This window comes from Spirosoma koreense (assembly GCF_054777875.1).
In genome coordinates this window covers 343817-401178 of the sequence record NZ_BAAHAC010000027.1, presented here as the reverse complement: position 1 = coordinate 401178, position 57362 = coordinate 343817, and the positions used below count along the sequence as shown (strand labels likewise).

Sequence of the window (57362 nt, the reverse complement as noted above, 5' to 3'; positions counted from 1 at the left end):
GCCGCAGCCCGGAACGTATCGCCTGCACCCAACACCACGTTCTTTCCCCGCTTGTGAAATTGAGCCGCCAGTTTGCCAATCGTCGTCGTTTTCCCTACGCCGTTGACCCCTACGACCATGATCACGTATGGTTTTTTGTTGGCGGGCAAGGCAAAGTCATCACCGACGTCGGTCGTGTTATTGTCGGAGAGCAAAGCTGCTATTTCCTCCCGCAGAATCCGGTCTAGTTCATCCGTGCCCATGTACTTGTCGCGGGCGACCCGATTTTCGATCCGCTGGATAATTTTGACGGTAGTTTCAACGCCTACATCGGACGAAACCAATATGTTCTCAACCTCATCCAGTACTTCTTCGTCAACCGTCGATTTACCGACGACGGCCCGGCCAAGTTTGGAGAAAAAACTATCTTTTGTTTTCTCCAGTCCTTTGTCGAGTGTTTCTTTTTTTTCTTTCGAGAATAAACCAAATAAAGCCATAGTGTCGATAGTCGCTTGTCGTTAGCAATAAGTCGTCGGCTTGGAATAGATGTCTACCGACTATCGACTCATGACCAGACAATCGGTTTAACAAAACTACCATAAAAAAAGTCCCACAAAGCCGTTAGGGCTGTGGGACCTTGTTCGTGAGTCGATGCACGTTTAGGCTTTTAAAGCGGCCTGCACTTCATCAACCGGGACCATTTCTTCTTTGAAGGTGTACGCGCCGGTTTTAGGCGACTTAACGGCTTTGATAATCTTGGCGAATGCCTTGCCGTTATCCTTCGTTTTCAGGGTTGCAACTACCTTTTTTGCCATTGTCTTAGTCGTTCATGGTTAGTCAACAATCGTTAGCTATAGCAGGATATTACCCCGGCAGCTACCAACCGTGGGCTAACGAGGCTTATTTAATTTCTTTGTGCAACGTTACTTTCTTGAGGAACGGATTGTATTTCTTCCGTTCGATACGAGCCGGCGTATTTTTCCGGTTTTTCGTGGTGATGTACCGGGACATACCGGGAACACCGCTGTCTTTTTGCTCGGTGCATTCCAGAATAACCTGGATTCTATTGGCGCCTTTCTTTGCCATTGCTAAAGTCTGTTTTCTCGATAAGGAGCGCAAAGGTACGAAATCCGTTCGATTCTGCCAATAGCTATCCTAGAAAAAGTAATGATTTGTAGTTAGTTAAAGCCAGAAAGCCATAAGTTTCTTGCCAATCGGGCGCTGAGTTACGACCTTTGGAACCAGTATGACGACGCAAACCATCCAATACGAATATGCCCCCGGCCATTTTCGAGCCTCTGATCCTGGTTTCTACCGGTCCGACATGCTGGATGAGGGCGAAATGATTCTGAACATGGGACCGCAACACCCGTCGACGCACGGGGTACTGCGACTCGAAGTGGTTACCGACGGCGAAATTGTGGTAGACGTGGTGCCGCATGTGGGTTATCTGCACCGCTGCTTCGATAAACACGCTCAGGAACTGCCCTTCAATCAGACCATTCCGTTCGTCGATCGGCTCGATTACCTGGCCGCCATGAACTCCGAGCATGCCTTCGTGATGGGTGTTGAGCGGATGTTGGGAATTGAGCATGACATTCCTAAACGAACCGAATACATCCGGGTATTGGTTGCAGAACTTAATCGCATTGCGGCTCATTTCGTCGGCATTGGTACGTATGCGCTCGACATCGGTGCTTATACGCCATTTTTGTGGCTAATGCGCGACCGAGAGCATATTCAGCGTCTGCTCGAGTGGGTAAGTGGGGCCCGTATGCTGTATAATTACATCTGGGTCGGTGGCTTATTCTATGATCTGCCCGTCGGTTTTGAAGAGCGCTGTCAGGAGTTTATCACCTACCTAAAACCTAAATTGCTCGAATTGCAGCAGTTAGTCATCGAAAACGAAATTTTTATAAAACGAACAGCCAACGTTGGTGTACTACCTTTACCTGTCGCGATCAACTACGGTTGTACTGGTCCGATGCTGCGCGGATCGGGCCTGCGGTACGATCTTCGTCGGGTAGATGGCTATTCGGTTTATCCTGAACTGGACTTCGATATTCCGATTGGAGAAGGAAAAATGGGGACCGTCGGCGATTGCTGGGATCGCAACAATGTTCGGGTGCGGGAGTGCTACGAATCTATCCGTATTATCGAACAGTGCCTCCATAAACTCACTACCGATTATCGGCGCACCCGCGAGTACGACCCACAAGCCGTCGTTCCGAAGAAAATTCGACCGAAGGCGATGGACTTTTATATACGGGCAGAGAGCGCTAAAGGGGAACTGGGCTTCTTTTTTCGCACCGATGGCCGTTCCGACGTGCCTGTACGCTGCCACTGCCGGTCGTGTTGTTTTCACAATCTCTCAGTCATCGGTGAAATTAGCAAAGGAGCGATGCTGGCCGATCTGGTAGCCATCATCGGTTCGATTGACGTGGTGATGGGTGAAGTCGATCGCTAGTTATTCAGAACCAGGATATCCGCCGTATTGCGGCCTAATCCGTCATAATCCAGCCCGTACCCTAACACGAAGCGATTCTCAATCTCAAAACCGACATAGTGTAAATCCAGCGATGTTTGCAGGGCCTGGGGCTTAAAAAGTAGGGTTGCAATAGCAATGGACGACGGTTTCTGAACAGCCAACTGCTGGTAGATATCCTGGAGAGTTTTTCCAGTATCGACAATATCTTCGATCAGGATCAGATCGCGCCCTGCGATCGATTCGGCCAGCCCAAGAATCTCTTTCACCTGACCAGTCGACTGAAGCCCCTGGTAGGAAGATACCCGGATAAAGGTGATTTCGCAGGGAATCGTCAGGTGTTTGGCCAGATCGGCCGCAAACAGAAAGGCTCCGTTCAGCACCACAACGAGCAGGGGTTGTTTAGCCGCGTACTCCTGATTGATTTGCTCCGCTATTTCCCGAATTCGGGCCTGGATGGTATCGGCGGTAATGAAAGGGACGAACGTTTTGTCTTTAACAGTCAGCATATCGGCATCGGCAAAGGTCAAAGATACGGGGATGCCCGAAACGTGGGCAAAAAATGAACGAAAAATAAGTATCTGCAAACGGACTGCCAGTCATTTGCGTTGATATACTAATAAAGCTCTTGCAGACAAATGAAGAAACTAGTGTTGACGGTGTGGCTGATGGGATTGGCCGTTTTCGCGCAGGCCCAGTTATACGATCCGTCGGCGTTCGATAAAAAATACGATGGTCTTCTAAAGCATCCCGGCGTACAGATCGAGTCGGCAGAGGCTATCAATATGATGTACAATTACAAATTCTACGACGCTGACAAAGAGTTCCGGTGGTTGCGGGTGCGGTATCCTAAGCATCCTATGCCGTACTTTTTGATGGGCCTGGCCGAATGGTGGAAAATTGTGCCGAATACGGATGTAACCGACTACGACGACCGTTGTCTGGCCTTGATGGACACGACCATTACCCTGGCCGACAAATTGTACGACGACAGCGATAACAAATTAGAACCCGCTTTCTTTTTGGCCGCTGCCTATGCTTTTAAAAGTAGACTGTATTCCGAGCGGAAGAAGTGGACCAAAGCCACCTTTGCCGGTAAAAATGCATTGAAGTATTTTGAAAAGTGCAAAGGCAATGCCGATTTCAGCCCGGAACTCCTCTTCGGAGATGGCATGTATGATTATTATGCTCAATGGATTCCGGAGAACTATCCGTTGCTGAAGCCTATCCTGATGTTTTTTCCTAAGGGAAATAAAGTGACGGGAATCAAAGAGCTGGAGAAAACAGCTAATACGGCCTTTTACACCCGCGTAGAGGCTCGATACTTTCTGGTTCAGATTTATAGCATGGAGAACCAGTACGATAAGGCTTATGAAATGTCGAAATACATGCATGAGCAGTATCCCGATAATCCGTTTTTCGAGCGATACTATGCCCGATCGGCCTTTGTAACGGGTCGGCTGAACGACGCAGAACGGATCTCCAAAGATATTCTGGCAAAAGTAGAGCGGACGCAGTCGGGGTACGAGGGCGTTAGCGGGCGTACGGCCGCTTATATTCTGGCCTATGTCAATCACCTGTTTTATAAGAATATCCCGGAGGCCAGGAAATACTACCAGCAAGCCGTCGATTATGCCAAACAAACCAATTCTACGAACGCAGGCTATTATTGGTCGTCGGTGCTGGGGCTAGCGAAAATCGCCACGGAGGAGAAAAACTACGACCTGGCGCAGACGTATTTCAAAGAGGTGATGGATAAAGCCGAGCGGAAGTCCAGCCAATATAAAGAAGCCAAAAAAGCCCTGGACGACGCCAAGAAATCACGGCGGGAAGAACGCCGGAAGCGTAGAGAATGAAGCCATGAATACTGGTCAATGTATCATGAATAATGAGTGACTAACTGACATTATCCATGATACATTGACCGGTATTCATTAAGGAATTGGCAACACTTTACTTTCCTTGAAGGTAGACATGATAACCATGGTCTGCGTGTTGGCTACCTCATCAATTTCGTTGATGACATCGAGCATCAGGGCCTGATAGGAGGCAATGTCTTTCGAAATGACTTTCAGCAGGAAATCTCCTGAACCGGTAATGTGGTGGCATTCGATGATTTCGGGAATCTGATTGACTCTATCCACGAAAGACATAGTCGTGTCTTTTTTATGACCCACCAGCGTAACCATGACGAAAGTAGTTACGCCCAGCCCGATTTTCTCCCGGTTCAGCTGAGCATGATAACTTTGAATGATACCCGACGTTTCGAGTTTTTTTACGCGTTCGAGCGTGGGAGCGGGCGAAAGGCCAATTTCTTTAGAAAGCTGAGCGTTTGTAATTTTGGCGTTTGCCTGCAGAATTTCTAATACGTTGCGATCTATCTGATCTAGTTTGTGGCTCGACATAAAGAAAGATATGCTGTTAAAATTTATTTGTTGTGGATGCAAATCTACTACCTTTTGCAATAGAAAATTCTTAATTAATGATGAAATTTTACAAAAAGCAGAACAAACATTGCTGATCAGCCTTTTATACGGCACAATATTAAGTAAATTCTGGCAGTAGCCAAATCACCTTTTTAGCGTTCGGTTATTCCATCAAGTTTACAATCTAACCAATGAATAGTGTAAGAGGTCGTAATTTTTAAGGGATGGTAACCACAAATGGCGCCACTATAAGCGGTTTTGCACGTATGAATCGGATATAATGAAAATGCGTAAAAAGTCTGACCTGCCCATAAAAGACTGCCCTGTTTGCAAGCGGCCATTCAGTTGGCGTAAGAAATGGGCACGTGACTGGGAGCAGGTCATTTATTGCAGCGATGCCTGTAGAAAGGCCAGCAAACAGCAACGGACTCTTCCGGAGCCGACGGAAGAATGATGAACTATACTTAATTTTGTTGATTAACCGATTCGTTTGCCATGCGCCCACTCGCGTATCTGTTTCTGTTGTTAGCCGCTGTCTGGAGCAACAGCTGCCGCTACAACCAGCCTGCTGCAACCAGTAGAGTTCCTCCGAAGCCCAGGCAATCGGTACCGGTTACCCCTGTACCTACAAAACCACCCGTTGCAAAAGTTACTCCACAAAAACCGCCGATGCCTCCTGCGGTTACCTTGCCTGTTGATACCCTTCCTTACGATGAAGTGATTGAGCTAACCCCGCCCCCGCCTAAACGCGAGTTTCGGGCTGTCTGGATCGCTACGATCGATAATCTCGACTGGCCAAGCAAAAAGGGGTTACCGGTCGCGGAGCAACAGCGCGAAATGGTAGCTATGTTCGATCAGTATCAGGATACAGGACTGAATGCTGTAGTCGTTCAGGTTCGGGCGGCAGCGGATGCGTTTTACGCAAAAAGTTCAGAGCCCTGGTCCGAGTGGTTGACCGGCCAGCAGGGACTGGCACCTCAACCGTTTTATGATCCGCTGGAGTTCATGATCGACCAGGCTCACCAGCGTGGTCTGGAGTTTCATGCCTGGTTTAATCTGGACCGGGCCACCTTCAGTAAATCGGCTAGTATCGCGCCGACCAATATTATCTACCGTAAACCAGGCTGGATGCTGAGCTACGGTGGGCGTAAGTTGTTCAACCTGGGCTTGCCGGCAGTTCGATCCTATATTGCCGGCCTTGTGGCCAACGTCGTTCGTGAATATGACGTAGATGGTATCCACTTCGATGATTATTTTTATCCGTATGCCGAAGCAGGGCAGACGTTGCGCGATGACAGCACCTACCGGGCCAACTTCAACGGTATGACGAAAGGCGACTGGCGCCGGGACAATGTCAATAAACTGGTTGTCGAACTGCGCGATTCGATTCGGGCCAATAAGCCCTGGGTCAAATTTGGGATCAGTCCATTTGGCATCTGGAAAAATAAAACGAGCGATCCGGAAGGGTCGGCCACCAACGGCGGACAGTCTTATTATGACATTTACGCCGACACCCGAAAATGGGTGCGCGAAGGGTTAATCGACTACATCGTCCCGCAGGTTTATTTCAGTTCTGAGTTTAGCCGAGTGCCCTATAAGACTGTTGTGGATTGGTGGACGCGCACCTGTAGTGCCAGCAATTGCCATTTATATATTGGTCACGGGGCTTACCGGGTTGGCCGCGGGTCCGAGCGCGATCCGGGCTGGTGGCGACCCACCGAATTCCCGAATCAAATGCGGTATAATCGCCAGCAGCCGTTAGTTTTGGGCAGCGTGTTTTTCAGCGCCCGGAATTTGCAGAACAATCCACTCGCTATTCGGGATTCGCTTCAGAACAATTTCTATCGCCACCTGGCGCTCACTCCAACCATGCCGTGGCTGGATAGCATTCCGCCCCTGCCCCCGCGTGACCTTAAAGCTGCCACGACACCCAATGGGACGGAGTTAGTCTGGCAACCATCGGCAGAAGCGGAGGATGGAGATGGGGCCAACGTTTACCTGGTTTACCGCTTCGAAGGGCAGCGGCCACGCATCCGCCTGAATGATCCGCGCTGTATTGTTGCGAAATGCATTGGCGAGTCAACGACTCGCTTTGTAGACAAAACCGCTAACCCCAACAAGAAGTATGTGTATGCCGTTACAGCCGTAGATCGGCTCCAGAACGAAAGCCGGGAAGTAACCGCAAAAGTGAAATAAAGAAAATCGGGCTACACATTTCGAGCAGATCTTCGCCTGAGCTGCTTAATTCATCACCTCGGCTAGCACTGCATCGACCGGACGGGCGTCGGGGAAAAAGCTGACGAGTTTGAGCAGAATCCCCTCGACGACAGCGTCGGGGCAGGACGCGCCACAGGTGAGCAGTAGGGTTACCGGCGAATTGGCTGGAATGAAATCTGCCGTTACAATCTCTTTCTTTTGATGGCCGTCAAAGTGCTGAATTAAGTTTTCAGACAAAATTTTCTGCTCCGATTCGATAAAATAGGTCGGTAATTTTTCTTCACAAAGTTCAACGATGTGAGACGTATTGGACGAGTTGTACCCGCCCGCTACAATCGCAAAATCGGCCGGGTACGTCAGCAGCGCATAGGTAGCATCCTGGTTATCGTTCGTGGCGTAACAGAGGGTATCCCGGGTATTGGCGAAGTATGTTTCGGTAGATTCATCAGCCAGTGCATATTTCTCACTCATCACCTGCTTCAGGTAATCGGCAATGCCCTGGGTATCGGAAGCCAGCATGGTCGTCTGATTCACCACGCCTATTCGCTGTAAATCGCGGTCGGGGTCGAAACCGGTGGAATATTGCCCCGCAAATTCCGTATAAAACTCGTCGGGGGGTAGCTCACCGGTGATGTATTTGGCCAACCGTTGCGCCTGGGCCATATCCTTCACTACCACCGTCGGAGCCGCTTCTTTACTGTGCGAGAAGGTGGCCCTCGTCTCTTCGTGGCTGGGTTTGCCATGGACAACGACGGTGTAATTTTTTTGCCCGATTTGCCCCGCTTTGTTCCAGACTTTCTCGACAAATGGGCAGGTCGTATCATACCGGGCTACATCCAGCCCCAGGTTTGCCAGCTGGCTCTGGGTTTCGAGCGTCGTACCGAAAGCGGGAATAATCACCACATCCTCGGGCTTTAGATCGGTCCAGGGAATAAGCTGTTGCCCTTTAGTATCCATAATGAAGCGTACACCACGTTCCTGCAGATCGGCATTGACATCCGGGTTATGGATCATTTCGCTGAGCAGGAAAATACGCTTGTCCGGGTTCTCGGAAATGGCTTTGTAAGCAATCTCGACCGCATTTTCGACTCCGTAGCAGAACCCGAAGTGCCGGGCAAGCAGCAAGCGTACCGGCCCAAAATCGAGCAGGGTCGGTGTAAAATCACGCTTTAATTTATCCCGCTTCCGGCGGAATTCTTTCAGCGGAGTGATGATACTGCTGCGGTAATACTCGGGGATATCGAAAGACTTCATGAATTATTGACGGGCAAGAGGGAATTTTTCGGCTCTCACGTTGACTACTCGGACGCTATACCAGAAGAACAGAAGGTATTAGCGCTTCGTTCGGCACAAAATTAACGCGGTGTTACGAAACGTTGGCACAAGTGCGGCTAGAATAAGGGTTGGCCATTTGACTCTATAAAATCGAGTCTTTCAAATTAGCCGCGCCGAATTATCTTTGACTAGACCAAGTATGATCCTCTCTTAACCAATAAACTACGTTATGGTAACGACCGCCCAATCGACCGACCAGTGGACCTGGTGGCAGAAAGTCCTGTTTCGGTTTAGCTGCATCTACCTGCTGCTGTATATAGCCCCCTGGACCTGGCTTAGTGATTTACCCGTACTGGGTTTGATCGGCGAGTATTATGACCTGGCACAAACCTCGCTCGTTCAACTGACCAATACGCACATCCTGCACATGAACGCGGTACGAATGCCGCCGAACGGGAGTGGGGACACGACCTATGATTATGCTCATGTGCGTTTTCTGATCCTGGTAGCAACCGTAGGGTCATTGGTCTGGTCTGCTGTTGACAAACGGAAGAATTATAATTTGGCTTACTATTGGCTGCTGATCGTTGTCCGGTATTTCGTCGCTATGCAGGCTATATTCTATGGAATTATCAAGCTGTTTACGCAGCAGATGATTTTTCCGCCACTCAGTGCACTGGCGACTCCGCTGGGTGATTTGCTGCCCATGCGGTTGTCGTGGTATTTTATTGGCTACTCCGCACCGTATCAAATGTTCTCGGGAGCCGTCGAGTTTCTGGCGGGTATTTTATTGCTCTTCCGGCGTACCAGCACGTTGGGGGCCTTTGTTGCCGCGAGTGTCTTTCTGAATGTAATGATGCTAAATCTGTGCTACGACATTCCGGTGAAGCTATTTTCTATTCACCTGTTTTTGTTCAGCAACTTTCTGTTGCTGAGCGATGTACGGAGGCTGCTCAACTTTTTTGTTTTCAACAAAATTACCCAACCCACCCAACCGATCGTACTACCCAAAAAGTGGATGCGCATTGGCCAGACGGCGTTGAAGATTGCGTTTATTGGCTTATTTCTGCTAATGCCGTTGTACCAGTTCGTTTCCAGAAGCGAAGGCCCTGCACCGGCGAAGCTGACCACCGGCGTTTTTACGGTCGATAAGTTTCAGGGAAATGTGGCTGATAGCTTACGCTGGAAGGATGTTGTGTTCGAAGCCAATACATCGGGTAGTATTCAAACGGCCGATACGCTGTTTCGCCAGCGCTACCGGCGAGGCTATTTCAACTATAAGTTCGATACGCTGAACCGAACCATTTCTTTCAAAAAGCTCGCTTCAGATACGGCGTTTTTGTTTACAATGGCGTATAGCATGCCCGATACCAACCATATTCTGTTGAAGGGAACGATCCGAAACGACTCGGTGGCTGTTGCCCTGACGCGGCAAAACCGGCGCTTTCAACTGGCCGAGCGGCAGTTTCACTGGCTGTCGGAAGCCAACCGGTAAAAAATTTCGTTGAGCCGTTAAAATTCGAGTGCCTGGCCCAGGATGTCGTCCAGGTATTCCCGCGAGTTGGCCAGCCGCGGTACTTTATGCTGGCCACCCAATTTACCGCGCTGTTTCATCCAGGCATAGAACGTGCCGGGCGGAACGCTGTGAATGCGGGGGCGTTTCAACACCATGTCGTTATAACGCTTGGCATCGTAGTCGGAGTTGGTTTGCCGCAGGGTTTCGTCCAGTACCTGATTGAATCGCTGCTGGCTATCGGGCTCCTGCGCAAACTCGATGATCCATTCGTGGCAGCCATTCATGCCATTGCTCATGTAGATTGGGCCGGCGGTATACTCGGTGATTACAGCGCCCGTGGCTTCGCAGGCCCGTGTAATGGCCGTTTCGGCGTTTTCGACAATGACTTCCTCCCCAAAGGCATTGATAAAATGCTTGGTTCGGCCACTGACTTTTAGCCGGTGTGGATAAAGTGAAGTAAATCGAACTGTATCGCCGACCTTATAACGCCACAAGCCACCGTTGGTTGAAACGACCAGCGCGTAGTTTTTCCCCAGTTCGACTTCGTCGATGGTCAGGGCTTTAGGAAACGGCTGGTCTGCTTCCTGAATAGGAACAAATTCGTAGAAAATGCCATAATCGAGCATCAGCAGCATTTCGCCCACCCGGCTCAAGTCGTCCTGAATGGCAAAGAAACCTTCGGAAGCATTATAAATCTCCTGGTACCGAACCGTTTTTGATGGAAAAACCTGTTGCTGAAACAACTCCCGATACGGCTGGAAATTGACCGCGCCATGGATCAGTACCTCAAAGTTCGGCCAGACTTCCAGAATATTCGACTTACCGGTATGGGTCAGAATTTTGTCGATCAGCACAAGCCCCCAGGTTGGCGTTCCCAGAATGCTCGTAACGTTCTCCTGAGCCGTAATCTCTGCCATACGCTCCAGCTTCGTTTCCCACTCATCCATCAGGGCGATCGGGAGCGACGGCGTACGAATATACTGTGCCCAACTGGGCAAGTTTTTCATGACCACCGCCGACACATCGCCAGCGGCACTGTTGGTACTGTAGCTATTGGGATGCAGGCTTCCGCCAATCGAAAGTCCCTTTCCCTCAAACGTCCGGCTGTCGGGGTTGTTGGCAATGTATAGTGCCATCATGTCCTTGCCGCCTTTAAAATGGCTTTCGTCCAGCGACTCGGTCGTAACAGGGATAAACTTACTACGGGCGTTGGTCGTACCCGATGATTTGGCAAACCAGCGTACCGGCGAAGGCCAGAGTACCTTGTTTTCCCCTTTCAGCACCCGCTCTATGTACGGGAAGAGGTCTTCGTAGCTGGAAACAGGAACCTGACGTTGAAAATCGCTGACGCGCTGAATGGATTTATACGCATACTGGCGTCCCCACTCGGTTCGTCGGCCCGATCGGATAAGCTGATTAAAGACCGTCTGCTGCACCGCCCCCGGGTGTTGCATCATTGCCTCAATACGCGGCAACCGTCGTTGCAGGAGCCATTTAAGCGTGGTATTAAGCAAGGTCATAAGGCACCGATACGCATAACCCAATCAGGTCGAATTGGTTAGTTCTGCAAACTTACGAAAGTAGTAATTAGTTTTTAAATACCGCTTGCCCGATCCGGATAGTCCGTAATTATCCCGTCGACGCCCCATTCTTTCAGGCGTTTCATGTCACGGAGGTTATTGACCGTCCAGGGAATAACCAGAATTCCCCGCGTATGCAGCTGGTCTAACCTTCTCTTACTTAACAGGTGGAAATTAGGACTATAGATGTCGGGTCTGAACCCCAATTGGGCTATGTTCTTCTCCGGGCTGCGTAAATTTTGTACCAGCGCGGAAACCCTGATGTCGGGGTAGTGGCCCAGGTTGGCTTGTTGTTTCCAATACCTGAGGGTGTTAAAATCGAAGCTTTGAATGATGATACGGTCCGTGCTGATTCGTCCGAGCTGAATTTGATTTTTTAAGACCGCCTGAACCAGATTGCAGAAAGTCGCCGGGTCAGGTTGACTTTTCGCGTATTCGTCCGGATCGCTTTTAATTTCAATATTATACGAGAAGGTCGGCAAGTTTTTTATCTTCCGGTAGGCTTCAGCCTGTTCGATTACTTCGCTCAGCAACGGCTTATACGTCCTGACTTTTTGCTGTTGCGGATAAGCCGGATTCCCGTTGGCCCCGACATCGTACTGCCTTATATCGGTATAGGACATCTGGTAAAGCTGCAGTTTTTTCTGATCTTTTTTTGTGACGGGTTTTCCCGTAGGATCGACGCTGTAGGCCGCACTAAAATAGGGTTCGTGCGAAACCACGACCTGATGGTCCTGGCTAATAACCACATCCATTTCTAACGTTGTTACGCCCAAATCGAGCGCTTTTAGAAAAGCGGATAATGTATTTTCGGGCCTAAGCCCCCGACAACCCCGATGCCCCTGCAGATCGAAAGCGGGTTTCGGATGGCCTAAATTGATTAGAAAAGAGAACCAGAGTATAAAGCACATGGTAGATAGAAGGCTCATTTTTCAAAAATACGGCTTCTGTTTCTCAGATCGGCAGTAGTTCGCACCGTAGACCGTGTGGCTCCTGCCTGCGCGGTTAAATTACAGAAACACCCTGGCGGCTAAGGTAGCCGCCTGAAATCGAAAAAGATTTTCCAGGCAGCCCGATTCTGTATCATTTCATAGAGACAAAATGATAAACTTGCAGCCATGAAGTTGGCAGAACTTCTCATTCTCCATTATGCGCTACACGAAAGCTATTTTTGTTTCATTACTCACGCTGGGCTTAATCTGGGCATTGAACCGTCCGTGGGGAGCCGTTCCTGCATTTGGGCCGCTGATGAGTCCGTTTGTCGGTTTCTGGCAGAATGCCGAATCCATCGATCCGACCAATGAGGAGGTCGCCATAAACGGTACAAAAGCGCCCGTGACCGTTCTGTTCGATGACCTGGCGGTACCGCACGTATTTGCCCAAAACGACTATGACCTTTACTTCGCTCAGGGCTATCTGACGGCCCGCGACCGGCTTTGGCAGATGGAGTTTCAGACACACGCAGCGGCCGGACGGCTCTCCGAAATCGTTGGGGATAAAGCGCTGGAACTGGATCGGTTCAACCGGCATCTGGGCATGGGCTACGGAGCCGAGCAGACACTGCAGGGCATGCAAAGCGATCCGACAACGCGCGAAATTCTCGATGCCTACACGGCTGGTGTCAATGCCTGGATTAAGCAGCTTAGCCCGACGAAATATCCAATCGAATACAAACTGCTGGGCTACGCCCCCGAACCCTGGACACCCCTCAAATGCGCTTTATTACTGAAGCAGATGAGCAACACGCTCGCGGGAGGGGCCGATGATCTACTGATGACTAATATTCTGCGTAAATACGGCGCTGCGGTTACCGCCGATCTGTTCCCGGATTATCCAACTCGCGAAGACCCGATCATTCCGGTAGGTACCCACTGGGATTTCAAGCCACTACCGGTTCCATCGCCACCCAAAGACAGCGCGCTGACGAATCTGATCGCCCTGTCGGCTCCCGGCTTCGGTACGCCACCCGGTCGGGCCAATCCCGAAATCGGCTCCAATAACTGGGCTGTAGGAGCGCAGAAATCGGCGAGTGGCTATCCTATTCTGGCGAACGATCCGCACCTGACGCTCAGTCTGCCGTCCATCTGGTATCAGATTCAGTTGGTTTCTCCGACGGTCAATGTATATGGCGCATCGCTGCCGGGCTCACCCAACGTTATTATCGGCTTCAACAAGAACGTAGCCTGGGGTGTAACAAACGTGGGGGCAGATGTGCTCGACTTTTATGCCATCCGCTTCCGGGATGCCTCACGTCGGGAGTATTGGCATGATAATCAGTGGAAGCCCGTCAATCGTCGGATTGAAACCATTCGGGTAAAGGGTAAAGCCGACGTAGTCGACACGGTCTATTATACGCACCACGGACCTTTGGTATATGAACCGGGAGCAAAACCGTTCCGGGCCAGTATTCCGACGGGGTACGCAGCACGTTGGGTGGCTCATGAAAAATCGGATGAATTGCAGTGTTTCTATCAGTTGAACCGGGCTAAAAATTTCGAGGATTACCGAAAAGCGCTGGCGTATTATGCAGCTCCAGCCCAGAATTTTGTCTTTGCCGATAATAAGAAAGATATCGCAATCTCGCCTAATGGTCGTTTCCCGCTCAAGTGGAAAGATCAGGGTAAGTTTCTGTTGGATGGCACCAATCCGGCTAATGACTGGCATGGCTACATCCCGGCCGCCCAGAATCCGCTGGTAAAAAACCCGCCCCGTGGTTTCGTTAGTTCAGCCAATCAGTTTTCGACCGATCCAACTTATCCGTATTACATAAACTGGCAGTTTGCCCCGTATGAGCGCGGCCGACGCATCAATCAGCGGCTAACAATCATGCAGCGGGCCACGATAGACAGTCTGCGCCAGCTTCAGAACGATACCTACAATATCAGAGCTGAGGTTACCCTCCCCACTATTCTGCCGATGTTGTCAGAAAAAGGGATGAGTGCGGAGCAACGAAAAGCGCTTCAACTGCTTCGGCAGTGGGGGCGTAACAACAATGCAGACGAAGCCGGGCCGACGATTTTTACGGAATGGACCGCGCAATTAACAAAAGCGATTTGGTCCGACGAGTTCGACGCCGGCGATACGATTCCTATGCGGTTTCCGTCGTTCGACCGGACACTGACGCTCATGCAACGCGACACGGGTGCCCGCTGGTTCGATAATACCAAAACGCCTGTGCGCGAACGTCTGTCTGATCTGATCAACCAAAGTTTCCGCTCTACCTGCGATACATTGGCCAAAAAACACGGCCCAGTTGGGCCCAACTGGGCCTGGGGGCCACACAAGGGCACTGATATTCGTCACCTGATTCCTGGTATTGATGCCTTCAGCGTGCTCGACTTGAATGTGGGTGGTGGCGCAGTCGTAGTCAATGCGACCAACGAACGAACGGGGCCTTCGTGGCGGATGGTTGTAGCACTAGGACCGGAGCCAGTAGCTTATGGCGTGTATCCGGGCGGGCAGTCGGGCAATCCGGGAAGCCCTTACTATCAGGACATGATCGGAACCTGGGCGAAAGGGCAACTGAATGAACTGCTTTATTTAGCGTCGGCACAAGTCAGTAATCCCAGAATCAAGCGGAAAATGATGTTGAAAGCTAAGTAGCAATTGATCATCTGATTACAGTTCATTCAAGATTATTACACCATGATTCAAATACTTCTTATTGCCGTTCTTAGTCTGCTTGTTCAGCTGATACTGCCCTGGTGGAGTTTAGCCATTGTCGCTTTTTTAGTTTGTTTATGGCGCAGCCCAGCGGCAGCCACCGCGTTTTTATATGGTTTTACAGGAATCGCTCTGGTCTGGCTGGGATATGCGCTACTGATTCATTTGAAAACAGCGGGCATCCTGACCGGGCGAATGAGCGAGTTGATCGCCAAGACCCATAGTGATCTAATCCCGCTGCTAATTACGACTATACTGGGTGGTGTGGTGGGAGGACTCGCTGGTTTATCCGGTTTCTTGGTGCGACAGGCTTTTCAAAACCAGGCGACGAACTGACCCAAGGGTATCTTCTTAATTCGATAAATCCCTCTACCTTTGTAGGATAAACTTGTCACTAACCAATCTGTTTCCTGTGAAGAATGCCTCGTTGATTTTAAATGTCATCCTGACCATTGCCGTAGCCGTTCTCTATTACCTACATTTTAAGGATCGTCAGCCCGAAGCGGCTTCTGAAATAAAAGCGCCCGTCGAAGCGAAAGGAAGAGCCATCGTGTATGTGAACGTAGACTCGCTGCTGACCAAGTACGATTATTTTAAGGATACCCAAAAAGTGCTGGAAAGCAAGCGGTTTCAACTGGAAAACGACCTGGCATCTAAAGGCCGGAATCTTCAGAACAAAGTGGCTTTCTTCCAGCAACGTGCCGCCACCATGACACAGGAGCAGGGCCGGGCTACGGAAGCTTCGCTTCAAAAAGAACAGCAGGATATCCTGGCTTACCGCGAACGGGCCGCGCAAAATCTGGCTGTTGAGGAGCAGAATAAAAACAAGGAACTGTACGATCAGATCTACGATTACCTGAAAAAGATCAACGCGCAGAACAAATACGAGTTTGTGCTTGGCTATACCAAGGGAGGAGGAATTCTGTTTGCTGATCCATCGGCCGACCGGACAAAAGTGATTCTCGACGGGCTCAATAAAGAATACCAGGGGAAACAAACGAAAAAATAAAAGCGCCCGCCTGCGTAGTTGGCAACGCTTGAATCCGGCCTGGTGAACACTGCTGTTTGCCAGGCCGGATTCGTTACGTTCATGCGGATATTTCTTTAGACAATGTAAACCTCTCTTTCATTTCCGGTGTTGTTTGTCTTACTCAACTGCCTTAATCTAACGTAACTACCGAGGCTCGATACCAGATTGTATTGACATCAGCCTCAATTATATCAGGACATGGCTTCCGCTTCTATTGTCAAACAAGTTGATGTTCGTAATCGTCGGGCATCTTTTGAATACTCATTTCTGGAAACGTATACGGCGGGTATTGTCCTGACCGGCACCGAAATAAAATCGATCCGGCAGGGAAAAGTGAATCTACAGGATGCGTATTGCCTGATTCATAACGAGGAACTGTTTATCCGCCAGATGAGCATTTCAACTTACACCGAAGGAACGCATTACAATCATGAGCCACTCCGCGACCGTAAACTACTCGTGACAAAGCGCGAAATTCGTCGGCTTACCGAAAAATTGAAAGACCAGGGCCTGACCATCGTACCCGTACGGCTCTTCACGAACGAGCGCGGGTTTGCCAAAGTCGAAATTGCGCTGGCTAAAGGGAAAAAACTTTACGACAAGCGCGATAGCATCAAAGAGCGTGATGTCGCTCGAGATTTGCAACGGGAACGGTACTGACAGGAAGTAAGAGCCCATAGCCGATAGCGGCTAAGAATGTCCCGTTATTGACCGACGACTAAATTTTCCGCAACTATTGCCGTTATGTGGATAACTCTGTAACTTGCTACCGTACAGAGGCATTTAAACGTGTATGGGTAGGAAAGTATTAGTCTTAAATCAAGATTACAGTGCCCTCAGCATCTGCTCCGTTCCCAAAGCATTTCTGCTGGTTTATTTAGACAAGGCTGAACTCATCGCTGAATCGGACCAGTTTATGCTCCGAACCGTCTCGGCCGAGTTCCCGATGCCGTCGGTCATTCGACTACATCGGTACGTAAATCTTCCTTACAAGGGTGTAATGCTTACGCGGCAGAACATTTTTAAGCGAGATGGGCACCATTGCCAATATTGCGGCACAACAGAAGATCTAACACTCGATCACGTTTTGCCCAAATCACGGGGCGGAAAAACCAGTTGGGATAACCTCGCCACCGCCTGCAAGCGCTGTAATTCCCGTAAAGGTGATTTTACTCCGGAAGAAGCGAATCTGCAATTACGTCAGAAGCCATTCAAGCCTACTTTTCTGGTTTTTCTTCGAGAGTTTTCGGGTTCTATCGAACAAAGCTGGATGCCCTTCCTGAGTAAAAAAGAAAAGGCGTTCCGGTAAAACCGCTGCTGAGTAATCAGCTAGGTGACACTTGATCGAATAGGCTTATGCGCTACGATCAACGGCTACCTGGCTGATTTTTCTTTTTTTTACGCTTTCTCGCTCTATTTCAAACAGTTTTGCCGTAATAGAAACTTTTTTAAGATAGCAATTGCTATCTTTGCAGTCCTTTTTCGGAAGAAAATAATTTTGTAACTAAAAGTTAGTCCTCATTGACCTACGGACTAATGTACTGAGCGGGTCAGGAAACATTTTTTTATGAGCAAAACGCAGCAACGCGAACTGCCGGCATTTGATTGGGACCGGGCAGACAACAAAGGATTTGGAAGTGGGTATTCGGATGTCGAGCGCAACCGGATGTTGGAACTGTACGACAATACCTTGTCGGAAGTTAAGGAGAAAGAAGTAGTAATGGGAACCGTCGTTGGGATAACAGACCGGGAAGTATTACTCAACATCGGCTTCAAGTCGGACGGCTTGGTACCTGCTTCTGAATTCCGGGATATGCCGGAACTGAAGATGGGGGATGAAATAGAAGTTTACGTAGAAAATCAGGAAGACCCCAACGGCCAGCTGGTGCTGTCGCGCAAAAAGGCGAAAGTGATCACCGCCTGGCAGAAAATTCAGAAGGCGCTGGACGAAGATCTCGTGATCGATGGCTTCGTAAAACGCCGGACGAAAGGTGGTCTGATCGTCGATATTTTCAGCATTGAAGCGTTCTTGCCAGGTTCGCAGATCGACGTGAAGCCGATTCGCGACTTCGATATTTTCGTAGGCAAGAAAATGGAGGTCAAAGTCGTCAAGATCAATTATGCCAACGATAACGTCGTTGTTTCGCATAAAGTCCTGATCGAGAAAGACCTTGAAGCACAACGGGCACAAATCCTGAACAACCTGGAAAAAGGTCAGGTGCTGGAAGGTGTGATCAAGAACATGACCAATTTCGGGGTGTTCATCGATCTGGGTGGCGTAGACGGTCTGTTGCACATCACGGATATTTCGTGGGGTCGCATCAGCCATCCGTCGGAAGTACTGCACCTCGACCAGAAGGTCAACGTGGTGGTACTCGACTTCGACGAAGACAAGAAGCGGATTTCGCTGGGCATGAAGCAACTTCAGGCTCACCCATGGGATGCGCTGCCTACCGATATCGAAGTGGGCTCGAAAGTGAAAGGTAAGATTGTGAACGTAGCTGACTACGGCGCATTCCTCGAAATCATGCCGGGTGTCGAAGGGCTGATCCACGTATCGGAGATGTCGTGGTCGCAGCATCTGCGTAATCCACAGGAGTTCCTGAAAGTGGGCGACGAAGTAGAAGCGGTAGTGCTGACACTGGATCGTAACGATCGGAAAATGTCGTTAGGTATCAAACAACTGACCGAAGACCCCTGGACTCGTCCGGAACTGCGCGCCAAGTATGCGGTTGGTACCAAGCACAAAGGCGTAGTCCGTAACCTAACTAATTTCGGTTTGTTCCTCGAACTGGAAGAAGGCATCGACGGGCTGGTACACGTATCGGATTTGTCGTGGACGAAAAAAATCAAACACCCATCGGATTTCATCAAGGTTGGTGAAGAGCTGGAAGTTGTTGTTCTGGAACTGGACGTCGATAACCGTCGTCTGGCATTAGGCCACAAACAACTTGAAGAGAACCCATGGGATACGTTTGAGACGGTCTTCGCCGTCGGTACGGTTCACCGTTGCACCATTATCAGCAAAAATGATAAGATGGCCACGCTCGAGCTGCCGTACGGTATCGAAGGTTTCTCCTCGCTGAAAAATCTGGCGAAAGAAGACGGCACGTTCGCCGAAGTAGGTGAAACGCTGGACTTCCGGGTAACCGAGTTTTCGAAGGATGAAAAGCGGATCATGCTTTCGCATACGAAAACATGGCAGGAGAAAAACGAACCTGTTAAAGAACAAAAGGCCGCTAAATCGGCTCCGGCGAAAGCCTCTGCACCAGCTCAGGCTGAGCGGGGGGCTACTTTAGGTGACCTCGATGCATTAGCTGCTCTGAAAGAGCAACTCGAAGGCCGCAACTAATTAGTTATCGTTTTGAATTGTAAAAGCTCCGGACCTTGGTGGTTCCGGAGCTTTTTTTTAAGCCCATATTCTAGACTGACGGATAAAGTCGTATATTTGCACTCCCGAAGCGAAACCAGGCGAAACTTCGGGGAATATAGGGTTCCGTGGCCGAGTGGCTAGGCAGAGGTCTGCAAAACCTCGTACAGCGGTTCGAATCCGCTCGGAACCTCTCATTAAAATGTCATTATACAGCCTTTGCCACTTTATCAATGCTCCGTTTCGGATCTTGATAAAGTGGCATTTTTTATAATAAACAACATAACATACAAGCGGTTATGTGCTAATGACAACGAATCTGGAAGTGGCTTACTTAGAAACAATATAAATAAAAAAGGTGCTTCAAATAACTAAACACCAATTTTTGCCTATACAGTAATCGTGTCGTACTTTTGGACGCTAATAAAAAAGCAGTGGTGATTATGTTGATTCACTCAGTTAATATAGTTCATAAAATGAGTCATTTATACAAGCTCTGCGGAGCTGTAGCTTTATCCCTGATGCTGTTGTTTGCCAACGGTCAGGTACAGGCACAGGACGCAGCAGCCGGTGGTGCGCCTGCTGCGGCCGCTGCGGGTGGCGGTGGTGATGCAGAAAAAGGAAAAACCCTGTTTACTAACAACTGTGCTCAGTGTCACTCTGTAACGAGTGAGAAAGTAGTTGGCCCTGGATTGCAGGGAATCGAGAGCCGGGCTCCTAGTAAAGACTGGTTACACAAGTGGATCAGAAACTCGTCGGCTGTCATTGCTTCCGGTGACGCTTATGCCAACCAGGTTTTCAATGCCAATGGTAAGGTACAGATGTCGAGCTTTCCGAGCTTATCCGACGCTGACATCGATGGCATTCTGGCTTACATCGACCAGGCTGGCAAACCGCAGGCGGCAGCATCTGTAGCGGGTGAGAAGGATTCCAAGAATGCAGGTGGGGCAGGCGGTGCCGGCCCTTCGACAGGTGGCCCTTCAGAACTGTTTACCTTTGTACTGGTCGCTTTGCTTATTGTAATGCTACTGGTATTAGGCGTTCTATTAGCCATCGTAACGATCCTGTCGAAAGCGGTATCGCCCGTTACGACTCTCGAAGGGACACAGATTCCATCGACATTTGGCCAACGACTAAAGACCGGCTTATCGAGTGCATTCAATAACTCGACTCTGCGTTCGATCGTTATTTGGCTTTTTCTATTGGTCGCTTTTAAAGAAACCGTCGATGGCGCTTACAGCATCGGTATTCAGCAGGGCTATGCGCCGAAACAGCCGATCGCTTACTCACACAAGCTGCACGCCGGTCAGTACAAAATCGACTGTAATTACTGCCACGTCGGTGCTCAAAAAGGAAAGAATGCAACCATTCCGGCTGCTAACATCTGTATGAACTGCCATGGCGTCATCAAAAAAGAATCGCCGGAAATTCAGAAGATCTATACCGCAATCGAAGAAAATCGCCCCATCGAATGGATTCGGGTGCATAACCTTCCCGACCTGGCTTACTTCAACCACGCACAGCACGTAAACGTGGGTAACGTAGCTTGCCAGACTTGCCACGGTGAAATTGAAAAAATGGAAGTCGTAGAAGCCCGCTCTTCACTCACGATGGGTTGGTGTATCGACTGTCACCGTCGGACGGAAGTTAATACGAAGGATAACGCCTATTACGACAAACTCGTCGCTCTTCACCGGAAGGAAAGTAAAGAACCGCTTAAGGTAGCTAATATCGGCGGTCTGGAATGTTCTAAATGTCACTATTAATACTTAATGTATAATGGCTAATGAATAATGTACGATGAGTACGACAGACATTGTTCATACTACATTTTACATTTCATAACCACTGCTGCATACAACACGCATGGAAAATACATCTAAACGGTATTGGAAAGGGGTTGAAGAGTTACGCAATGATGCTACATTCGTTAAAAACGCCAATAGTGAATTTGCTAACCCTGATCTGAGTGAATCTTCAGATGACCTGGATGGTCTGCTTGGCGGTTCAAACACCCAACGCCGTGACTTTCTTAAAGTAATGGGCTTCGGTATGGCTGCTGTATCGCTGGCCGCCTGCGAAACGCCGGTTCATAAAGCCATTCCTTACATCAATAAGCCGGAATTTACATTTCCTTCTATATCTGATTATTACGCGTCTACATACAGTGAAAACGGTGATTATACAGCTATATTGGTAGAAACCCGGGAAGGTAGACCCATCAAAATAGAAGGCAACCCAACATCGAGTGTATCGAAAGGCGCTACCACCGCCCGTACGCAAGCCTCGGTTTTGTCGTTATATGATATCGATAAACTGAAAGGGCCTCAGCGGGGTGGTTCGGCCATCGATTGGTCTGTTGCTGACCGTGAGATCATTAGTCAGCTTAATTCCGTGGCGGCCCGAAACGGCGCTATCCGCATCGTTACATCGACTATTCTGAGTCCGGCAACGAAAGCAGTTATTGCTGACTTTACGGCTAAATATCCTACCACACGTCATATCATGTATGACGCCAACTCGGTGTTTGGTCTTGTTCAGGCCAATCAGGCATCGTTTGGTAAAGCCGTCATTCCATCGTACGATTTCAGTAAAGCACAAACGATCGTTAGCGTCGGTGCCGACTTTTTGGGAACGTGGATTGCCCCGATCGAATACATGGGAGCTTACGCAAAAACCCGCAAGATTGGCGCAATCGGTGGTGGCAAGAAATCCATGTCACGGCATTATCAGTTCGAAACCGGGCTGTCTATGACGGGCGCCAATGCAGATTACCGCACAGCCATAAAGCCTTCTCAGGAAGGACTGGTAGTGGCGGCTCTTTATAATAAAGTGGCGGCTAAACTGGGTGGTACCCCAATCAGCGCACCATCGGTTACGGTCGATCATCTGGATAAAGCGGCTACCGATCTGGCCAATTCCCGTGGACGGGCTTTGGTCGTATCCGGATCGAATGATCCCAATGTTCAGATTGTTGTCAATGCCCTAAATAACCTGCTGGGTAGCTATACGTCAACGATCGACATCAATACGCCGGTTAATTACCGTCAGGGTAACGACCAGCAGATGAATGCGTTCATCAATGAAGCAAAAGCAGGGCAAGTTGGTGCGGTATTCTTCTTCAGTTCGAACCCGGTGTATGATCATCCACGAGGAGCCGAACTCGCCGAAGCATTACCTAAAATTGCTTTATCTGTATCCTTTGCCGATCGGGCCGATGAAACCGCTTCATTGGCCAAGTACATTACACCCGCTCCACATTATCTCGAAAGCTGGAACGATGCAGAGCCTAAGCAAGGTTACTTTAGCCTGGTACAGCCCGCTATTACGCTGATTTATAAAACTCGTCAGTTTCAATCGAGTCTGCTGACCTGGATCGGTGGCCGATCAAATGATTACCAGACTTACCTGAAAAATTACTGGCGTACCACCCATTATCCGCAGGTTACTGGGTTTAGTTCATTTGATGCGTTCTGGGTCAAGTGCCTCAACGATGGCGTATTCGAGCCGAATGCAACACCAACGACAACCGGTGGAGCTGTATTTGCCGGAAATGTTGCTCAGGCGGCAGCCGGTATTGCGCAACGCTATAAGCCAACGACGGGTATTGAGCTGGCACTTTATGAAAAAGTAAGCGTTGGTACCGGAGCTATGGCGAACAATCCATGGCTACAGGAGCTGCCCGACCCCGTGTCGAAAGCTTGCTGGGACAATTATGCAGCTATTTCGCAGAAAACGGCGAAAAGCCTGGGGGTCGCTCAGAATGATTTGGTAACGGTATCTGTAAATGGTAAGTCGGTAGAATTACCGGTGATGGTTCAGCCCGGCCAGGCAGACGATACAGTATCGATAGCTATCGGTTACGGCCGTGAAAAAGCTGGTAAATCAGCTAATGGAGTCGGTAAAAATGCTTATCCGTTCGTTACTATCTCGAATGGTTATGCAACCTATGCTGCCTTTGCGGCTAAAATAGATAAAGCCAGCGGTAGTCATGAAATTGCGCAGACGCAAACGCATGATACGGTAATGGGGCGGAAGGCAGTTCTGCAGGAATCAATCCTGGCGAGCTACCAGAAAAACCCTAAGGCTGGTCGGTACGAACCCGAAGTGCAAACCTCGAAAGGACCAACGAATCCGGTTGATATTACCCTATGGAACGGCTACGGTAAACCGAACCATTCATGGGGAATGGTAATTGACCTGAATTCCTGCATTGGATGTGGAACGTGCATAGTCGCCTGTAATGCAGAAAACAATATCCAGGTTGTAGGTCGGAAGGAAGTACTCAGACGACGCGAAATGCACTGGATGCGAATAGACCGCTATTACAGCAGTGATGCCGAACCAGAAGATTACTCTGCATTGGAAATCGCTTCTGCAAATCCAGAAGTTACGTTCCAGCCCATGCTATGTCAGCATTGCAGTAATGCCCCCTGCGAAACGGTTTGTCCGGTACTAGCCACGACTCACAGCACCGAGGGTTTGAACCAGATGACTTACAACCGTTGTATCGGTACTCGTTATTGCGCAAACAACTGCCCGTATAAAGTACGCCGGTTCAACTGGTTCAAATACTTCGACAATGATAATTTTGATTACCATTTTAACAATGACCTTGGTAAGATGGTAATCAATCCAGACGTGACGGTTCGGTCGCGGGGTGTCATCGAGAAATGCTCTTTCTGCGTACAGCGTATTCAGGAAAGTAAACTGACCGCCAAGAAAGAGCGTCGCCGATTAGCGCCGGATGAAGTACAAACGGCTTGTGCCCAGTCTTGCCCGACTACGGCCATTGTATTTGGGGATATGAACAATCCGGAAAGTACGGTTTCTAAAATACTGGCTGTAGAAATGGAAGGCCGCGCTTTCCGCGTAATTGAAGAAATCAATACAAGACCAGCGGTATCGTATCTGACTAAAATTCGCAATAAAGACGAAGAACCTAAGCAAAAAGCCACTCAGGAGGCACACGCTTAAATAAACTGTGAGCGATGAGCAACAGGACAATAGTTAGACTGTCAGGTCTGTGGTTCATAACTCACTTATAGTAAATTTTACATCATAAATCAGTAAGATATATGTCGCATGTTACATCAGCCGTAAGAACTCCCCTTGTCACCGGTGGCAAAACCTACGCCGACGTGACGGAGGATATCAGCAAGCAGGTTGAGGGCAACCCTACCCGCGAGTGGACCATTGCCTTTACCATTGCGGTGGTTGTGCTCATTTACGGTACTGCCTGTCTGTTCTGGACGTGGTGGGAAGGTCTGGGCGTTTGGGGACTTAACAAAACCGTCGGCTGGGCCTGGGACATCACTAACTTCGTATGGTGGGTCGGTATCGGACACGCTGGTACGCTGATTTCTGCCATCCTGCTGTTGTTCCGGCAGAAGTGGCGGACGGCTGTAAACCGGGCGGCTGAGGCTATGACCATCTTCGCCGTTATCTGTGCTGCCAGTTTCATTATGATGCACGCCGGACGTCCGTGGGTTGCTTACTGGTGCTTACCCCTTCCTAATACATACGGTTCGCTGTGGGTAAACTTCAAATCTCCGCTCGTTTGGGACGTATTCGCAATCAGTACATATTTTACAGTGTCACTGGTATTCTGGTACATGGGTCTGATTCCTGATTTGGCTACGATCCGTGACCGCGCACGGAGTAAAGTTTCACGGTATATCTATGGCGCTTTCTCATTAGGCTGGAACGGTTCCGCAAAAACCTGGGCACGTTACGAATACATGTCGCTGATCCTGGCTGGTCTTTCTACCCCGTTGGTACTTTCTGTACACACGATTGTGAGTATGGACTTTGCTACATCTGTGATTCCAGGCTGGCATACCACAATTTTCCCGCCTTACTTCGTGGCAGGAGCTATCTTCTCCGGCTTTGCGATGGTACAGAACCTGGTGCTCATTATTCGGGTGGTATTCAAACTGGAAGATTACATTACGGTAGAACATATCGAGTCGATGAATAAGGTCATCACCCTGACCGGATCGATTGTAGGGGTTGCTTACCTGACAGAGTTCTTTATTGCCTGGTATTCGGGTGTTGAGTTTGAGAGCTATGCTTTCATCAACCGGGCAACCGGACCCTACTGGTGGGCATACTGGGCCATGATGACCTGTAACGTAATTACCCCGCAGCTCTTCTGGTCACGTGCTATTCGGCGGAGTATCGTGTGGACTTTTGTGTTGTCGGTTATCGTAAACATCGGGATGTGGTTCGAACGATTCGTTATCATTGTTACGTCACTGCACCGTGACTACCTGCCATCGAGCTGGGCCATGTTTCACCCAACCTTGTTCGACATTAGCGATTACATTTTCTCGTTCGGGCTGTTCTTTACGCTATTCCTGTTGTTCTCGAAGTTCCTGCCTGTTGTGAACATGGCCGAGGTAAAAACGATCATCAAATCTTCGTCGGAGAAGCTACCGATTTCCGTATCAGGTGTCGCTAAAGGAGAGCGTGTTGCTAACCCGACGTTCAATAAAGACGTAGAATAAAGTAATAAAAAAGTTCTTGATTCAGGTCTGCTGGATGATAGGGACTAAAACGACAATCAATAAGTATGTCAGACGTACAGGGTAATAGTAAGTTTTTAGTCGGCATCTTCGACGATGATGACGTCGTACTGAAAGCGGTCAGAGAAGTCAGAAACTCCGGTGTTCGGATTCACGAAGTTTATTCGCCGTTCCCGATTCACGGACTGGATATTGCGCTGGGACATCCACGTTCACGCCTGGGTATTGCCGCTTTCTTATTCGGCTTATCGGGTACCCTTACAGCCTTAGCGTTCACATTTTATACGGAAGGCTTCGACTGGCCCATGATTGTAGGGGGGAAAGATTCTTATTCTCCCATTATCTATGTGCCTATCTTTTTTGAGCTGACCGTTCTGTTTTGCGCTCTGGGTATGGTCGGGACCTTTTTAGTTTCGAATGGGCTGGGACCAACGGTGAAGCCGCTGATGTACGATCTCAGAACAACCGATAATAAATTTGCAATGGCTATCGACCTAAGCAAGAATAACATTGGTGAGAGTGATATTGAGCAGATTCTGAAGCAATCAGGCGCTGCTGAAGTAAATGTTAAGCAGTTCTAACATTCAGAATGAGAATGATTACGAAGCATACGAGCATAGCTGCCCTAGCCGTCATCGGCCTGCTGTTTGCAGGAACATCCTGTAAAAGAGGTCACGACAATACTGGAGTGGAATATGCCCCTCAAATGTACCGGCCAGTAGGCTACGAACCTTACCGACAAGTGAGGGCGAATACCGTTAATCCGCAGGGCTTAAACATGCGTTTGCCGGCTCGTGGTACCGTATCCCGGCCGAATTATCACACGACTTTCGGTGAAGGGGCTAACGCTACGACTGATCTGATGATCTATAATATTCCGGCAGATAGCATTGGAATAGCCGAACGGGTATTGACGAATCCAATCCCTGATTCTGAAAAGACTCAGGCTGAAGGACAGGTTTTATACACGCGCTATTGCAGCCATTGCCATGGAGCAACTGGAAAAGGGGATGGCCCGGTCGGTAAGGAGTACAAGGGCGTTCCCAACTATTCGACCGACGCTTATAAGACAATGAACGACGGGCACATCTTTCATGTAATTACTCACGGAAAAGGGCGTATGTGGCCACATGGGTCGCAAATAACCCCGGAGGATCGCTGGAAGATCGTACAGTATGTGCATAAACTGCAACAAGGATAATAGTAGCGTTGGGCAGCAGTAATCAGGCACATGGCCTACAAAACTGGTGTAACGTATAGTTTATTAATTGACAAATAAATAAGAATGGCATCGGCTCACGCAATACCGTCCTTAGACGAAGAATTTGAATTTACTGCGGAATCCAAGCGTCGGTTAATGATCGGCCTCGGAGCCGGGGTTGTGCTGGTTGCAATCGGCGCTTATCTCCTGGCATCGGGTGCCGGTTCACACGAACATGTGGCTCATGCAGCGGCATCGGCTCACGGAGCTGGAGCGCATGAAGCACACGAAGGTGGGCATCATGCTTACAAGTGGACGAATCGCTTGTGGGCTAACGTCTGGCTAAACGCTGTATACTTTACAGGAGCGTCGGTTGTTGGCATGTTCTTCATGTCGTACAATTACCTGGCACAAGCTGGTTGGTCAGTAGCGTTCAAACGGGTTCCTGAAGCTATGCCAGCCTACTTACCGTTTATGGCTATTGCGGTTCTGGCCACATTTTTCATTGCTGGTCATGATTTGTTTCACTGGACTCACCCAGGATTATACGATAAAGCCAGCCCTGAGTTCGATCCAATCATAAACGGAAAAAAAGGATTTTTGAATACGCCATTCTACCTCGGCCGTATCATTGCCTATTTTGGACTGTGGTACTTTCTCTGGAATAGACTGCGTACCTTCTCCCTGCAGGAAGATTTATACGGTGGAACGGCCTATTACGAGAAAAGCATCAAATTTGGTACCGCTTTCCTCCTGGTGTTCGGGATAACCTCATCTACCTCTGCGTGGGATTTTGTTATGTCGATCGACACCCACTGGTTTAGTACCATGTTCGGCTGGTACACACTAGCTAGCTGGCACGTAACAGGATTAGCTATTATTACCCTGACTGTAGTGACGTTGAAAGAACGCGGCTACATGCAATGGGTTAATGAAAGCCACTTGCAGGATTTAGGCAAGTTTATGTTCGCGTTCAGCATTTTCTGGACCTACGTATGGTTTGCTCAGTTTATGCTGATCTATTATGCCAACTTACCAGAAGAAGCGATTTATTATAGAGAGCGTTTCAGCGGGTACGGTGGTATTTATAAAGCGCCGTTTTTTATAAACATCTTCTTAAACTTTGTATTTCCATTTCTCGTTCTGATGACACGGGATGCTAAGCGGACATACATTATTTTAAAGGTTGCGGCCTGGGGTATTATTATCGGTCACTATTTCGACTTTTACACGAATATCATGCCTGGCACGGTAGGTGAGCACGGTGGTTTCGGACCGTTGGAATTCGGTATGATTCTGATTTTTGCGTCTGGTTTTGTGTGGTCTTTGTATTCGCAGTTGACAAAAGCTAATCTGGTTCCTAAGAATCACCCCATGCTGGAGGAAACTCTGCACCACGATATTTAATTAATAACCCGCCTAAAAAAATGGTTTATATAGTCGCTTTGTTGTCGGTGCTTTTTCTGGGATTGGCAATTGCTGTCGTTTCCAGAATGGCTGCCGTTGTGAAGAACGCAGCTGGTCCTGTCGAAGAGGGCCATATTGGTATGAGCAACCGCATCAATGGCGCGTTGTTCATCGTATTCTTTGTGCTGGGTGTTATTGGCTTCGTTTGGTCTTACTTATACGCTAAACAGTATTTTCTGCCAGAAGCGGCTTCGCCCCACGGTCGTCATACCGACTTTTTGTTCTGGCTGTCTATGGGCATCATTACAGCAGCGTTTATCGTAACGAACGCCCTTCTGTTTATTTTCGCTTATTTGTATCAGCATAAAGAAGGTCGTAGAGCCGCTTATTATCCGGAGAACCATAAGCTCGAATTGATCTGGACAGTTATTCCGGCAGTCATCATGGCATTGCTGGTATTCACTGGTTGGCGGGCTTGGCGCGATATCATGGCTGAAGCGCCCGAAAATGCACAAGTATTTGAAATTGTCGGTAAACAGTTTAACTGGATTGCCCGCTATCCCGGCGTCGATAATAACAAACTGGGCTCTTACAACTACAAGCTAATCGACAATAACAACGAAACAGGAATCGATTATACCGATGAAGCTTCTTTTGACGATTTCACGTCTACATCGGAATTGCACATTCCCGTCAATAAACCGATTCTGTTGAAGATTCGCGCCCGTGATGTTTTACACAGTGTATTTATTCCGCACCTGCGGGTAAAAATGGACGCTGTTCCGGGTATGCCGACGCGCTTTCAGTTTATGGCTGATAAGACGACGGATGAAATGCGCAATATTACCGGTAATCCGAACTTTGGTTACGAGATTGCCTGCACCGAAGTTTGTGGGCAGGGACACTTCTCGATGCGGATTCGATTGATCGTAGAAGATGAAGCTTCCTGGCAGGCCTGGTGTAAAGAGCAGAAACCTTTGTTAACAGCTACGCCAGAATTAGCCTCCCGTATTCCAGCCAATTTAAAAGCTAAAGCAGCTAAGTACCTGCCCGCTGAAGCCCCCGCTGCACAGTCTGATAGCACAACGGCTTCAACTCAGCAAGGTGGTGGCGTATCGGTAGCAAGCACTACGCTTCGTTAATTTCTAAACTTACAAGAAACCAAATACTATGGCGACTGTATCAGCGAACTCGGCAACCGTGGCACATGCAACTGAGCATGATCACCATGAGCCGCAAAGTTTTTGGCGCAAATACATTTTCTCTGAAGATCATAAAACTATTGCCAAACAATACCTGATTTCGGGTATTATCTGGTCGATAATCGGTATTAGCTTATCCGTCATGTTTCGGCTTCAATTAGGCTTTCCTAATATGAAACTAGAGTTCCTGCGTCCTATTCTGGGAGGCTGGATCAATGAAGCGGGTAAACTAGATCAGGATTTTTACCTGGCGCTGGTAACCATGCACGGAACCATTATGGTATTTTTCGTGCTAACAGCTGGGTTGAGTGGTACCTTTTCGAACTTCCTGATCCCATTGCAGGTTGGAGCGCGTGATATGGCCTCGGGCTTCTTAAATATGCTTTCGTACTGGTTCTTCTTCATAGCCAGTATGATTATGCTAGGTTCGCTGTTCATCGAAACGGGTCCGGCTGCGGGTGGATGGGTCATTTATCCGCCACTGAGTGCGTTACCTCAAGCTCATAAAGGTTCAGAATTAGGAATGACTCTGTGGCTGATGAGCATGGCCTTGTTCATTGTATCGCAGTTGTTAGGTGGTATCAACTATATCACAACGGTAATCAACCTCCGAACACGCGGTATGTCATTCAGCAAATTACCGCTGACTATCTGGGCCTTTTTCCTGACTGCTGTTCTGGGTCTCATCTCGTTCCCTGTACTTCTGTCGGCTGCGCTGCTGCTGATTTTTGACCGTAGTTTTGGCACAAGCTTCTACCTGTCTGAGATTTACATCAAAGGAGAAGCCCTGCCGAACGTAGGAGGTAGCCCAATTCTGTTCCAGCACTTGTTCTGGTTCCTGGGTCACCCGGAAGTGTATATCGTGCTGTTGCCTGCTTTGGGCATGACATCGGAAATCATAGCGACTAATTCGCGTAAGCCAATTTTCGGTTATCGGGCCATGATTGCCTCAATGATGGGTATTGCCTTTCTGGCCTTCATCGTTTGGGCACACCATATGTTCGTAACGGGTATGAACCCATTCCTGGGCTCGATATTTATGTTCCTGACGCTGATCATTGCTGTTCCCTCGGCTGTAAAAGCGTTCAACTACATTACAACATTATGGCGCGGTAATATTCGGTTTACGCCAGCTATGCTGTTCTCGATTGGCCTGGTATCGTTCTTCATATCAGGTGGGCTAACGGGTATTATCCTGGGTAACTCAGCACTGGATATCCAATTGCACGACACATACTTTGTGGTAGCTCACTTCCACTTGGTAATGGGTGCTGCTTCTGCGTTTGGATTGTTAGCGGGTGTTTACCACTGGTTTCCCAAGATGTTTGGTCGTCTGATGAACGAGAAACTTGGATACGTGCATTTCTGGTTAACATTCATCGGTATTTATTTGGTATTCTTCCCAATGCACTACATTGGCATCGCTGGCTTCCCGCGTCGTTATTATGCATTTACCAGCTATGACTTTACGAAGAATATCTTCGCTGACATGAATGCCTTTATTAGTCTGGCGGCTATTTTCACATTCTCAGCGCAGTGGATATTCATCTACAACTTCTTTAACAGCATGATTCGTGGGCGGAGATCTCCTCAGAATCCGTGGAAATCGAATACACTGGAATGGACAGCTCCCATCAGCCCGGGTCATGGTAACTGGCCGGGTGAAATTCCTGCTGTGTATCGCTGGCCGTATGATTACAGCAAGCCTGGTGCTAAGGATGATTTTATTCCTCAAAACGTGCCTTATTCGCAAACGCCTGAATCCAATCTGCCTCATGAAAATGAACTGATTGGCATGGAAAAAGAAATCGAGGCACAAAATCTGAATGACCAGTTCAATCAGCCTCACTGATAAACGAGAACAACGATTCCGAAGCCTGGCGTTTCTGACAGTAATTATTATCTACCTGCTTGTACTGGCAGGAGGTATTGTCAGAGGCACCGGCTCCGGAATGGGTTGTCCTGACTGGCCAAAATGCTTTGGTCGCTGGATACCACCAATTGAGCGTTCACAGCTACCACCAAATTACCAGCAAATCTACGGGGCCAAATTAAAAGGGGAAATCGAGTTCAATCCCGTAAAAACCTGGATTGAGTATATTAATCGTTTACTCGGTGTTTTATCCGGCTTTTTTGTTTTCGGAACCTTACTCACTTCTTTATATTACCTTCGGAGAGATAGAGCTATTTTCTGGGGCAGTTTACTCGCTTTTTTATTGATCGGGACAAATGGCTGGTTAGGGTCGAAAGTAGTTACGACGGAGTTAGCCCAGTATATGATAACTCTGCATTTGTTACTGGCAATTGCTGTCGTCTTTGCTTTACTATTTGTGCTCGTACGTTCGAATGCACCAAGATTGAACCTGGAGTCTAAGTCTCCTAAATTGGGGTTAATTAGAGGGCTATTGTTAACCGTTATGGCGTTGACGGTTGTTCAATTAATACTTGGAACACAAGTGCGGGATGCGCTCGATACTGTCGTCAAACAATTTGGTTATGAAGGACGTACAGAGTGGATCGGTCATTTGAACTGGAGTTTTTATGTTCACCGCTCTTTCTCGATCGTTGTATTAGCTTTTCATATCGCAGTTATCTACCAGCTTCGCAAGATTAGTAAGGTAAGCTGGCTTTCAGGATTGGCCAGGGCGTTGTTAGTGTTAGTGCTACTAGAAATAGGTACCGGCGTAGTAATGGCTTACTTAGGTGTTCCGGCTGTGGCTCAACCCATTCACTTAGAACTGGCCGTATTGATGATGGGTCTGCAGTTTATTGCGTGGCTGTTGGTTAACCCAGGCCTTCTACGATCTAAATCGTATAGTCAGAGGCCGCAGCTAGTAGAAGTATAATTATGGAGAAAACAATTGTTATATCGACTCTCAACGGAAAAGTTAGGGCTTATATTGAACTACTTAAGCTGAAATTGACACTGGCGGTAGTCTTTTCCGGGGTGTTCGGTTATTGTTTGGCCGCTGACCAAATAACCTGGTGGAAAATTGCGGTACTAGCGATTGCTTCAATTGCTATAACAGGAGCGGCAAACATCATCAACCAAATTATTGAGAAAGATTCTGACAAGGTAATGAAACGAACAGCGATTCGGCCATTACCAACAGGCCGCTTAAGTGTTCAGGAGGCTGCAGTCTTCGCTTTTATTCTGTTTAGCGCGGGCTGCGTACTGTATGTCGAGTTTTTCAATGTTCGGGCAATGGCACTGGCTGTACTGTCCTTACTTTTATACGGATTTGTTTATACTCCTCTAAAAAGAAAAGGCCAGATCGCCGTTTTTGTCGGAGCACTGCCAGGCGCTTTCCCACCAATGATCGGCTGGGTTGCTGCAACCAATCATTTCGGCTGGGCGCCCGGAATTCTGTTCGCCATTCAGTTTTTCTGGCAGTTCCCCCATTTCTGGGCCATCGGCTGGCTGGCATTTGATGAGTATAAAAAAGCGGGTATACAAATGATGCCTGGTAACGGAAAAACAACCGAGACAGCTTTCCGGATTATGATCTATACGCTCTTTCTGGTGCCGGTAGGTTGGCTACCATACCTGCTCGGAATGACCGGTATAAATTCGGCTTTAATAGCCATGGTCGGCGGAATCTTGTTTCTGGCGCAGACGTTTCATCTAATGAGAACCTGCACCGACAAAGCGGCTCTACAAATGATGTTTGGTTCATTGCTGTATTTGCCTGTTGTGCAGATTGTTTATCTACTGGATAAAGTATAACAACAAAACATGAACGAATTGGTAAATGACATTTCAATCGTAGAAGAGCCACAGGAAACGCTCTCAATGAATCCACGGAAGTTTATTTTGTGGCTCTTCATTGTCAGCATCATTATGCTCTTTGCCGCTATGACCAGCGCCTATCTGGTTCGGAGAGCGGAGGGAAACTGGCTGGAATACGATATTCCATCTATTTTCACGTATAGCTCGGTAGTGTTGGTAGTTAGTAGCCTGACAATGCACTGGGCTTATCTGGCCGCAAAAAAAGACGATTTCAGCAGTCTGAAAATTGCGATAACTATTACTTTTGTACTGGGAGCGATTTTTCTGTACATGCAGTTTCAGGGCTGGGTCGACCTGGTCAATGAGAATGTATTCTTCGTTGGGAATCCGGCGGGCTCATTTATGTATATTTTCACCGGCCTGCATGGTTTCCACTTGATATCCGGTCTGATCGTATTAGTGTTTGCGTTGGTAGCTGCTTATCGGTTTAAGGTTCATGCAAAAAACCTGAATCAGATTGAAATTGCCGCAACGTACTGGCATTTTTTAGACATTTTGTGGTTGTATTTGTTTTTCTTTTTAGTCTATTTTCATTGATAATCGTTTAGACGCATGGCGGCTACTGTAACACACGATACCCTGACGACCGACTCTGACCAAGTATTCGACAAGAAGACATGGATGGGTGGTGTTGAACCAATGAAGGTGAGCTACGGCAAGCTGATGATGTGGTTCTTCCTGATTTCCGACACCTTTACGTTTTCAGCTCTGCTGGTGACGTATGGACTGATTCGATATAGCTACCCAGCCTGGGACCCTAAAGTTTACGGCGAAGTCTTCAAGTTCTCGAACCTATATTGGCCGTCGCCCGAACATGTCTATAATTCGGTTCCCTTTCTGCACGGCATAGACTTACCACTTATTTTTGTCGGTATCATGACGTTCATCCTGATTTTCAGTAGCGTCACTATGGTACTTGCGGTTGAGGCAGGTCACCGGATGGATCAGGCCGATGTGGAGAAATATATGCTATGGACGATCCTGGGCGGACTAGCTTTCTTAGGAAGCCAGGCGTGGGAATGGTCGCACTTTATCCACGGTACCGAAACCGGAACGACGATCAGTGAAATTGTCAATGGACAAACCATACAACGAACCATATTTGGGGCCAATCTGGTCGAGAATCAGTACGGTCCTCCAGCTTTTGCCGATCTGTTCTTCTTCATCACAGGTTTCCACGGTACCCACGTATTCAGTGGTGTTGTGCTGAACATACTTATCTTTTACCGGGCAGCTACAGGTCTATATAAACGCCGTGGTCACTACGAAATGGTCGAGAAAGTGGGGCTTTACTGGCACTTTGTCGATCTGGTCTGGGTATTCGTCTTCACATTCTTTTATCTGGTATAACCACCTTTTATCATGTCTGATCACACACACGGAACTCACGAGGTTGGCGAGATACCACCCGCTAATACTGGCGTCATCTGGCGCACGTTCTGGATTTTATTAGGTATTACCGTCGTTGAATTTACGCTGGCTTATCTGATGAAGGCTGGTGGGCTTCGGACGTCATTTTTTATCATCATGACGTTGGTAAAGGCTTTTTATATTGTCGGTGAATTCATGCACCTCAAGCACGAAGTAAAAAGCCTGATCTGGGCCATTGTTGTTCCTATCGTATTTATCATCTGGTTGTTAGTTGCACTGCTAATGGAAGGCGGTTCGATTTTTGAATTACGTTAACGTATGACGGCCACTAGAAAAGCCGGGATCCTGCTCGCTACGCTGCTGGTCCCGGCTTTACTGTATCTATTCCTCAGGTTTGGTACGCAGAATCATTACACGCTTCCCCGCTATTTACCCAAAATTGATTCGACAACGGGCGAACCGTTGATGGGGAAAGTAGTGCAGCCTGATGGGCGCGAACTGACGGATACAATTTATAATCATATTCCTCCGTTCAGCCTGATCGACCAAGATGGTAGAACGACAAATCAGTTGATTGTAAAAGACAAAATTTACGTGGCTGATTTCTTCTTTACCCGCTGTGGAACCATTTGCCCCAGAATTTCTTCGCAACTGACACGGGTGCAGGACATCTTCCGTAACGACCCGAACCTTGTCTTGCTCTCGTATACGGTCGATCCGGAACATGATCGACCGGCTCAGCTGAAAGCATATGCTAAAAAGTACGAGGCTATTCCTGGCAAGTGGTATTTCCTGACTGGCAGCAAAGTGGATATATACAATTTGGCTATGCATGGGTATTACCTGCCAACAGTAGACGCAGGTGTGCAGGCAGGCAAGCCAGACGAAACTTTTATCCACAGCGAAAAGTTGGTATTAGTGGATAAGCAGGGAATTGTAAGAGGCTTCTACGACGGCACGGACAAAGAAGACGTCGATCGGTTAGTTCTGGAAATCAGAGTATTAAGAGATATTTATAACAAAAAATAGATATGGACGTATTAGAGGGCGTTCAGGAACGGAAAGCCAATCGGCTGATTAATATCCTGGCTATAGCTATTCCCGTTGCCGTAGCAGTCTTATTAGGTATCCGCCAGAAAGTGGATCTGGGCAACTGGACAACTTATCTGCCGCACATCAATGGAATCATCAATTCGCTAACATCTGTATTGTTGCTGATGGGATTCTATTTTATAAAACGAAAAAAAATAGAGGCCCATAAGCGCACAATGTTGACTGCGTTTACACTCGGCTCGTTATTTCTGGTAAGTTATGTGCTCTATCACCTGACCAACGAGTCTACACCGTTCGGAGGAGAGGGATGGGTACGGCCAGTTTACTACTTTCTGCTGATAACGCATATCGTCCTGTCGATCGTTGTGGTTTGGTTTGTTTTACGAGCGGTTTACTACGCATCGAGCGGACAAATAGCCAAGCACAAACAGACGGTAAAATATGCGTTCCCAATTTGGTTATACGTTAGTATAACGGGTGTAATTGTGTATCTGATGATTAAACCTTATTACTTGCATTGATCAGACCTGAGGTATGAAACGTTGGAACGTGTGGTTAATTCTGATTATTCTACTCGCCGTTACTCCGGAACTAATGGCACAGTGTGCTATGTGTCGGGGAACTGTAGAGAGTACAGTAAGCAATGGGCGTAGTGTAGTGGCTTCGGACCTGAATATAGGTATACTTTATTTATTGATGGCTCCTTACCTCCTAGTCGCATCGATTGGTTATTTCTGGTACAGACAAAGCAAACGCGAGCATGGACGACGTCTCGAAATTACAAGCCGCGTTAAACGGGCTATGTCCTAGGTGTAGAAAAGGTAAAATTTTTAAACAACCGTTCTACTCCCCCCGCGGTTTTGACGATATGTATGAGCTATGCCCACATTGTGGCTTGCGCTATGAAGTCGAACCGGGTTATTTTATTGGTGCTATGTATGTTAGCTACGCTATTTCAGGCGGAGTTGCACTCATATTGGGGTTTTTACTTTTTTATTTAGCCAATGATCCGGAAGGCTGGGTTTACGCAGCCGTTGTCTCACCGGTCATGATCCTGATAGCTCCTGTCAATTTTCGAATATCACGCGTCATCTGGTTATATTACGTAGCTGGAATCAAGTATGTGAAAGGGCTCTGAGAAGCCCTTTTTTTTTGAGAAATTTTTTACACGGGTGCAACCTACCCCCCGTTGTTTTGCATCTTGCCAGTGAACCTGAACACCAATGATTCGACTTATACCGTTTTTTACAACCGAAGCGCAGTTGATCGCTGCTTTGAAGCGGGGTGAAAGCCGCGCTCATAAGGTTGCTTATGAACGGTTTGCGGGTAAAATGCTGGCCGTTTGCACTCGCTACTGCGCCAATCGGGATGATGCCGAAGAAGTAATGATCGATGGATTCATGCGTGTATTTGAAAAAATCGAGCAGTTTCGGGAAGATGGCAGCTTCGAAGGTTGGGTAAGACGCATCATGGTTACCGAATCGTTGATGTTTCTTCGAAAGTCCAAACAATGGCGTCAGGAGATTCCTATTGAAGATGTACCCATTGAGCCAGATTACGAATGGGCTGATACAGCACTCAACGAAAACGATTTATTACGATTGGTGAATCAACTGCCAGACGGATATCGTACCGTATTTAACCTATATGCCATTGAAGGATATGCCCACGCCGAAATTGCCCAAATGCTCGGTATTTCGGAGGGTACATCTAAATCGCAACTAAGTCGGGCGCGGCTATTGCTGCAGGCAAACCTGAAAAAACTGGAGCAGGAACCAAGCTATGGGATGAACGAAGATTATGGAAAAAAACACGGAAAAGCAGCCAATTGACGATCTGTTTGCCAGAAAGCTGAGCAACATGTCGTTATCGCCAAGTGCTGATGGGTTTGAGCGGTTGCAGGCGCGTATGGGCCAGCAAAAGCCCGAAGCACGTATTGTGTTCTGGCGCAACCCTGCGCTGCAACGCTATATGGCAGCCGCTGCCTGCCTGCTACTGGTTTGCCTGTTCGGCTGGCTATACTGGCCATCGACGCAAAATCCAGTGTCGGAAGGGGCAAAGCTGGCTACTAATCGGACTAACTATAAGCCGATGAACGGGCCTAAAGAAAAAAAAGCGGATCAGGTAACTGAAAAAGCATACTCTGAAGTGCCGGCTCTCGTGCCCGCCGATGTAATTCAAAGCGAACAACTAGCTCAGGCCAACAAAGCCTCCGAGAAAATCGTGCAACCGACTCGTGCAAGTGAACAATCAGCCGATTTTCATAAGCATGCACATCATCAGCCAGATCATGCCGCAAATACATCGGTTCTGGCGCAAACAAAACCAACTGAAGCAGAGATTGGGCAGTCTACACCCCTCGCAGCCGAAGCGAAGCCGGCTACCGTGGCTACACTGCAGGTAGCTGACAATATGCCCACTACCAAGTCCAACCCACCTGCTGAACGTGTACTGGTCGTAACGATCGAGGAGCCGGCCACGCTGGTAGCTGCCCGGCAGGTAGCAAAAGAAGCTGTAGAAGAGAAAACGCTGGCAGTGGCCAACGATAAGCCCGAAAAAGAAGTAAAAGCAGGCCTGTGGCAACAGGTCAAGCGGTTTAAGCAGGGAGACATATTCGCACGCCGGGACAATGCGGCCAACGACGATCAGGGCTTACTTGGGCGAGCCTATAATGGTCTGAAACACAGTTTAGAAAAAGATAAATCGTCTAAACAATGAAGGGTATACTACGCATGATCGCTACGGCGCTTGTCCTTATGACAACCGTAACCACTCAGGCAAAATCATTGAATCCGGTAGATTCATTAGTTATCCGGTTTGCCAATCGAACCCGGCTGGTGATCTACGCGCCCGATAAAGCGGGAATTCAGGCCTTATCGAACTACGATCTAAATAAAATTGTGCGGGAAATGGGTATGAAACTCGATTCCGTACCGGGTGGTCAGGCGGCCATTTCCCAAAACGGAGATCGTTTTTTGAAAGATACCGTACTGGTCGTCACCAAAAAGAAAGACGGTGTATCAATCATTATCAATAGTAATGGTGATACGACACAAACGAATACCTTGCAGAGTAATAACAGCCGGGACTATGAACGGTCGAGACGGAGACGATCGGACCGCGAGCGATGGAATATCGACTATGGCATAAGTGTCGGGCTGAATAATTTTATTCAGCAGAGTACATTGCCGGCTTACCCAGAAGATAGTTACGACCTTAAGCCCCTGGGATCGCGCTACATTGCCCTGGCACTGGGAGCTATGCCAACCATCATCCGGGGTAAATACGCGTCGCTGAAGCTATATTATGGCGTTGAAGTGGCTTGGAACAACTTTATGTTCGAGGGTAACAACATAGCTCAGAAAGAACCAACCGGCGTTGGCTTCCCAGACGCAGGCCGGGATTTGCAAAAAAGTAAGCTGACGGTCTGCTCAATCGGAGTACCGGTAGTGCCGCGGGTAACCTTCTACAATACCGATGGCAGAAAAATCTGTCACATTGGTCTGGGTGGATACATCAACTATCGACTGGATAGTTACCGAAAAGTAAAAGAGGCCGATGGCAGTAAAGATCGGCGGCATTCGGATTTCTACCTGAACGACTATCGCTATGGGTTGGTAGCGCACCTGGGTTTTCGAACGATTGGCTTTTTCGTGAAATACGATCTGAGCCCGCTCTTTCAGGATGGTAAAGGCCCCGACGTACGGACGCTTACATTTGGGATTGGCATCTAATCTATGTTGAATAAAACAGTCTCTATTATCGGTTGTGGATGGGTGGGGTGGCCGCTGGCCGAGCGGCTTCTGACGGCCGGATTACTCACAAAAGGGAGTACCACGACGCCAGAAAAATTACCTCTTCTGAAACAAGCCCATATAGACGCTTATTTGGTGTCCTTGTCGCCTGAGCCTGTCGGTGATTTGGCGGCACTCCTCCAGGCTGATACGGTTATCATTGATATACCCCCCAAAGCCGGAAAATTAGGTGATTCGTTTCACCCACAACAAATCCGGCATCTGACCAACGCCATTCGATCATCGCCCGTGCAGCATGTCATTTACATCAGTTCGACGTCTGTTTATCCAGAATCGAATCGAGTGGTGGTCGAGACCGACGTCACAGAGCCGGCGCAGTCGGCGGCACCGGCCTTTATTGAGGCAGAGCAGCTAATTCATGGTCTCGCTCCCGAACAGGTTGTCACGATTGTACGGTTTGGTGGGCTGGTAGGCTACAACCGGATACCGGGCAAATACGTGTCCGGCCGGACGGTCGACAGCGGGGCAGTACCGGTAAACTACATTCATCGGGATGATGCAGTAGGCTTGTTAACGACTGTCGTTGAGCAAAGGATCAGCGGCACCTTCAATGCCGTTGCGCCAGAACACCCAACCCGCGAAGCGGTGTACCGAAAAAGCTGCGCAGAGTTCGGGTATGAGCTACCGAACTTTGCGCAGCCGACGAAGCCCGTTCCCTTCAAAATAATCAGTCCGGAAAAACTGATTCGTGCTACTAATTATTCCTTTTTGTACCCAGACCCACTTCAGTTTTTGTACCGGCTATGAGCGAAGTAATTGCCGAACGCGGGTCTTGAAAAAGCCACCAGACGATTTGCGCTTCGGTGTAACGGCTCGATTGAGAGCCGCCAGAAATAAAAAATATCCCTGTGCGTGCCACGCCCGAAAGCGCTTACTAAGCTCGAAATCATAATTCGGCATATAAGCCAGTAATTTTTCGAGGTCAAATCCATCAGCGGCTACCCCGACGCCAGCGCGTTGCCCATCGATTGCATTACAAGCCTGCTCGAAATGGTTAGGTTGTGGAATCATTAGAGCCGGTTTGCCAAGATAAGCGGCTTCGCAGACCGACTCGAAGCCAGCCGTCGTAACGATGGCTTTACAGCGTGCCATAAACTCCAGGAAACGCTTTCCATCGATAGCGTGATAAGTCAGGGTGTCGTCGATGGCTTCGTCGGCAAGTTTTGTTCCGGCATGAAAACCATCGATGCGAACATTCGGATGTTGGCGGTGCGCCTTCAGAATCTCAACCTGTAAACCAGGCTGGGTTACATAAGCCAACAGAAATTCATCGTCTGTCGCTGCTAATTGGGTAACTTCCTGGCGTAGAAGCGGTGGTACAATCCGCAACCGCTGACGAGGTTCGTCGGCCTGTTTATCGAACGACAAGGCCAGCAATTCGTGCGCTCCAAAACAGGTCAAAAGGGTATTTAGCCTGAAAGCCTGTCGGTAAAACCATTGGCCTTTCGGACACTGAAAGTTGGGGTGGAAAGCCATGTACTGGTGAGCAATGCATACCATAGGGACCGACGGACTTAGCAAGGCGTAGGTTAAACCGCCGAGCATTTCGTAAAAATTAACGACTACATCCGGTCGCTCTGTTTCGATCAGTCGATGGACCTGCTTCAGACTTTGCCAGAACGGACGAATCGCCCGAATTGCCTGCAGAGTAGTCTTAAACGGTTCAAGCGCATTGGTACCTGCATTGTACACCAGACCAGGGCTAAAAATAGGCGTAATGGGCGCTGGAAAGGCTTCCCAAAAAAAGGCCGGAACGTCCCGTTGTGCCGTAACACCGACTACAGCCCCAATAACTTCGTGGCCAGCAGTCTGAAGTAGTTGAGATAGCGACAATGCCTGGGTCAAGTGCCCCCGGCCTTCACCTTGTACTAGAAATAAAATGCGCATAACTAAGCGGGATTAGGTTAATGGAGTGGGTACACCGCTGTCCTCAAAGCGGCTCGACTTGACGTCTTTGGCGTACGTTTCAGGGAGTTCATCACCTTTAGCCAGGTCGGCCGTATAATACAGCAGACTCCAGTTACCGTCATGATCTTCGACAAGAGCGCTCAATGATTCGACCCAATCGCCCGAATTCATGTATATAATCCCGTCGAACTCGCGGATGGCAGGCTGGTGGATATGCCCACAAATAATCCCATCGCAGTTTCGGGCACGGGCCAACTCGGTTAGCTTCTGTTCGTAATCTGAGATGTAACTGACAGCGTGTTTGATTCTGGATTTAATCCGTTGAGAAAGCGAGTAATAAGGCAGCCCGCGCCAGCTTCGGTAGTTGTTGTAAAACTTATTGATCCAGAGTAGAAGAGTATACCCAAGGTCGCCCAGATAAGCGAGCCATTTCATGTGAGACGTGATCGAATCGAACACGTCGCCGTGTGTAACATAAAATTTCCTAACTCCTGACGTTAGCGTGTAATCTTTGCGGATCGAGAAATTCCGGCCCACTTTGAGGGGCATGATCTGATCTAGAAAATCATCATGATTCCCGCGCAGGTAAACAACTTTTGTATTATAATGAACGATTTGCTTTAAAACCGTTTTAAAAAAAGCAGTATGTTTCCGCTTCCAGGTGCCGTACTGCTTCAATTGCCAGCCATCCACAATGTCGCCATTGAGAATCAGCTTCTGACAGGAATAATTCCGTAGGAATTCCGTAGCCTCCTTTGCTTTAGAGCCCGCTGTGCCGAGGTGAATGTCGGAAAGCACAATTGTGCGGAATTGAGTGCTGACTTGCATGGACGAAGCTATACGTCAACCATGAAGTAGGATTTATTGAAATGTTACCAAATTGACAAGAATATAGCTCTGCAAGAGCCTTTGTTCATATTGACTTAACAAACCACAGAAAATGGAGAATCCGGTGCTTATTTTCGGAGCGGGTAGCCTGGGCTTAACGGCTTTAGACCTGTTTCAGCGAAACAATGTGGTGGTGTATGGCCTCCTGGACGATGATAAAGCCCTGCACGGAAACCAGTTCGGTGAAGTGTCGGTACTGGGTGAAACGGACGACGATGGTTTTCTAAAACTGATTGGCCACAAATGCGAAGCCTTCATCGCTATCGGCGACACTCGCGTGCGGAAGCGGCTGGTTAAGATGCTTAACGAACGGCGTAAGGTGCAGCCTGTCAACGCCATTCATGAAACTGCTACGGTATCCACAATGGCCAGTCTGGGCCACGGTAATCTTATTGCGGCCTCGGTGATAGTGAATCCACTTGCCGAAATCGGGCAGCACTGTATTGTTCAGGCTGGAGCCGTTATTGAGACCCAGGCCAAACTTGGTGATTATGTTCAGGTTGGGAGCGGGAGTATTATAAGTACTGGAGTTACCGTAGAAGAAGGAGCCTTTATTGGCACTGGAGCAACCCTGGTGGCGGGTATTACAATCGGTAAGAACGCCCGCATCGGTGCCGGCTCAGTGGTTGTTGAGAATGTGGCCGCCAATGCAACTGTCTTCGGCAATCCGGCCAAAGCCCTTTAGAAAATAATTGTTCGTACGTAGTTGATCTCTGAAGTCAACTACGTACGAACAGCTACCTATTATTCGACGTATAACACTTCATTGGCCAGGAAGTCCTGATACGTCTGTTCAATGCCCTCTTTAAGTTCCATGGTGTGTTTCCAGCCCATAGCATGAAGCCGCGACACGTCCATTAGCTTACGAGGTGTGCCATCGGGTTTCTCGGTGTTCCAGCGTAGTTCACCTTCATAACCAACGGTTTCTTTCACCATTTCGGCTAATTCCCGAATAGTAACGTCTTCGCCGGTACCGATGTTGACGAACAACTCGTCATTATAGTGCTCCATCAGGAAGAAGCAGGCATCGGCTAGGTCGTCGGCGTGCAGAAACTCGCGCCGGGGCGAACCTGTTCCCCAAACCTCTACGAAAGGCTGATCGTTGATTTTCGCTTCGTGGAACTTGCGGATCAGCGCGGGCAACACGTGTGAGCCCTGTAGGTCATAATTATCGTTGGGGCCATACAGATTGGTAGGCATGGCCGAAATAAAATCACATCCATACTGACTCCGGTAGGCCTCACACAACTTGATCCCGGTTATTTTAGCGATAGCATACGGTTCATTGGTCGATTCGAGAAAGCCACTGAGCAAGTATTCTTCCTTGAGCGGCTGCGGAGCCAGTTTCGGATAAATACAGGACGAACCCAGGAACAGTAACTTCTTAACTTCTGTTTGATAGGCACTATGAATGATATTCGATTCAATCATAACGTTATCATACAAAAATTCAGCCCGGTAGATATTATTGGCTAAAATACCCCCTACTTTAGCGGCTGCCAGAAAGACATAATCGGGGCGTTCCTGAGCAAAAAAGTCGGCTACAGCCGCCTGATTGCGTAAGTCCAGTTCGGATGAAGTGCGTGTAATGATGTTAGTGTAGCCTTCGGCTTGGAGCTTGCGAACAAGAGCCGAACCCACCATACCCCGGTGTCCGGCAACATAAATGCGGGCCTGTTTTTCCACGAGAATTTATAATTAACAAACCACCAGACAGTTAGGCGGACAGGTTGATAAAATAATATGAGTTTACTAAGCGTTGCAAAAGTAACAAACTTCAGGTTCCAATCGTTTGCTTACATCATGTTTCCCGTCAAATTGAAAGCACTGATTTCGTTTTTGGTTCTCATCGGCGTGGGTTCGTCGGTGGTATGGGCACAGACGTCCGGCGTCGGAACTGGCCCAGCTTCGCTTACCACAGCCACAAAACCAGTGCTCGTTCCTACGGGTGCTCCGGCATCTCCTTTTTCATCGGGACCGGCCTCGCTCACCACTCTTGGGCTGCCGAGTATGACCTCGTTGAAAGAACAGAAAGATGCTTATCTGGCCGGTATCATGCCCGATCTGGGGTTGAAGGTAAAACAACTCAAAAAATTAAAGGCCGACCGCAAGAGTAAGCGTAAACTGGCTAAGACCGAGTACGAAGGATTGTCTATGGTCAAGGCCTACACCAAGTTTGGTAGTGGCGACCGAACCATTATAGAAGAATTCAACGTGCTGCGCGACAACGATGCCGTCAAGCCATTGCCCTATGTTCGGGATGTTTACCGCTATTTTCAGAAATCGAATCGCGTAACCAACTCTATCGTCAAAGACGAAGGGAGTGGGCTATTGCTGCACGGGCCTTACAGACGTTACCAGAACGATGCTCTGATAGAAGAGGGCTATTACTACGCAGGCATGAAAGACGGACGCTGGGAAAAATACGATGCCAAGTTCATGCTCACGGATAAAACATACTGGCACCGGGGTGTACCGGCGGAATCGCAGATAACTTATTACGATTCGACCCATCATCGGATCAAAGAAATCATTCCGATGGAGTACGGAAAAATTAAAGGGACTTACACGGCTTTTCATCCCAATGGGTTACTGGCTGAAGAAGGAAAATACGATAATGGGGTAAAAATCGGTCGCTGGACGGAATACTATCCCATCAACCCGAGCGGTCGGCGGATGCGTCGGAAACTGACGCAGTATGCCAGTGATCGATGGGATACGGAATTTGAGCCTTACACCATCACCGAATGGGACGAAAAAGGCAAAGTCACCTACGAACGGGCAAAGGAAAAAGTTATTCAGGAAGACGAAACCGAGAATTAACCGGCAAAATCGACCGTAGCCAGCTATCGGCTCTTAAATACTCCCTTGGGGTCGGGCAGTTTGGCCAGCAACTCATCCAGATACCCTAAATCGAGCGAAGACGAGTCGAGATGATAGGCCTGGTGAAAATACTCCCATGCCTTGGCATAATCCGCTCTCAAAAAATACACGACCGAAAGTTTCTGGATGTACACCGCATTGGCAGCACTAAGGGCTATAGCTCGCTGTAGATGATTTTCGGCATCGGCCAATACGTCGGTACTGGCTTTATCCTGATAATGCTTAATTTCGAGCGTAGCCAGATCGGTCATCAGAGCAACATTACTGTCGGCCAGGGCAAGCCCTCGTTTTAAGAGTCGAATGGCATCGGGCAATTGATTTTTCTGGTAACAGACTACGCCTAATCCCCAGTAGGCATCGGGGTTGTGGTCGTTCAGCAACCAGGCCAGGTTAAAGCGGTAAGCCGCCGTGTCTAATTGCCGACTGGTTATGTAATCCCAACCCCGATCGGCAAAGAAGTTACTAGCTTCCGTCCGGTTGGCGAAATTTCGGTCGCAATCGTTTAAAAAATGGATTTCATCGCCGATCTGATCTGCCGTTTTCGGACGCTCCCCAAAAAGTGGAAGTACATTCAGGGCCTCGCGCGTTAGAACGGCTTTGTCGGTCGAGCCTGCTTCCGTTGGTCGGGCAATCGTTTCGGTGGGCGTGTCTGTTGTCCGAGACTGGCGGACAGAGTCGCCTGAACGCGCCGAGGTAACGAACTGTTTAGACTGGGCTGCCGCAAAAAACGGTAACGCAACTAAAGTCCATTGTATCAGATACATCCGAACGATCATATAAATTCAGTACACCACGGTGCGTGTCTCGATAAAACGAAAGTGCGCGTCTGCTTAGTACATTGTCAGTAAATTAACGTCGGCCCTTACGCGGATTCGAGCCACCCGACCTGCTTTTTACTGACTCCCCCGATTTTGAATGGAAAGCTTTGGCCCGGGCTTTGGGAGGCTGCGCTGTCGTTTTGTTTTTTGACCCGGTCCGGGTTTTGGCACCGGATAAATGCTTTACTTTCTTATCATGAAAAGCCCCTAAAAAGGTAGGGTCTTCCTTTCGACGCTGCTCGTCTATTTCGCGTAGCATGGCCTGCTGTTCATCAAAAGGAGTTTCCGTGACCTCAACCTGCGGGGGAAGCGGTTGCCGGGGAATGGTCATACGGATGATTTTTTCAATCTTCTGTACGTGATATTCTTCCGCAATGGTCAGAAAGGTGATGGCTTCTCCCGTGCGATTGGCCCGACCGGTACGACCAATCCGGTGGACATAATCTTCGTAGATCAGAGGCAGATCGAAGTTGATGACGTGGCTTACCTGCGCTACGTCGATTCCCCGAGAAGCGACGTCTGTGGCAACCAATACCCGAATATTGCCTTCCCTGAACGCATCCATGGCATTAATCCGCGTGTTCTGACCCTTGTTGGCATGAATCACCCGAATCTGGTCGGACTCGATTACTTTACGCGCCAGAAATTTGTAGATGTTCTCGGCCGTACTTTTGGAGCGGGCAAAGATGATGACCCGCTGGAAACGGTCCTGGCCGATCAGATAATCCAGCAGATTGATTTTCGTCCTGAAATTAGGCACTTCGTAAATAACCTGGCTCACCATATCGGCGGTTGAGGCCTGTGGCGTAACCTCAATCTTAATCGGGGCTTCCAGAAACTCAGCCGACAGCTTCTCGACCCGTCCACCGAAAGTCGCCGAAAACAATAGATTCTGACGTTTGCTGGGTATGACTTCCAGAATCGAGCGGATCTGGGGCATAAAACCCATATCCATCATCTTATCGGCTTCGTCGAGAACCATGGTGCGAATATCTTTCGTCACGATTTCACCCAAGCGGTACAGGTCCATAAAGCGCCCAGGCGTCGCTACCAGCAGATCGACGCCCTTGCGAAGTGTTTCGATCTGGGTCTTCGGTCCGAGGCCGCCATATAGCGCCAAATGCCGCAGGCCGGTATACTTCCCCAGTTCACTGACGGCTTCGTTGATCTGAATTACCAGTTCGCGCGTTGGGGCCAGGATCAGGGCTCTTGGATTTGTTCCCTGCGCATATTTGATTTTCATGAGCAGTGGGAGCAGATAAGCCGCTGTTTTGCCGGTTCCTGTTTGCGCAATACCCAGAATATCGTGGTTGCCCAGGCTGAGTGTAATTGTTTGCTGCTGGATAGGGGTCGGTTCGGCATAGCCAAGATCGGCGACCGCGTTGAGTAGTTGCCGATTCAGCTCAAACTGCTCGAAAGAAGTAATTTCCATAGGATATCGGTAGTCAGTGGGGTCGATAATCAGTCCTGAACATCGGTTCTACCGACTGGTATCGATCGACTTTCAGAACGGTTTTACTATCCGTTCCACTGCACTAACGTAGCCTGAGCCAAACAGATTCACATGGACCAGTAATGGATAGAGATTATAAAGAGAAACCCGTTCGTCGAAGCCGGGCTGAAGTGGGTAAGCTTCGTCGTAGGCAGCGTAAAAATGATCGTCGAAACCCGCGAAGAGTTTGGTAAAGGCAAGCTCGGCTTCGCGAAACCCGTAATAAACAGCGGGGTCGATCAGCGCAGGTTGTTGATCTTCGTTGACCAACACATTTCCCGACCAAAGATCACCGTGGAGTAACGCAGGCCGTTCGTTTGGAATGAGGTCGGACAACTGAGCCCGCAGGCGTAAAAGCGCATCGTAGGTTGGTTTTTCCAGCAAACCCTTATAGAGCGCTAAGCCAGCTAGAGGTAACAGACGATGATCGAAGAAAAAATCATAGCCATTGGTCGTGAGGGTGTTCTGCTGAGGTAACGACCCGATGAAGTTGTCGAAATTCAGCCCAAATTTAGGTTGCGTATGGGAGTGTATCACCGCCAGCGACTGGCCGAGCGCTTCCCAATACGCTTTATTAGGTTTGCCCGATTCGATGAATTCCAGAATCAGATAAGATTTGCCACCCTGCTGTCCATAGCCAATCACTTGCGGAATCTGTAGAGCGTCGGTTTGGCGGAGCAAATCCAGCCCACGGGCTTCTGCTTCGAACATAGCTGAATGCTCGTGCTGTTCAAACTGATTCCATTTGACAAAAAAAACGCCCTCCGACGAAAATACCCGCGCTGCGGTATTGATGTCCCCCCCGGACACGAACTGAGTTTCGATAACGTCGACGGTGTGGCCCAACGCCGAGAACAGAATGCTTTCAAAAAATGAGAATTGCTCGTCGCCCCAGAAATCCATGCTTTATTTGCGTAGTGATCGTTTCAGTAGGCGCTGGGCCTTTCTGAACCACCCAAAATTACCAGCTACTGAGTTATGAATTCGCAAATTCAGCATTTATACGACATTGCCGGCAAACCCGAGCGCCGGATTATCGGACTGATGTCGGGTACTTCTCTCGATGGCCTCGATGTAGCACTCTGCCGAATGGCAAACAGCGGACCTGCTACGCGGGTTACGCTCGAACGGTTCGCTACGGTTCCGTATACCGACGACCTGAAAGCCGAGATCCGTACGGTGTTCGCTAAAAAAGAAATCGATTTCGAGCGGCTTTGTTTATTGAATCCATATATCGGCCAGTTACACGGCCAGATGGTGCTCGATTGCCTGCGCGAATGGAATATCCAGCCTACCGAAATCGACACCATTGCCAGCCATGGCCAAACGGTATATCATGCCCCTAAAAAGCAACACCGGCACGATAAGTTTCCGAATGCAACCCTACAAATTGGCGATGGGGATCACCTGGCGGCCGTAACGGGGATTCTTACGGTGAGTGATTTCCGGCAGAAACACATCGCTCATGGTGGTGAAGGAGCACCATTGGCCGTGTACGGCGATTATTTTATATTCTCTCAACCGGGAGAGAACCGCCTTCTGCTCAATATGGGCGGTATTGCGAACTTTACTTACCTACCAGCCGATGGAAATGCCGGCGAGGTATTCACCACTGATACAGGACCAGGTAATACTCTGCTGGATGCTTACGCCCGCATGTTACTCAATAAATCTTATGATGAAAATGGGCAACTAGCCGCTCAAGGCCGAGTAAATCCTGCCTTACTTCAGGCATTGAAAACGAATCCGTTTTTCGACGCGTCTTTCCCAAAAACGACCGGCCCTGAGGTTTTCAACGCTGCCTACGTCAACGAAGCGCAGGTTCGCAGCCAGACTCAGCAACTGTCTGCTGCCGATCTGATGGCAACGCTTGTGCAGTTCAGCGCCGATACCATTGCGGATGCGATCCGTCGGGTCATGCAACCAGGCATGCTATACCGAGTTTATATGAGTGGGGGAGGCATGCACAATCCGGTTCTGACCAGTGCTATACAGCGGCAGCTACCAAACGCTACTTTTGGCCGCACTGACGAACTGGGTATTAGTGGCGATGCGAAGGAAGCCGTTCTGTTTGCGGTACTGGCCAATGAAAGCCTGGCCGGCGGAGCTACATTTTTTGGAGAACGGCAGGGGGTTCCGAGCGTAACGATGGGGAAAATAAGTTTTCCGACCTAGTGTATCGCGGACTTAAGCCCATAATACATCAGCGAACAGGAATTAGGTGTCTTTTCTGACTTCTGAGCAGTTGCTTGATTGAGTGTTTTTCGACAGCCCGACAACGAATTCTTACGATACAGTCTTCATCACAAGGAAAAACGTCAGTTAACCCTATTTCACTTTAACAACGCAACGTATTTACCTTACTGTTTCGGTCTGAAAACCTTCATTTTTTCTTCGTTCGTTGTCAGGAACGGCCCACCGATCAGGTCGATACAGTACGGAATAGCTGGGAACACAACCGATAAACATTGCCCAATGGCAGTGGGCTTGCCGGGTAAGTTCAGCATAAGCGTCTGATTCCGGATGCCGGCTGTCTGACGGGACAGAATAGCCGTCGGGACATATTTTAGGCTTTCCTGGCGCATAAGCTCCCCAAATCCGGGCATCATCTTCTGACAGACGGCTTCGGTCGCTTCCGGGGTTACGTCACGCAGCGCCGGGCCTGTTCCGCCCGTCGTTACCACCAGGCAACACCCTTCCCCATCTGCCAGCTCGATCAGTGTGGCTTCGAGCTGATCCTGCTCATCGGGAATAACGCGGTACACAGGTTCCCACGGGCAGGTAAGCCAGTCGGTAAGCAAACTCACAACCGCTTTGCCCGGAATGTCTTCATAAACACCCGCGCTGGCCCGGTCGGAGACATTGATAATTCCGATTCGAATCATGACATGTAAAAATGAATAATGGCTGATGAGTAACGCATAATGGCAGGAGGTGAAAGCATTATACATTACTCATTAGCCATTGTTCATTCACTTATGGTTTTTTTCGTTTCAGCGCTAAATCGTGCGCGGTATCGTAATACGAACGCAGGCTACTCCAGTCAAATACGTCGGCAATGCTTTCCACCTGGTTTCTTTGTTTGATGCGGTCGCGCTGGGCCATGCGTACAAACCGGTACAGTACATCGGCCAATTGGTCGGCCGCTTCGTTGAACGATTGCGTCCGGCGGTTAATCACGTAGATGCCCCGGTTTTCGTAATCCCGCATGATCTGCATGATGAAATCCCCAAATCCTGACTGATCGCTGGTAACGGTCGGAATGCCCCGGACAACGCATTCTAAAGGGGTATACCCCCAAGGTTCGTAGTAGCTTGGAAAAACGCCCAGATGGCAACCGCGTACGAATTGGCTGTAATCCAGGCCAAATAGTGGATTTGTCGAGGCAATGAAATCAGGGTGATAGACGATCTTGACCCGGTCATATTCATTATTGACCAGATTGGCCTGGCGGATAAACCGCGTCATATCATCTTCATTGACCAGGTTGTGGGTTACGAAAGGGGGAAGGTGCTTTGTCTTCCAGCTTTGAACAGTACGTCGTAGCCGTAACCGCCAGTAGTCGTCAACGAAGTTATTCAGATCAGGCAGCGAATTGCTTTGCGTATTGGAAGCCGCTGCGTGGAATAAACGCTCACCCACCTGCTTTTCGATGCTTTCGCAAGTCTCCTGAATCTCATCGAGCAGCGCCCGTGAGTGCAGAACATCCGGATTGATAGAGGTGTAGGGCTGCTTGGTCACCATAAACATGACCACGGTGGTGTCCATGTTAGCTTCCCGCATCCGATAGTTTAGGCGGGCGAGTGCTTCGAGCGTAAGGTCATAGCCTTTATTCGTGAACTCAAATCGGCCCGACGTGAAAAAATACAGGGTTTTTTCCAGATCGAACGAATAGCTCTGGAAAAAGTGGCCCATGACAAATTCATGAATCTTTTGTTTATACCGGACGTGTAAATTCTGGAATTCGTGAACAGCCGCAAAGCGGGTAACATTCAGGCCATTGGGCAGGACTAAATCAGGATTGCGACCCAGAAAAACTTCGCACTCCCGAGCCGTTACATCGCTGACGGTTGTAAACACGTGTGCTTGTAGGGCTGCCAGTCGCTCGATGGTCGCCTGGGTTTCAATGTTATAATGCTGGGCTTCCCGCTTCCAGTCGAAAAAAGGGAGCTTGCCGTAGAAGCCGGGCTCGTTCTGAGCCAGGTAGCGCCCAAGCATGGTAGCGTGGGTCGTAAATACGGTGGCTACTTTTACATTCTCCCGACGAAGGTCAGGCAGGCCGGTACTGGCCATCCATTCGTGAAAATGCGCTACAAAATCGACCCGACGGGAGTGGTCTTCGGCCAGAAGAGTAATGAACAGCCGGACCATTTCGCCAAAAGCAATGGTCTGATTGACAAGGTCTTCTATGTACAGCGTGGAGAGCTGGTAATTAACCCATAAACGCGTTTTTATCTGATTGAGCTGCGCTGTATGGATGCTGTTGATGTCGAACAAAACTACGCGGGGCCGTCCCGTAACCAGCCAATAGCCGTACTCGACGTGGAAGCCCAACTGCCGCATTTTCCGGACCGTCTGGCCGATTTCAGTCTCGTCGGATTCGGTAATGGGTTCGAATTCGGCGGCTGCCCGCTGCGGAAAATACGGACCCAGTGCTACGTAGTTATCGTCCCATTTTTCGACCATCGCTGGTACTTTCGACCGGATAACCGTATAAATTCCACCTACCTGATTGCACACCTCCCAGGCGACCTCGAGTAGGAGCTTCCGCTTCGATGTTGAAAATACCGATTCCAATGTTATGCCTGATTTTAAATAGAAAGTTTAGTACGGGTGATCCTTGCTTAACGAATTGCAATTAAGTACATAAACAAAAAAAGAAAAACTTGTTTATTTCAGGTATGATTTTGCGTCTGTCACCTCGGTCTTCCGATTACGCGACAGGGTATAGTTAAAGCCAGGCTGAATACTATAGGCCCCGTATTGTCCCTGCTTGTTTATGGCCAGAAAACCGACCTGTATATCTTTATAATCCTGTTTTTTAACGATCCGCAGGGCGGCTTCCTCGCAGGCTTGCTGCGGGGTTCGTCCCTGCCGCATCAGCTCAACCACCAGAAATGAGCCACAGGTCCGCATGACCAGCTCCCCCAATCCGGTTGCGCAGGCTCCGCCAATTTCATTATCGACGAACAAACCCGCACCGATAATGGGTGAATCGCCGACACGCCCCCGCATTTTATAGGCTAAACCACTGGTTGTACAGGCGCCAGACAAGTTGCCCTGGCTGTCGATCGCTAACATACCGATTGTATCATGGCGCTCGATGTTCGCAATCGGCTTGTATTTGGCTGTTTTGAGCCATTCGCGCCATTCCTTTTCTGCTTTTTTGGTGAGCAGATTTTGCTTCTCGAATCCCTGCGACAACGCAAAGGTTAAGGCTCCTTCACCACTCAGCATTACATGGGGGGTTTTTTCCATAACAGCTCGCGCCACGGAGATAGGGTGCATGATGTGTTCCAGAAACGTTACGGAACCCGCGTTGCCTTTTTCATCCATAATACAGGCATCGAGCGTAACATGCCCATCGCGGTCGGGGCGGCCGCCGTAGCCGACACTCATATCCTCAGGGTCCGCTTCAGGTATTCGTACGCCGGCTTCTACGGCATCCAGCGACCGCCCGCCCCGATCCAGTACGGTCTGAGCGGCTGCATTGGCTTTGGGTTGTTTCCAAGTCGAGATGACCACAGGTTCAAGAGCAAGCGTATTACTGGGCTGAGAGTTGGCAACTGCGTTGAAGGGCCTGAAGGGAAGAGAAGGAATCAACCCCGCCAGTGAGCTAAGGGTTAAAAAACGACGTCGATTGATCATAGGTATGGGCGGCTTATGGCCCAAAATAAAGGAATAAACGGTTGGCATTTGCTACTTTTAATCAATTAATTCAAAACCCTGTATGACGCTCCCTGCCAAACACATATTATTGATGGATGGCCCTGACAGTAAAGGCCTGATTTATCACGTAACGGGTGTACTGTTTCGCCACAATCTGAACATTATTCATAATGATGAATACGTAAGTCCGTCGGGGCGATTTTTTATGCGTACTGAATTCGAAGGTACGTTCGATAGCCATGCCTTACTGACTGAATTGAAAGCGACGCTGCCTACTCCCGGCCAGGAAGAAACCGCTGGAATTACATTTCGCCTGAACCCCAAACGAAAGAAAAATATAGTAGTGATGGTAACCAAAGAGCATCACTGCCTGGGCGAATTGTTGATTCGCTACGCTTTCGATGAACTGGACGCCGATATCCTGGCCGTTGTGAGCAATTACAATGTGCTGCAACCACTAGTCAGTAAGTTCGGGATTCCGTTTCATTACATTTCTCATGAAGACAAAACCCGCGAAGAACATGAAGCGGCTATTCTGCGTACGCTGACCATTTATCAACCCGAGTATCTGGTGCTGGCGAAATATATGCGTGTGTTATCGCCTGCTTTTGTTAATCAGTTTCCTGATCGGATCATTAATATACATCACTCTTTTCTCCCCGCTTTTGTGGGAGCTAACCCGTATCGACAAGCCTACGAGCGTGGAGTGAAAATTATAGGAGCTACGGCCCATTTTGTGAACAACGACCTCGACGAAGGCCCCATCATTGCGCAGGACGTGAAAGACGTCGATCATCGGCGCACGGCGGCCGACATGGCTACCGAGGGCAAAGACGTCGAGAAAATTGTGCTATCCCAGGCTCTGAAGCTCGTATTCAATGATCGGGTTTTTATTTCCGGAAATCGGGCGATTGTGCTGTAAGAGCAGCCTGCCGGATCACCGCCCGAATCTTTTCTTCGTCCGCTTCTACGTATTCGTACTCACTGGGCAGGCTGGTCGCCATCGATACCAGCGGCTGTCGGTATACCATCCGGCTGTCTTCTTTCGTGCTGCCGCTCAGGTGTAACGCATCGACCCCGGTCTCAATCAGTAGCGCTGCATTGTTCCCATTCACACCGGCACCGGCCATAATTTCAATGCGATTCGCTGCTTTCCGGACCAACTGGTCCAAGATTGGCAGCCCAAGTTCAACGGTCTGTTGCTGGCCAGAGGTCAGGATGCGGACGGCACCCGTGCGGATAACGGCTTCGAGCGCTTCGAGCGGATCGCGGGTCATGTCGAACGCACGGTGGAAAGTGACCGGTAAAGGATCGGCCAGCTCAATAAGTTGCCGGGTCCGCAATTCGTCTACAGTTCCATTGGGCTGTAACATACCCAGAACGATACCGTCTGCGCCCAGTGTTTTGGCCATTTCGATATCGGCTTTCATAACGGCCAGTTCATTCTTCGTGTACAGGAAATCCCCTCCGCGCGGCCGAATCATCACGTAAAATGGGATAGTCAGATGCTGACGAACCAGTTGGATCAGGCCCGCGCTGGGCGTTGTACCTCCTTCGGCTAAACCGCCACATAGCTCGACCCGGCCGGCTCCGGCGCGCTGTGCCGTCAAACAGGAATCAAGGGAATAAGCACAAATTTCGATGAGCATAAATCGTCTTGGTAGATGAGTGATGAAGTCAATAATACGCAGGCCGAAATTAGAAAGAACACCCGTCGAATTTCGAGCCTGAAAATTTATTTGAGCGGATATAAACAATCGCTGTTTTTGTGCGTTAATCGCCTAAATCCCGGTACAATAGTAATTGTGAACATTTTTGCGTAAAATAGCTTGCATATTAACTGTTTTTTTACTTTTGCACCCTCATTGAAATTGTCTTTAAAAAGAACGCACTATGTACTGGACTCTTGAACTGGCATCCTATCTGGAAGATGCCCCCTGGCCTGCCACCAAAGATGAATTGATTGATTATTCGATCCGTTCCGGGGCACCTCTCGAAGTCGTTGAGAACTTACAGGAACTCGAAGACGATGGTCAGCCGTACGAAAGTATTGAAGAAATCTGGCCAGATTATCCAACGAAAGATGACTTCTTTTTCAACGAAGACGAATATTGATCGATTGGGTCGTTTCAAACAAAAAAGGCGTAATCCTCACAGGGTAATTACGCCTTTTTTATGTCCCTTTCGTGGGCTGAAATTCGCCTGATAAGCACCTGAAATCGAAGTAATTTTCATCCCATCTCAGGCAAACAAAACTTCGTGGTGCTTAGCTTTTGCCCGGCTCCGGCTCCTGACTGCTGACCGACTTTCTGACGGGGCGATCGTATTTTTTAGGGGCATATAAAAACCCAAATGCTTCAGCACCTTCTTTAGTGTGCACTTTGTGGTGGATATAGTGCGCCCGCATGATCCGCTGCATATACCGACCGCTGGTATCCAGCTTTACTTTTACCCGCCGGTGAACAATGATATCGTGAAATACGAAGTAGAAAAAACCGTATAGGGTTACCCCCGCGCCAATCCAGGTCAAAAAATCCAGTTCCGGATAAGCAACACCCGTGCCGATCAGTGCGATGGCCGTCAAGGCAAACACTACGGCAAACAGATCGTTTATTTCAAAAAACCCTTTGTGATGGTTGTGGTGATCGTGGTGCCAGCTCCACAAAAAGCCATGCATAACGTATTTGTGCGTGAACCACGCGACACCCTCCATAAAAAGGAAAGTTCCCAGAACCAAGGCAACGTTTATCAGCATTTTAGCGTTTCTTAAAGTAGAGAATAAACCGGATTTAGTCTCTCAAAGCCGATCTGTTTATCCGATTTCATTGATCTACTAACGGTTTATACAACGGAAAAGTTGGCGATAATAAGTCGACTTTACGGCCAAAAGTAGAGATTCGAATCGAATACTTGCATGTTTGTGGAAAAGCCGTATATTTATCCCAATTCGGAGCTCAACCAGCTGAATCCATCGGTTATGGACTATCAGGCGCTCAAAAACCTGGTCAAACGGGGAGAGGGTAGCAATTTAGAGTTCAAGCTGAAAACAAATCATCCCGAGAAAATTATTCGGGGCGTGGTAGCTTTCGCTAATACAAACGGCGGTATCATGCTCATCGGCGTCGGCGATGATAAGAAGATTCCCGGATTGAAATACGCCGATGAGGACGAATACCTACTCGTCCGGGCCATCAACAAATACTGCTTTCCCCGCATTTCGTACACCATCGAACGCGTCCAACTCTACGACGAGCGCGAAGTTCTTGTTATTCGAGTACCCCGTAGCCCAACCCGGCCGCATTACATTCTTCCGGACCCGACCAACCCCGACGATAAGAAAGTGTACGTGCGTGTCGGCGACAAGTCGGTGCAGGCCAGCCGCGAAGTGCGCGAAATTTTGAAGGGTGAACAAGCCGACCGCGATATCCGGTTTACGTACGGTGAGAAAGAGCGGAAACTCATGCAACACTTGGGTGAGCATAATAGCATCACAGTCGATTTGTTTGCGTCCATTGCCGGAATTTCCCGGAAAATTGCTTCCCGTACCTTAGTGCTGCTGGTCTTGGCGCACGTGCTC

Annotated in this window: 57 protein-coding genes and 1 tRNA gene (2 of these 58 running past the window's edge); 39 read left to right on the top strand and 19 right to left on the bottom strand. The window is 48.8% G+C overall.

The genetic code is table 11. From position 1 onward, the window contains the following. The 3 genes from ftsY to rpmG form a co-directional block, all read right to left on the bottom strand. On the bottom strand, nt 1-476 hold the start of the coding sequence (gene ftsY / locus ACYVC2_RS27265) for a signal recognition particle-docking protein FtsY (protein ID WP_461107904.1). The gene continues 481 nt to the left of window position 1, outside the view; 476 of the gene's 957 nt are visible here — the first part of the coding sequence; its start codon is at nt 474-476; the stop codon falls past the left edge of the window. Between the two features lie 162 nt (nt 477-638). Continuing rightward, a complete protein-coding gene (locus ACYVC2_RS27260; protein WP_405516865.1) occupies nt 639-794 on the bottom strand; it encodes a DUF4295 domain-containing protein in 156 nt (51 codons plus the stop codon). Between the two features lie 85 nt (nt 795-879). After that, nucleotides 880-1065, bottom strand: coding sequence for a 50S ribosomal protein L33 (gene rpmG, locus ACYVC2_RS27255; protein WP_012929817.1), 186 nt, complete (start codon nt 1063-1065; stop codon nt 880-882). Between the two features lie 160 nt (nt 1066-1225). On the opposite strand from rpmG, the gene ACYVC2_RS27250 reads away from it, so the two are divergent. Then, nucleotides 1226-2446, top strand: coding sequence for an NADH-quinone oxidoreductase subunit D (locus ACYVC2_RS27250; protein ID WP_461107902.1), 1221 nt, complete (start codon nt 1226-1228; stop codon nt 2444-2446). On the opposite strand, the gene hpt is transcribed toward ACYVC2_RS27250, so the two are convergent. Then, nucleotides 2443-2973: a hypoxanthine phosphoribosyltransferase gene (hpt, locus tag ACYVC2_RS27245; RefSeq protein ID WP_461108124.1), complete on the bottom strand. Its 531-nt coding sequence runs from the start codon at nt 2971-2973 to the stop codon at nt 2443-2445. The genes ACYVC2_RS27250 and hpt overlap by 4 nt on opposite strands. 129 nt (nt 2974-3102) lie before the next feature. Between hpt and ACYVC2_RS27240 the strand changes: the two genes are divergently transcribed. After that, nucleotides 3103-4320 (top strand): tetratricopeptide repeat protein, encoded by a 1218-nt coding sequence (locus tag ACYVC2_RS27240; protein ID WP_461107900.1) that lies wholly within the window; start codon nt 3103-3105, stop codon nt 4318-4320. Nucleotides 4321-4398: 78 nt separating this feature from the next. Here ACYVC2_RS27240 and ACYVC2_RS27235 read toward each other — a convergent pair whose 3' ends face one another. Continuing rightward, on the bottom strand, nt 4399-4869 hold the full coding sequence (locus ACYVC2_RS27235) for an Lrp/AsnC family transcriptional regulator (RefSeq protein WP_461107898.1): 471 nt from the start codon (nt 4867-4869) through the stop codon (nt 4399-4401). Between the two features lie 301 nt (nt 4870-5170). Between ACYVC2_RS27235 and ACYVC2_RS27230 the strand changes: the two genes are divergently transcribed. Next, nucleotides 5171-5344 (top strand): DUF2256 domain-containing protein, encoded by a 174-nt coding sequence (locus ACYVC2_RS27230; protein WP_461107896.1) that lies wholly within the window; start codon nt 5171-5173, stop codon nt 5342-5344. A 41-nt stretch (nt 5345-5385) separates the two neighbouring features. Further along, nucleotides 5386-7086, top strand: a complete 1701-nt coding sequence (locus ACYVC2_RS27225) for a glycoside hydrolase family 10 protein (protein ID WP_461107894.1) — start codon at nt 5386-5388, stop codon at nt 7084-7086. Between the two features lie 45 nt (nt 7087-7131). Here ACYVC2_RS27225 and ACYVC2_RS27220 read toward each other — a convergent pair whose 3' ends face one another. Further along, nucleotides 7132-8361 carry a 4-hydroxy-3-methylbut-2-enyl diphosphate reductase gene (locus ACYVC2_RS27220; RefSeq protein ID WP_461107892.1) on the bottom strand — a complete coding sequence of 410 codons (1230 nt, stop codon included), beginning with the start codon at nt 8359-8361 and terminating at the stop codon, nt 7132-7134. A gap of 250 nt (nt 8362-8611) precedes the next feature. Here ACYVC2_RS27220 and ACYVC2_RS27215 point away from each other — a divergent pair, with 250 nt between their 5' ends. Next, nucleotides 8612-9877, top strand: coding sequence for a hypothetical protein (locus ACYVC2_RS27215; RefSeq protein WP_461107890.1), 1266 nt, complete (start codon nt 8612-8614; stop codon nt 9875-9877). A gap of 17 nt (nt 9878-9894) precedes the next feature. Here the strand turns inward: ACYVC2_RS27215 and ACYVC2_RS27210 are convergent, their stop codons facing one another. Both ACYVC2_RS27210 and ACYVC2_RS27205 read right to left on the bottom strand, forming a co-directional pair. Continuing rightward, nucleotides 9895-11418, bottom strand: coding sequence for a GH3 auxin-responsive promoter family protein (locus tag ACYVC2_RS27210; protein WP_461107888.1), 1524 nt, complete (start codon nt 11416-11418; stop codon nt 9895-9897). A 74-nt stretch (nt 11419-11492) separates the two neighbouring features. Further along, the gene (locus tag ACYVC2_RS27205; protein ID WP_461107886.1) at nt 11493-12389 is read right to left on the bottom strand and encodes a glycerophosphodiester phosphodiesterase family protein; all 897 of its coding nucleotides are present in this window, start codon (nt 12387-12389) and stop codon (nt 11493-11495) included. 238 nt (nt 12390-12627) lie between these two features. On the opposite strand from ACYVC2_RS27205, the gene ACYVC2_RS27200 reads away from it, so the two are divergent. The 28 genes from ACYVC2_RS27200 to ACYVC2_RS27065 all read left to right on the top strand — a co-directional run bounded on the left by ACYVC2_RS27200 (nt 12628) and on the right by ACYVC2_RS27065 (nt 40654). After that, nucleotides 12628-15081 carry a penicillin acylase family protein gene (locus ACYVC2_RS27200; RefSeq protein WP_461107884.1) on the top strand — a complete coding sequence of 818 codons (2454 nt, stop codon included), beginning with the start codon at nt 12628-12630 and terminating at the stop codon, nt 15079-15081. A gap of 42 nt (nt 15082-15123) precedes the next feature. Continuing rightward, nucleotides 15124-15477: a hypothetical protein gene (locus ACYVC2_RS27195; protein WP_461107882.1), complete on the top strand. Its 354-nt coding sequence runs from the start codon at nt 15124-15126 to the stop codon at nt 15475-15477. Nucleotides 15478-15553: 76 nt separating this feature from the next. Beyond that, the gene (locus tag ACYVC2_RS27190; RefSeq protein WP_461107880.1) at nt 15554-16150 is read left to right on the top strand and encodes an OmpH/Skp family outer membrane protein; all 597 of its coding nucleotides are present in this window, start codon (nt 15554-15556) and stop codon (nt 16148-16150) included. A 219-nt stretch (nt 16151-16369) separates the two neighbouring features. Further along, complete coding sequence (gene smpB, locus ACYVC2_RS27185; RefSeq protein ID WP_461107878.1) at nt 16370-16831, top strand: SsrA-binding protein SmpB; 462 nt, start codon at nt 16370-16372, stop codon at nt 16829-16831. A gap of 133 nt (nt 16832-16964) precedes the next feature. Continuing rightward, nucleotides 16965-17480, top strand: a complete 516-nt coding sequence (locus tag ACYVC2_RS27180; RefSeq protein WP_461107876.1) for an HNH endonuclease — start codon at nt 16965-16967, stop codon at nt 17478-17480. Nucleotides 17481-17738: 258 nt separating this feature from the next. Beyond that, complete coding sequence (gene rpsA / locus ACYVC2_RS27175) at nt 17739-19523, top strand: 30S ribosomal protein S1 (protein ID WP_461107874.1); 1785 nt, start codon at nt 17739-17741, stop codon at nt 19521-19523. Between the two features lie 140 nt (nt 19524-19663). After that, nucleotides 19664-19734, top strand: a tRNA-Cys gene (locus ACYVC2_RS27170). Nucleotides 19735-20017: 283 nt separating this feature from the next. Then, on the top strand, nt 20018-21307 hold the full coding sequence (locus ACYVC2_RS27165) for a c-type cytochrome (RefSeq protein WP_461107872.1): 1290 nt from the start codon (nt 20018-20020) through the stop codon (nt 21305-21307). Between the two features lie 100 nt (nt 21308-21407). Beyond that, a complete protein-coding gene (locus ACYVC2_RS27160) occupies nt 21408-24518 on the top strand; it encodes a TAT-variant-translocated molybdopterin oxidoreductase (protein ID WP_461107870.1) in 3111 nt (1036 codons plus the stop codon). Nucleotides 24519-24619: 101 nt separating this feature from the next. Beyond that, nucleotides 24620-26050, top strand: coding sequence for an NrfD/PsrC family molybdoenzyme membrane anchor subunit (gene nrfD, locus ACYVC2_RS27155; RefSeq protein WP_461107869.1), 1431 nt, complete (start codon nt 24620-24622; stop codon nt 26048-26050). A gap of 65 nt (nt 26051-26115) precedes the next feature. Then, on the top strand, nt 26116-26649 hold the full coding sequence (locus ACYVC2_RS27150) for a DUF3341 domain-containing protein (RefSeq protein ID WP_461107867.1): 534 nt from the start codon (nt 26116-26118) through the stop codon (nt 26647-26649). 14 nt (nt 26650-26663) lie between these two features. Next, on the top strand, nt 26664-27269 hold the full coding sequence (locus ACYVC2_RS27145; protein ID WP_461107865.1) for a c-type cytochrome: 606 nt from the start codon (nt 26664-26666) through the stop codon (nt 27267-27269). A gap of 84 nt (nt 27270-27353) precedes the next feature. Further along, nucleotides 27354-28676: a quinol:cytochrome C oxidoreductase gene (locus ACYVC2_RS27140; RefSeq protein ID WP_461107863.1), complete on the top strand. Its 1323-nt coding sequence runs from the start codon at nt 27354-27356 to the stop codon at nt 28674-28676. 20 nt (nt 28677-28696) lie between these two features. Further along, a complete protein-coding gene (locus ACYVC2_RS27135; protein WP_461107861.1) occupies nt 28697-29818 on the top strand; it encodes a cytochrome c oxidase subunit II in 1122 nt (373 codons plus the stop codon). Between the two features lie 28 nt (nt 29819-29846). Beyond that, complete coding sequence (locus tag ACYVC2_RS27130; RefSeq protein ID WP_461107859.1) at nt 29847-31730, top strand: cytochrome c oxidase subunit I; 1884 nt, start codon at nt 29847-29849, stop codon at nt 31728-31730. Beyond that, nucleotides 31705-32724 (top strand): COX15/CtaA family protein, encoded by a 1020-nt coding sequence (locus ACYVC2_RS27125; protein WP_461107857.1) that lies wholly within the window; start codon nt 31705-31707, stop codon nt 32722-32724. Before ACYVC2_RS27130 ends, ACYVC2_RS27125 begins: the two co-directional genes overlap by 26 nt. Before the next feature lie 2 nt (nt 32725-32726). After that, nucleotides 32727-33605 (top strand): heme o synthase, encoded by an 879-nt coding sequence (gene cyoE, locus ACYVC2_RS27120; protein ID WP_461107855.1) that lies wholly within the window; start codon nt 32727-32729, stop codon nt 33603-33605. 9 nt (nt 33606-33614) lie between these two features. Continuing rightward, nucleotides 33615-34205, top strand: a complete 591-nt coding sequence (locus ACYVC2_RS27115) for a cytochrome c oxidase subunit 3 (protein WP_461107853.1) — start codon at nt 33615-33617, stop codon at nt 34203-34205. Nucleotides 34206-34220: 15 nt separating this feature from the next. After that, nucleotides 34221-35018 carry a cytochrome c oxidase subunit 3 gene (locus ACYVC2_RS27110; protein WP_461107851.1) on the top strand — a complete coding sequence of 266 codons (798 nt, stop codon included), beginning with the start codon at nt 34221-34223 and terminating at the stop codon, nt 35016-35018. A 12-nt stretch (nt 35019-35030) separates the two neighbouring features. Continuing rightward, a complete protein-coding gene (locus ACYVC2_RS27105) occupies nt 35031-35354 on the top strand; it encodes a cytochrome C oxidase subunit IV family protein (RefSeq protein ID WP_461107849.1) in 324 nt (107 codons plus the stop codon). A 3-nt stretch (nt 35355-35357) separates the two neighbouring features. Continuing rightward, entirely contained in the window at nt 35358-36068 is a 711-nt protein-coding gene (locus tag ACYVC2_RS27100) for an SCO family protein (protein WP_461107847.1), read from the top strand. Between the two features lie 2 nt (nt 36069-36070). Continuing rightward, nucleotides 36071-36613 carry a DUF420 domain-containing protein gene (locus ACYVC2_RS27095; protein WP_461107845.1) on the top strand — a complete coding sequence of 181 codons (543 nt, stop codon included), beginning with the start codon at nt 36071-36073 and terminating at the stop codon, nt 36611-36613. A 13-nt stretch (nt 36614-36626) separates the two neighbouring features. Beyond that, nucleotides 36627-36902: a hypothetical protein gene (locus ACYVC2_RS27090; RefSeq protein WP_461107843.1), complete on the top strand. Its 276-nt coding sequence runs from the start codon at nt 36627-36629 to the stop codon at nt 36900-36902. Continuing rightward, nucleotides 36853-37230, top strand: coding sequence for a DUF983 domain-containing protein (locus tag ACYVC2_RS27085; RefSeq protein WP_461107841.1), 378 nt, complete (start codon nt 36853-36855; stop codon nt 37228-37230). The genes ACYVC2_RS27090 and ACYVC2_RS27085 overlap by 50 nt, the downstream gene beginning before the upstream one ends. An 85-nt stretch (nt 37231-37315) precedes the next feature. Then, complete coding sequence (locus ACYVC2_RS27080) at nt 37316-37924, top strand: RNA polymerase sigma factor (protein WP_461107839.1); 609 nt, start codon at nt 37316-37318, stop codon at nt 37922-37924. Further along, entirely contained in the window at nt 37893-38810 is a 918-nt protein-coding gene (locus tag ACYVC2_RS27075) for a hypothetical protein (protein ID WP_461107837.1), read from the top strand. The genes ACYVC2_RS27080 and ACYVC2_RS27075 overlap by 32 nt, the downstream gene beginning before the upstream one ends. After that, a complete protein-coding gene (locus tag ACYVC2_RS27070) occupies nt 38807-39826 on the top strand; it encodes an outer membrane beta-barrel protein (RefSeq protein WP_461107835.1) in 1020 nt (339 codons plus the stop codon). Before ACYVC2_RS27075 ends, ACYVC2_RS27070 begins: the two co-directional genes overlap by 4 nt. A 3-nt stretch (nt 39827-39829) precedes the next feature. Then, complete coding sequence (locus ACYVC2_RS27065; protein WP_461107833.1) at nt 39830-40654, top strand: Rossmann-fold NAD(P)-binding domain-containing protein; 825 nt, start codon at nt 39830-39832, stop codon at nt 40652-40654. Here the strand turns inward: ACYVC2_RS27065 and ACYVC2_RS27060 are convergent. Next, nucleotides 40649-41794, bottom strand: a complete 1146-nt coding sequence (locus ACYVC2_RS27060; protein WP_461107831.1) for a glycosyltransferase family protein — start codon at nt 41792-41794, stop codon at nt 40649-40651. The two genes, ACYVC2_RS27065 and ACYVC2_RS27060, sit on opposite strands and share 6 nt — an antisense overlap. A 12-nt stretch (nt 41795-41806) precedes the next feature. After that, nucleotides 41807-42643, bottom strand: a complete 837-nt coding sequence (locus ACYVC2_RS27055; protein ID WP_461107829.1) for a UDP-2,3-diacylglucosamine diphosphatase — start codon at nt 42641-42643, stop codon at nt 41807-41809. A 112-nt stretch (nt 42644-42755) separates the two neighbouring features. Between ACYVC2_RS27055 and ACYVC2_RS27050 the strand changes: the two genes are divergently transcribed. Continuing rightward, nucleotides 42756-43388: an acetyltransferase gene (locus tag ACYVC2_RS27050; RefSeq protein ID WP_461107827.1), complete on the top strand. Its 633-nt coding sequence runs from the start codon at nt 42756-42758 to the stop codon at nt 43386-43388. A 59-nt stretch (nt 43389-43447) separates the two neighbouring features. On the opposite strand, the gene fcl is transcribed toward ACYVC2_RS27050, so the two are convergent. After that, a complete protein-coding gene (gene fcl, locus ACYVC2_RS27045; RefSeq protein ID WP_461107825.1) occupies nt 43448-44389 on the bottom strand; it encodes a GDP-L-fucose synthase in 942 nt (313 codons plus the stop codon). A 117-nt stretch (nt 44390-44506) separates the two neighbouring features. On the opposite strand from fcl, the gene ACYVC2_RS27040 reads away from it, so the two are divergent. After that, the gene (locus tag ACYVC2_RS27040; RefSeq protein WP_461107823.1) at nt 44507-45526 is read left to right on the top strand and encodes a toxin-antitoxin system YwqK family antitoxin; all 1020 of its coding nucleotides are present in this window, start codon (nt 44507-44509) and stop codon (nt 45524-45526) included. Nucleotides 45527-45549: 23 nt separating this feature from the next. Here ACYVC2_RS27040 and ACYVC2_RS27035 read toward each other — a convergent pair whose 3' ends face one another. From ACYVC2_RS27035 to ACYVC2_RS27025, 3 genes are all read right to left on the bottom strand, one after another. Then, complete coding sequence (locus ACYVC2_RS27035; protein ID WP_461107821.1) at nt 45550-46362, bottom strand: tetratricopeptide repeat protein; 813 nt, start codon at nt 46360-46362, stop codon at nt 45550-45552. A gap of 73 nt (nt 46363-46435) precedes the next feature. Then, nucleotides 46436-47836 carry a DEAD/DEAH box helicase gene (locus tag ACYVC2_RS27030; RefSeq protein ID WP_461107819.1) on the bottom strand — a complete coding sequence of 467 codons (1401 nt, stop codon included), beginning with the start codon at nt 47834-47836 and terminating at the stop codon, nt 46436-46438. Nucleotides 47837-47908: 72 nt separating this feature from the next. Beyond that, nucleotides 47909-48799, bottom strand: a complete 891-nt coding sequence (locus ACYVC2_RS27025; RefSeq protein ID WP_461107817.1) for a fructosamine kinase family protein — start codon at nt 48797-48799, stop codon at nt 47909-47911. A gap of 75 nt (nt 48800-48874) precedes the next feature. Here ACYVC2_RS27025 and ACYVC2_RS27020 point away from each other — a divergent pair, with 75 nt between their 5' ends. Continuing rightward, entirely contained in the window at nt 48875-50071 is a 1197-nt protein-coding gene (locus ACYVC2_RS27020) for an anhydro-N-acetylmuramic acid kinase (protein WP_461107815.1), read from the top strand. Between the two features lie 185 nt (nt 50072-50256). Here ACYVC2_RS27020 and mog read toward each other — a convergent pair whose 3' ends face one another. The 3 genes from mog to ACYVC2_RS27005 all read right to left on the bottom strand — a co-directional run bounded on the left by mog (nt 50257) and on the right by ACYVC2_RS27005 (nt 53764). Beyond that, nucleotides 50257-50781, bottom strand: coding sequence for a molybdopterin adenylyltransferase (gene mog / locus ACYVC2_RS27015; protein WP_461107813.1), 525 nt, complete (start codon nt 50779-50781; stop codon nt 50257-50259). 91 nt (nt 50782-50872) lie between these two features. After that, nucleotides 50873-52693, bottom strand: a complete 1821-nt coding sequence (locus ACYVC2_RS27010; protein WP_461107811.1) for a glycosyltransferase — start codon at nt 52691-52693, stop codon at nt 50873-50875. Between the two features lie 93 nt (nt 52694-52786). After that, a complete protein-coding gene (locus ACYVC2_RS27005; protein ID WP_461107809.1) occupies nt 52787-53764 on the bottom strand; it encodes an isoaspartyl peptidase/L-asparaginase family protein in 978 nt (325 codons plus the stop codon). A 112-nt stretch (nt 53765-53876) separates the two neighbouring features. Between ACYVC2_RS27005 and purU the strand changes: the two genes are divergently transcribed. After that, nucleotides 53877-54707, top strand: coding sequence for a formyltetrahydrofolate deformylase (purU, locus tag ACYVC2_RS27000; RefSeq protein ID WP_461108122.1), 831 nt, complete (start codon nt 53877-53879; stop codon nt 54705-54707). Here purU and ACYVC2_RS26995 read toward each other — a convergent pair. Further along, nucleotides 54676-55434 (bottom strand): copper homeostasis protein CutC, encoded by a 759-nt coding sequence (locus ACYVC2_RS26995; RefSeq protein WP_461107807.1) that lies wholly within the window; start codon nt 55432-55434, stop codon nt 54676-54678. The two genes, purU and ACYVC2_RS26995, sit on opposite strands and share 32 nt — an antisense overlap. 244 nt (nt 55435-55678) lie before the next feature. Between ACYVC2_RS26995 and ACYVC2_RS26990 the strand changes: the two genes are divergently transcribed. Then, a complete protein-coding gene (locus tag ACYVC2_RS26990) occupies nt 55679-55900 on the top strand; it encodes a DUF2795 domain-containing protein (RefSeq protein WP_009284883.1) in 222 nt (73 codons plus the stop codon). A gap of 151 nt (nt 55901-56051) precedes the next feature. Here ACYVC2_RS26990 and ACYVC2_RS26985 read toward each other — a convergent pair whose 3' ends face one another. Then, a complete protein-coding gene (locus ACYVC2_RS26985) occupies nt 56052-56540 on the bottom strand; it encodes a sterol desaturase family protein (protein ID WP_461107805.1) in 489 nt (162 codons plus the stop codon). A gap of 207 nt (nt 56541-56747) precedes the next feature. On the opposite strand from ACYVC2_RS26985, the gene ACYVC2_RS26980 reads away from it, so the two are divergent. Beyond that, a protein-coding gene (locus ACYVC2_RS26980) for an AlbA family DNA-binding domain-containing protein (protein ID WP_461108120.1) crosses the window boundary here: on the top strand, nt 56748-57362 show its 5' portion. The gene runs 54 nt beyond the window's last position; the window shows 615 of its 669 coding nt (coding positions 1-615); it begins with the start codon at nt 56748-56750; the stop codon falls past the right edge of the window.

Bases quoted from the DNA above. Each gene is read 5' to 3' on its own strand.
- ACYVC2_RS27260 (WP_405516865.1), bottom strand. From the start codon at position 794: ATGGCAAAAAAGGTAGTTGCAACCCTGAAAACGAAGGATAACGGCAAG.
- rpmG (WP_012929817.1), bottom strand. From the start codon at position 1,065: ATGGCAAAGAAAGGCGCCAATAGAATCCAGGTTATTCTGGAATGCACC.
- ACYVC2_RS27250 (WP_461107902.1), top strand. From the start codon at position 1,226: ATGACGACGCAAACCATCCAATACGAATATGCCCCCGGCCATTTTCGA.
- hpt (WP_461108124.1), bottom strand. From the start codon at position 2,973: ATGCTGACTGTTAAAGACAAAACGTTCGTCCCTTTCATTACCGCCGAT.
- ACYVC2_RS27240 (WP_461107900.1), top strand. From the start codon at position 3,103: ATGAAGAAACTAGTGTTGACGGTGTGGCTGATGGGATTGGCCGTTTTC.
- ACYVC2_RS27235 (WP_461107898.1), bottom strand. From the start codon at position 4,869: ATGTCGAGCCACAAACTAGATCAGATAGATCGCAACGTATTAGAAATT.
- ACYVC2_RS27230 (WP_461107896.1), top strand. From the start codon at position 5,171: ATGAAAATGCGTAAAAAGTCTGACCTGCCCATAAAAGACTGCCCTGTT.
- ACYVC2_RS27225 (WP_461107894.1), top strand. From the start codon at position 5,386: ATGCGCCCACTCGCGTATCTGTTTCTGTTGTTAGCCGCTGTCTGGAGC.
- ACYVC2_RS27220 (WP_461107892.1), bottom strand. From the start codon at position 8,361: ATGAAGTCTTTCGATATCCCCGAGTATTACCGCAGCAGTATCATCACT.
- ACYVC2_RS27215 (WP_461107890.1), top strand. From the start codon at position 8,612: ATGGTAACGACCGCCCAATCGACCGACCAGTGGACCTGGTGGCAGAAA.
- ACYVC2_RS27210 (WP_461107888.1), bottom strand. From the start codon at position 11,418: ATGACCTTGCTTAATACCACGCTTAAATGGCTCCTGCAACGACGGTTG.
- ACYVC2_RS27205 (WP_461107886.1), bottom strand. From the start codon at position 12,389: ATGTGCTTTATACTCTGGTTCTCTTTTCTAATCAATTTAGGCCATCCG.
- ACYVC2_RS27200 (WP_461107884.1), top strand. From the start codon at position 12,628: ATGCGCTACACGAAAGCTATTTTTGTTTCATTACTCACGCTGGGCTTA.
- ACYVC2_RS27195 (WP_461107882.1), top strand. From the start codon at position 15,124: ATGATTCAAATACTTCTTATTGCCGTTCTTAGTCTGCTTGTTCAGCTG.
- smpB (WP_461107878.1), top strand. From the start codon at position 16,370: ATGGCTTCCGCTTCTATTGTCAAACAAGTTGATGTTCGTAATCGTCGG.
- ACYVC2_RS27180 (WP_461107876.1), top strand. From the start codon at position 16,965: ATGGGTAGGAAAGTATTAGTCTTAAATCAAGATTACAGTGCCCTCAGC.
- rpsA (WP_461107874.1), top strand. From the start codon at position 17,739: ATGAGCAAAACGCAGCAACGCGAACTGCCGGCATTTGATTGGGACCGG.
- ACYVC2_RS27165 (WP_461107872.1), top strand. From the start codon at position 20,018: ATGAGTCATTTATACAAGCTCTGCGGAGCTGTAGCTTTATCCCTGATG.
- ACYVC2_RS27160 (WP_461107870.1), top strand. From the start codon at position 21,408: ATGGAAAATACATCTAAACGGTATTGGAAAGGGGTTGAAGAGTTACGC.
- nrfD (WP_461107869.1), top strand. From the start codon at position 24,620: ATGTCGCATGTTACATCAGCCGTAAGAACTCCCCTTGTCACCGGTGGC.
- ACYVC2_RS27150 (WP_461107867.1), top strand. From the start codon at position 26,116: ATGTCAGACGTACAGGGTAATAGTAAGTTTTTAGTCGGCATCTTCGAC.
- ACYVC2_RS27145 (WP_461107865.1), top strand. From the start codon at position 26,664: ATGATTACGAAGCATACGAGCATAGCTGCCCTAGCCGTCATCGGCCTG.
- ACYVC2_RS27140 (WP_461107863.1), top strand. From the start codon at position 27,354: ATGGCATCGGCTCACGCAATACCGTCCTTAGACGAAGAATTTGAATTT.
- ACYVC2_RS27135 (WP_461107861.1), top strand. From the start codon at position 28,697: ATGGTTTATATAGTCGCTTTGTTGTCGGTGCTTTTTCTGGGATTGGCA.
- ACYVC2_RS27130 (WP_461107859.1), top strand. From the start codon at position 29,847: ATGGCGACTGTATCAGCGAACTCGGCAACCGTGGCACATGCAACTGAG.
- ACYVC2_RS27125 (WP_461107857.1), top strand. From the start codon at position 31,705: ATGACCAGTTCAATCAGCCTCACTGATAAACGAGAACAACGATTCCGA.
- cyoE (WP_461107855.1), top strand. From the start codon at position 32,727: ATGGAGAAAACAATTGTTATATCGACTCTCAACGGAAAAGTTAGGGCT.
- ACYVC2_RS27115 (WP_461107853.1), top strand. From the start codon at position 33,615: ATGAACGAATTGGTAAATGACATTTCAATCGTAGAAGAGCCACAGGAA.
- ACYVC2_RS27110 (WP_461107851.1), top strand. From the start codon at position 34,221: ATGGCGGCTACTGTAACACACGATACCCTGACGACCGACTCTGACCAA.
- ACYVC2_RS27105 (WP_461107849.1), top strand. From the start codon at position 35,031: ATGTCTGATCACACACACGGAACTCACGAGGTTGGCGAGATACCACCC.
- ACYVC2_RS27100 (WP_461107847.1), top strand. From the start codon at position 35,358: ATGACGGCCACTAGAAAAGCCGGGATCCTGCTCGCTACGCTGCTGGTC.
- ACYVC2_RS27095 (WP_461107845.1), top strand. From the start codon at position 36,071: ATGGACGTATTAGAGGGCGTTCAGGAACGGAAAGCCAATCGGCTGATT.
- ACYVC2_RS27090 (WP_461107843.1), top strand. From the start codon at position 36,627: ATGAAACGTTGGAACGTGTGGTTAATTCTGATTATTCTACTCGCCGTT.
- ACYVC2_RS27085 (WP_461107841.1), top strand. From the start codon at position 36,853: ATGGACGACGTCTCGAAATTACAAGCCGCGTTAAACGGGCTATGTCCT.
- ACYVC2_RS27080 (WP_461107839.1), top strand. From the start codon at position 37,316: ATGATTCGACTTATACCGTTTTTTACAACCGAAGCGCAGTTGATCGCT.
- ACYVC2_RS27075 (WP_461107837.1), top strand. From the start codon at position 37,893: ATGGAAAAAAACACGGAAAAGCAGCCAATTGACGATCTGTTTGCCAGA.
- ACYVC2_RS27070 (WP_461107835.1), top strand. From the start codon at position 38,807: ATGAAGGGTATACTACGCATGATCGCTACGGCGCTTGTCCTTATGACA.
- ACYVC2_RS27065 (WP_461107833.1), top strand. From the start codon at position 39,830: ATGTTGAATAAAACAGTCTCTATTATCGGTTGTGGATGGGTGGGGTGG.
- ACYVC2_RS27060 (WP_461107831.1), bottom strand. From the start codon at position 41,794: ATGCGCATTTTATTTCTAGTACAAGGTGAAGGCCGGGGGCACTTGACC.
- ACYVC2_RS27055 (WP_461107829.1), bottom strand. From the start codon at position 42,643: ATGCAAGTCAGCACTCAATTCCGCACAATTGTGCTTTCCGACATTCAC.
- ACYVC2_RS27050 (WP_461107827.1), top strand. From the start codon at position 42,756: ATGGAGAATCCGGTGCTTATTTTCGGAGCGGGTAGCCTGGGCTTAACG.
- ACYVC2_RS27040 (WP_461107823.1), top strand. From the start codon at position 44,507: ATGTTTCCCGTCAAATTGAAAGCACTGATTTCGTTTTTGGTTCTCATC.
- ACYVC2_RS27035 (WP_461107821.1), bottom strand. From the start codon at position 46,362: ATGATCGTTCGGATGTATCTGATACAATGGACTTTAGTTGCGTTACCG.
- ACYVC2_RS27030 (WP_461107819.1), bottom strand. From the start codon at position 47,836: ATGGAAATTACTTCTTTCGAGCAGTTTGAGCTGAATCGGCAACTACTC.
- ACYVC2_RS27025 (WP_461107817.1), bottom strand. From the start codon at position 48,799: ATGGATTTCTGGGGCGACGAGCAATTCTCATTTTTTGAAAGCATTCTG.
- ACYVC2_RS27020 (WP_461107815.1), top strand. From the start codon at position 48,875: ATGAATTCGCAAATTCAGCATTTATACGACATTGCCGGCAAACCCGAG.
- mog (WP_461107813.1), bottom strand. From the start codon at position 50,781: ATGATTCGAATCGGAATTATCAATGTCTCCGACCGGGCCAGCGCGGGT.
- ACYVC2_RS27005 (WP_461107809.1), bottom strand. From the start codon at position 53,764: ATGATCAATCGACGTCGTTTTTTAACCCTTAGCTCACTGGCGGGGTTG.
- purU (WP_461108122.1), top strand. From the start codon at position 53,877: ATGGATGGCCCTGACAGTAAAGGCCTGATTTATCACGTAACGGGTGTA.
- ACYVC2_RS26995 (WP_461107807.1), bottom strand. From the start codon at position 55,434: ATGCTCATCGAAATTTGTGCTTATTCCCTTGATTCCTGTTTGACGGCA.
- ACYVC2_RS26990 (WP_009284883.1), top strand. From the start codon at position 55,679: ATGTACTGGACTCTTGAACTGGCATCCTATCTGGAAGATGCCCCCTGG.
- ACYVC2_RS26985 (WP_461107805.1), bottom strand. From the start codon at position 56,540: ATGCTGATAAACGTTGCCTTGGTTCTGGGAACTTTCCTTTTTATGGAG.